Raw genomic sequence first — 53,753 nt, 5'->3', positions numbered from 1 at the left:
GCGGCCTCGGTGAGCACGATCAGCGGGTCGGCCGGCCTTCCCGGGCCGGACAGCTTCGGCTGCCCGAGCTTCGCCTCCTTGAGCGTCCAGTCGACCAAGGACGGCAGGGACTTGGCGGGCACGTCCAGGACCAGGCCACCGGTGCAGTACGCCAGCACCTTCCCGTCCTCGACGTCGACGACGGCCAGCGGTCCGTTCTCGAATCGCGGGTCGCTCTCGCCCGCCGGGGTTCCGGCCGGGGCCGCCTTCTTCGCACCCGGGCGGCGCGATGTCGACGACGTCGGCCTGGTGGTGCTCGCCGGACGCGGCGCAGCCGCCGGAACAGGGGCGACGGGAGCAGGGGCAGGGGTCTGGGTGTTCTCGGTTGCAGTCATGACCGCAGCCTCGGACGCCGGACCTGTGGACAGAGTCGGCACTTCCGCCGGGGCGGGCGCGCCGGTGAACGTGGCCAGCACCGCAGCGTCAGGAGCGGGCACGGCAGCGTCGGCCGGTGCGGGGTAGAGCTCCGCGAGCTTGTCCAGCAGCCGGGCGTAGGCGTCGCGCTCCGGCGGCCGGGGCTCGGTTTTGCCGGACTCCCACCCGCTGACCGTGGCGCGGCGCACCTTCAGGGCGGTGGCCACCTCGTCGATCGTCAGGCCGTGGGCAGCACGCAGCCGCTTGCGCTCCGCCGGTGGCGGGAGCGTGGCGCGGGACGCGAGCAGGGCGTCGACCGCGTCGAACAACTCGGACATGGGTTACCTCCTGACCAACATCCTACCCCATGAAACGCACGATGCGCGTACGTTCGCCGTACGAATGGCGTACGTTGCGCGTTCGATAGAGCTGTATCGAAACGCGGGACAGGGGCGAACGGGGACCGGCAGACTCCTGACCATGGATGCTGGGCTCGCGGGACTTCTCGGTGGTGTCATCGGTGCAGCGGTGGGAGCGCTTGGCGCAGCAGGATCCGCCTACATCACCGGCCGAAAGGCGGAACAGCAGGCGCGAATCACTGCCCAGACTCAGTTGACCCAAGCTCAGTGGCAGCTCCGGCTTGAGTACCTGAACCAGCGTCACGACCCCCGGGCTCAGGCGTACACGGCCGTACTCACTCAGGCGTCTTGGGTCATGCAACTCCTGGAGCGCGCGCTCGGATGTATCGAAGCGAACGACAGGACGCAGTTCGCGGCCGTCGTCCAGCAGATAGAGGAGAAACTCAAGGACTTCGCACCGCTGTACACCCGCGTACGGGTTGAAGGCCCCGACTCGATGCTCTATCCGACCCAGGTCATGGAGGCAGTCCTCACCGTGTTCCTGTGGCCGATGGAGAGCTTCTTCGACTTCGAAGACTGGGAGGATCTGGGCGAATACCGGAACAAAGCCTCGGGAGCTGTCGACCAGTTCGCTATCGCAGCGAGAAAGACACTCAACGACGAGGCCCTGATCAACCTTCTCAACACCACACCAGAACATCCTGCCGCCCCTCCTGTCACGCCGTGAACCGGAGCGGAGTTGGCTGCGGAAGCACGGCCGCCGTCCCGGCCTCCCTCGCCGCGCGCTCCGCACGAGCCCGGCGCAGCGCCGCCGCGTGGGAGACGTCGGCTTCGCGGCGGCGCTGGGTACGGGCCTGGTCGATCGGAGCCGGCGCATCGTCCGCGATGACGTCGGTCTCGGGGAACGCCCTGCGGGACAGCTCACGCATTGCCCGGTTCTGCCGCTCCACCGCCTCCGCGATACCCGGGTCCACACGGGACAGCCCGGCGGCCTCTTGATGTGCGGCAAGCGCGCGGCGATAGCCCTCGCACGCCGTCTCCCTGGACTTCGCCGGACCGGTGGGCGCTCGGTCCTGTTCGGCCCGAGCGACGTCGGCCGGGCCGGGCGCGGGTACGGGGCCGGGCGGCAGGATCCGCAGGGCGTGCACGACGGTGCGGCCCGCGGCCTTGTTGGCGGCCGCGATGACACGGGTCTGCTCCAGGCGGGCCTTCGTCGCCCACGCCGACGACTCCGGGCACACCGTGAGCTGGCCGGAGTCCGGGTCGTACGACACGGCGGCGACGTGCCCGGCAAGCTCCGGGGCGATGGCCGCCCACCGGTCCCGCAGGGAAGCGCCGGCGGCCGGGAGCTCCCAGGCCCGCTCGGTCACCAGCGCGCCGATCGCGGCACCCAGGCCCAATGGCTCACGCCCGTCGCGCCGCACCACCGTGCCGGTCCGCGGCTTCTTCTTCGCCTTCTGACCGGCGCCGTTCTTCCGGGCCGCCTCCATTGCGGCCCGCAGCGCGACCCGGGCCAGGTCGACTCCGGACACCTCGCCCTCGCTCATGCCTGCCCCCAGGTCGTGTAGCCGAGGTCCAGGTGCCCGAGCAGGGAGTGGTGCTGTGCCTGGTCGACTACCTGGTTGCTGAACAGGCGCCTGGCCGACGTCTCGCCGTACTGGTCGATGTGATCGAGGACGACGCTGTGGTCCTTCAACCCCCGCACCCGCCAGGCCCGAACCTGCTCACGGGTCAGGTCCTCGAGGACGAGCTCCTGCTCCTGGTCGACGTCGTCGACCGGGTCGGGCGCGGCAAACGGACGCGGCGCGGGCAGCTCGACCGGCGCCATCGGCACGGCCGGGACGTCGTCGGCCGGCTGGGCGGCCGCAGCTTCGGCACGGGCCTGAGCTGCGGCGGCCTGCTGCTCGCGAACCTGTGCCCACCGATGTTCGCGGATCCACGCCTGGGCGGTGACATCCTGGTGCAGCTGCTGCTCGGTCGCCGCGCGGCGCTCGGTCTCGGAGGCGTACGGCAACGCGGCGTCGACGGCGGCCGCGACCGCCCGGCGCTGGTCACGGCGGTCAGCCTGCTTCTCCCCGCAGCGCGGGCAGTCCGTGCCGGAGTCGAGCAGCACCCGGTCGTCGCACCGCACGTCGCCGCACCGCTGACGCTGCGGCAGGGCCAGGCCGATCAGCCAGCCCACCGGGTCCTTGATCGGCCCGGCCAGTCGCATCTGGTCCTCCAGGCGCCGGGCGACCCGGTCGGCGAGGACCTGCGGAGCATCCGTACGGCCGGCGAGGCCGACCACCCGGGCCAGCTCGCCACGGGCGGCGGCCTCCACCAGCTTCCGGGCGGCCGGACGCTCCAGGCGCGCCCACACCAGATCGACCGGAGCCAGGACGGCCCGCAGATCCTCCGGCGGCAGAGGCACCCTCCCCCGCTGCTGCCTGCCCTGGTCCGCACCGTCCACGACCCGCACCGGAGCACCAGTCACCAGCCCACCGCTGCCCTTCACGCCTTCGACGACCGGGGACTTCTCCTGCTGTTCCCCGCGGAGCGGGCCGCCGTCCTCGCGCACGCACGCGCGGTCCGGCAGACGGTGGTTCCCACCACGGCCTTCGCCGGAAAAGCCATCAGAGAGCGCGAGAGGACCACCAGGAGTAACCCCAGAAGCGTGGAGAGCGTGGTGCTGTGCAGTTGCGGCGAGGTCTGCCGATCCAGTCGTCTCGCCCTGCCCGGCACCCTCGATCCCAGTTGCCACAAGGGTCTCGCCCGTCTCGCCGGACTCAAGATCTCCGGATGCAGTACCGGCGAGGTCTGAAAACACGGCGTCCGCGACCCGGCGGGCCTCCCGCACGGCCACACCGTGGGCCTTGGCGACCGGCACCAGGCGCACCCGCGACTGCGCGTTCAGGCCCGAGCCGGTCTCCTTGCGCACCACGTCCGCGACGCCGTGCTCCTGGAGGCGCTTGAGCACCTTCGCACCGGCCGCCGCCGTGCAGCCCAGCAGCCGCGCCACCGTCGCCGCCGGACGCCCACGCTCGGTGTCGACCGACCCCGGGCACAGCTGCAGCCAGCCCGCCGACCCCGTCGTCAGCACCATCAGCAGCAGCCCGAGCCGATCCGTCGCAGCCCCCCGGCCCGTACGACCGGCGAGCAGCCCGGCCGGGACCACCGGCTTGTTCTTCGGCGCCCACCCCGGACCGAACAGCACGGTGATCAGGCTGAGCAGCACCGCCAGTTCCGAGCGGGACAGCGCCAGGGCATGCCGCCGGTCGCCGGCCTGCTGCGCCCGGTACATCGGGATCACCCAGCACTCCAGGCCCGTCGCCCACCCGATGCTGTTGGTCGCGACGTTCGAGCCGAGGAACCCGGCGCCGCGCAGTTCGGGCAGCACGGTGTGCGCGACCGTCGACTGGGAGACCCCCAGCCACCGCCCGAGCTCCTGCGCCCAGATCGACGTCTCGAAGTCCCTGCGCGCATCCGCCTTCGCGGTCAGCACGACCGACGCCAGCCGCGTGCCGTCGGACGCCCCGGCCAGCGCCGGAGACGTCACCAGCGCGCGCACCGCGGCGAGCAGCCGGGCCCGCATCGTCTTCGACAACTGGAGCGGGTTACCCAGCTCCAGCCGCGCGACCGGACCAGCCTGCGCCGGGACCGACCGCAACCGACGACGCGAGGCCCCGCCGGCGAACTGCGTACGAGGGCGCGGGAGCACGGCGGTCGGTGCCGCCACGGCGCTCATCGGTCCACCGCCCCGACCGGAGCGGCGGCCACCGCGAGGGCCGAACATCCCAACGTCGCCTGTGTCATCGGGCCGGTGTACACGCCAAAGCGGACACCCCCCTCAGCAGGCCGAACGCGCGCTTCGTGATCCATCCGCCGACCCTGCAACGGAAGCCCTGTGGACAGAGGCCGACGAGCCCCGATTGCCCCCGTCGCTCCCGCACGGCGGGCAACAATCTTGGAAACCGTCCCGCCACACGGGACGGCCCCCTCGAGGACGTCGTCGACGAAGTTGTGGATGACGTCCCGGACGAGGTGGATCAGGGCGGCGTCCGACCTCGCCTCCGGGACTCCCGAGGCCGGACGGACCGCCGACCCTGCGCCATCAGAGTGAGGGACAAGGCGCGTGATGTGCGTCACAATCCCGTCAGGGGGGACACCACAACCTGCGGCAATCACCCCAGAGGGGGTACTGGCCTGGTCGTGGTCGACCTGACAAGACCTGCGGTGCTCGTGCACTATGGCGATACCAGCCTTCATATGGATCAACGCAGACGGGCTCCCTGCCGGGAGCGCGACTCGGTGGTTCGTGTGGATGTGTGGGAGCCCCCTCCGTGAGGAGCGGGCTCAGTACGAAGGCCAGAGGCGGATCCTTTTCTGTCGACGGACTTGGTGCGACCGCGAAGCCCCTTGCCGGGGGCCCGCGGGTTGAGCAGTGGCCCTGATAAGGGGCCGGTGGGAATACAGCGGCTTGATAAGCCGTGGCTCAGAGTCGGCTGCGAACCGAGATCTGAGCGACCGACCTGGGTTGCGAATCCAGGCGGTAGACGGGCCGCGCGGGGCCGAAGGGGATTGCGAGTCCACCTTCTCTGACACGCGCGGTCGATGGCTGGCTAGGTCATCCCAACCCCCAGAATCCGGAGGCTGGCGTCAGCATGCGCGGGCACAGTCCGGATGGCGTGATCGCAGAAGATCAACGGCGTAGCGGCGCGTGTAGTTCCGCGCGTGCGGGTAGCCTTCATCCCGCGATCACCTCCATTCCAGGTGCGTCGCCAACGGAGCTTTGCCCCGTTCGAGCCACCCCGTAGACCAGGCCCGGTCGCGGGGTGCTCGTCGTTTTGGATCACTGCTGGGCACAGCCTAACTGCACGACCCGACATATTTGCGGGGCGAATTGGCGCAGAGTCCGAGAGGCCCGGAATGCCGCGACCGCGACGCGGTACGTAATCGGAAAGTTGCCCGCCGAACGGGAAGCTCATTGGCCACCCCGCAGTTCGCGAAGGTGGGTGACGAACTCCTGCGCCTCGGAGGCGTGTCCGTAGTGCGTCTGGAGAGCCTGCCCGAGGTCGGCGGCCACCATCGCGAGCGACGGCAACGACTTCCGCTCCCCCGCCAGGGCCCGCTCCCCGTAGGCGAGCGCCGTGTCCAGGTCGCCCTCGCGCGCGGCGACAACCCCAAGCGTGACGCGGGCCTCCGCGATCCGCATGGGCGACCGCTCCGTTCCGTCGAAATCCGTACCCGCCCGGATGACCTCGTTGGCCAGCTGCTCCGCGAGGCGGTTCTCGCCGGACTTCCTGAGTGCATCCATGCGGTAGAAATCGTATTTCGCGGGGTCGACGACGAAATGGTTCTCAATGTTTTCGGGGTACGGCTGGAGTTCGAGAATCTGGCGTCCCTTGTCGAGCGCGACTTCGGTCTGCGACCGGTCACCCAGCCGAGCCCACGCCTTCGCCTTCTGCGCGTACAACTGCGCGGCGACGCTCTCGGTCGGCGCCACGGCGATGCCGGCCTCCACGGCCGCGATGACGCCGCGGTAGTCACCCCGGGTCAGCGCGAACCATGCCCGCATCTCGTGCGCCCAGCCCTGCACGCTCAGCTCCCCAGCCTCCTGACCGAGCATCAGTGCGGCTTGCCGGGTGGCCTCCGCGTCGCGCGGGCGGCCGGAGTCGTACTCGACGCAGCCCACCAGGAGCGACAACTTCCCAGAGAGCGCGATGATCTCGCGGTGCTGCGCCAGGCTGACCCGCTGGTGCTGGAGGCCGACGACGCGGGCGAGCCACGCCTTGCCCTCCAGGAGCAGCTGGTCGGCGGGCAGGTACGCGTACTCGCAGCACAGCCGGTCCGCCGTGATCCGCAGCGCGTCCAGCGTCGCGACATCCACATCCGAGGCACGCAGCCGGGCGATGATGTCGACGGTGTCCATGCCGCTGACCTGCAAGATTTCCGCCCGTCCGTCCCGGCGGGACTTCTCGGGGAAGAACGCTCCGGTGGTCGTGCCGAAGGTCTGAGCGATGACCGACCTGTACTTCACGGGCTGGGCATCGCCTGCCTCCCAGCGCTTCCACTGCCGGAGCAGGTCCTGCTCGCTCACGACCTGGTCGTCAGGGAGGCGGGCCATCAGCGCGCGGACCGCGTCGACCTGCGACCAGTCGCGCGCCGCGCGCTCCTCAACCATCCGGCGTGCCCAGTCGGGACGTTCATCCATTGCTGTTCCCCTTCCCCGTACGGCTCAGCGGCGCAGCCTGCCCGACAGGAGGCTGGCCCTTCTGCGGCCGAGCATGGCACGGCGCCTTGATCGCGCGGAGGTGACAAGTAGCGGTGACATTCCAGATGTCACCAGCACTCGTCACTAGGCGCAGAGCCTGCCTTTGAGCACCGTCATGTAACGGAAGCGCTCCGTGAGGTGACTGGGAGGTACTCAATGGCGGCCGCCATCCGCGGAAGGACGTGCACGGCGAAGCTCTGCCAGTACGTGCGCCGGATCTCCGGCGTACACGATGTGCGGTTCGTCGGCGGTGGGCGCCTCGAAGCGGTTCGCATGCCGAAGCAGGTCGTCCTCGCTGAACGAGATGCTGTTCGCGTCGATCAGCGACTTCTCGTTGCGCTTTCGGATCCTTTCCCAGCGCACCTCGTGAGGCGCAGGCAAGTAGATCAGCACAGGCTCACCGCCGGCCTCCATAACGGTTGCTGCCCACAAAGCACGCTCTTCCCGTGTCCAGAACCCGTGGTCAACTACGACCTCGTGTCCGGCCGCCAGGAGCTGCTGTACCTCCAGGGCGATGTCCTTGAGGACGGGCGCCTCCCGGACACGGAACTCGCCGCGGGGGAAGTCGCGACCGTAGTGTCCGTAGCGGCGGAACATCTCCTCATCAGGGCAGAGACGTCGGAAGCCACTCTCCTCCAAAGCGCGGGCGAGGGTCGTTTTTCCAGCACCCTGCAGGCCGGTCATGAGGATCGCGCGGGGCGCAGGTCCCGGCCGGCCGGACAGGGCTGCAGAGATGCGGCTGATCTCGAATCGTCCTTCCAGGGTGAGGGTGTCGGCGCGCTCAGCTCGAAGGAGCTCACCAAGCCGCGCTTCGAGGCAGTTGACGAGGGTGTCGTCCAGGAGGACGGCGTCGCGGGCGTTCACCGAGACACTTCGGTCGTGGTGCGCCGCGTCCGGCCAGGAGCACCCAGGTCTACGCCGTACTCGAGGAGTTGGCCGTCGATGTCCAGGAACCTGGCGGTCAGCACCAGGATCGCTGCGACGGTTTCGGCGTCCAGCTCCAGGAGCTCCAGGTCCTCCTTCGTGGCGATCCGAGCGGTCTCCTCATCTATGCGCTGCTCGACCTGCCGCCCTGTGGCTTCAGCGATGAGGTCCAGCGACAGCCCGCCCTTGAGGCGCTCGCTGCGCGCGAGCTCGGGCAGCACCTGGGCGAACTCCGCCGGGATCCAGGACGTTGAGTGGGAGACGATCCCGTGAGCGTCCCGGTAGACGCGGCTCCGGCGAATCACGTCGTCACCAGGGTCGATGCCGAGCACATGCGCGACGTCCTCCGGGGCCGGCACCATGCCAGCGGTGTGGCCGGAGGACTTCTCTCCTACGCCCCACGACGATTTCGTCTTGCTGCTGCGGTCGTGACGCTCGGACCCCGAGGCGAGCGACACGGGCCGCGCCATGACCTCGGTGCCGACGCCCGGGATGCCGTTGACCAGCTTCTCGTCGCGCAGCAGCTTCATGGCGCGGTCGGCCGTTGCAGTGCTGACGTTCCACTGATCTGCCAGGGCCCGGATGCTGGGCAGCAGGTCGCCCGGCGCGAGCTCCCCGGAACTAATGAGGTCGCGGTAGTGACCCGCGATGCGCGCGTACGGCGGCCGGTTGTCGGCCCTCGGTTGCCCTGGCATGTCGCCTCGCCTCCTTCTTTTCCGTCTAGGTGCCTCACTATACCGCTTGACACCTGAGGGTACCTGAGGCAACCTGATGTATGTAAGACGGTGAGCCTCACGGAACGCCGAGTAGTCGAACCACCGCAGTAGTCGTCCGCCCTTCGGGGTCGGCCGGAGTAGCCCTCCTCAGCTCGCTGGGATCCGAGGGCGCGAGAGCACCATCGAACTCCTCCGGAGCCTGACGGCCGCGACAACTGCGTGCACGTCGCAGCGCTGTGCGCTGTCTGTCCTGCGGGACGCCGGCTTTGTGCCGTGCGGCCTGGGGGGCAGAGAGAGCATTCGCGACGCGCTCCCTGTCACTCCGTCCACGAGGAGTTCAGATGTCTGCTTCCACCCTTGAGCGCACCGCCCGGCCCCGCCGGAGTCGAACCCGCTCCCGCACCGTCAACGCCCGCCCGGCGCTTGTCATCTCCAGCCTCAAGCCCCACCAGTACGACCTGCGCCCGGCCTGCGCGTCGCTGATTTGCCCCGACTGCAAGACGTGGGTGCCGATCACCGGCCTCCAGACACGAAAGCCCAAGGTCGTGCCGCACGACACCGGCTTTGCGAACAAGGACGCGTCCGTCCGCTGCCGCCTGGGCAGCAACCGCCTGGTCACCATCGACATGACGGTCAAGAAGTGGCAGGAACGCCTGGAGGACGGCAACTCGGAGACCGTTCACCGCCGCAAGACCACCGTGCTGCGGAAGCCGAAGGTCGCGCTGGCCCCGGCCGTCAGCCAGATCGCCGCGCAGAAGCAGACGGCGAGGGCGGACGACGACTCCGGCGACGGCCGGCCCTTGTGGCTGCTGCGCGAGATGAAGTGGGTGTCGACCGCGCCCGCGGTCCGCGACGCCGACACCCGGCGCGCGCAGCTGCCGGATGGTGAAGCACCTCTGGGCGCACCGTCGGTGCCGCTCAAGACGCTGCACCCCGAGTGCCGCGCGAGCTGACCTGCTCTGGACGAACGACCAAGGCCCCGGCCACCCCACAGATGGGGAGGCCGGGGCCTTGGCTGCTCGTACAGCAGTCGACTCCCCAAATGGGGAGTGATCGTGACAGCCCTTGGGATTGCAGCCCTCGGACTGTCCAGGACCTGACTCGGAGGACCTGATGGACAGCATGACACGAATGATCTCCACCCGGATGAACGGCCTGCGGGCCGCTCTGGCTCCCCGTGCGGGCGTGGCTGAGGAGATCGGCCGCCAGGACGACCGGGGCGGCGACGACGGGCGCGGCTACGAGCGGGACGAGACCGATCGCTGCTTCCGTGAGCTCGTGGACCACCTGGTGGCCGACGGCGACCATCGCGCCGTGAGTGCCGGCCGCCGGGCGCGCCGCACCCTGGAGGAGATGGCCCCGGGGCAGACCCTGCGGCCGGTGCTTCGGATGACCCGGTCGCTGACCTTCACCCCGTCCGCACCCCGTGCGGGTGCGGATGACGCCTGCGTGCTGTGCGGGTTCTGGACTTGCCGCTGCGGCAGCTCCGCCGCCCCGGCCCCGGCCGTGAAGGCGGTGGCCTTGTGAGTAGCTGTGGACACCCCCCGCGCATGGTCACCGTGAATCAGGTCGGCGCTGACGGTAAGCCGTACCAGTCGGTGCGGCATGAGCCGTGCCAGTGCGGCGGCGGACAGAAGTAGCCGACGCGACATGCCTCATCCGATACGAGCGGCCCGGATCGCCCAGCAGCACGCGGTCCGGGCCATCACCGTGTCCGGCCTGCGCCACCCGCTCTCCCTCGCGCTCCTGGCCGCGGCCGCCGCGGCTGCCGCCAGGGCTTGGGATGCCGGGCATCCCGCAGCCGAAACCCACCCCTCCCCCGCACAGAGAGCCGCCGACCGTGGCCGCTGACCTCCAGACCCGCTACCTGACTGCGTCCGATACCTGGCGCGCGCACCGCAAGGGCTGTGAGCCCTGCACGTCCCTGGACGCCGGCCAGCACTGCCCCGCCGGGGCGCCGCTCCGGGAACAGTTCGTCCGGCTCCAGGACGCCTACCTCACCCACCTCCGCAGGACCTGACAGAGAGGAACACCATGACCGCCACCGTCACCTCCCTTGTCCCGGTCGGCCAGTTCTTCACCCCGGCCGGAGCCACCGTGCACGTCCACCGGGACACCGACGGCTCCCTGAGCAGCGACTGCACCGGCTGCGGCGAGTACGCCTGGACGCTCCAGACGACCCCCGACTTTGCCCGGGAACACGCCCAGACCTGCAACCGGTCGCCCCGCATTCCCGCGGGAGAGCCCATGCGTAGCAGCACCCAGCCCCACACCACGACGACTGCCACTCAGTTGCCGGCCTCGCTGTGCACCCACACTCCAAGGTGCCCGACCGCCACCAGCCCCGACCGGGAGGCCGCACACACCATCGCGTCCTACCCGGAGCAGGGCTGGAGCCTTCTGTGCAACGGCCTCTTGCTTTTCGAGGACACCGGGGAGCTGCTGCCCGACGGCCGGATCATCGCCCCGCACCGGCCCCTCGCCGCGGCTGCGGTCTGACCGATCTGACGGTTGCCTGATCCGCCCGTCCCGACCGCCGAACCATGGCGGCCGGGACGGGCGGTGACGGGGAGCCGGACAGCCCGGCCGCCACAACAGCAGGGAGTGCACGTGTTCCGCATCCGCATCATGACCGGCCGCACCGCCCGCCAGGACCAGGAGCAGGTCCGCCAGGCCGCGAAGGTTCCCGGCCTGGAGAGCGAGCTCACCAGCGTCACCGCGCAGCTCGACTTCCACCGCGGGCTGTCCACCAGGTCCCTGACCCGGCTGCGGCAGAGCGGTGAGCAGTTCGAGGGTCTGCGCCGGGATTTCGAGGGTCTGCACCGCGGCCACACCGAGCTCAAGGAGGACCTGGAGGAGCTCGTGGCCTCGCTGGTCGCGGCTCCGGACGCTGAGACGGCCCGGCGCGAGACCGCTCGGGTCCTGTCCCGGCACTTCGAGAGCAGGGACCTGATGTCGCTCGCGGACCCGGTTCCGACGACCTGACTTTCGTTCCCGCCCGGCGGGAGCGGCAGACAGTTTCGAGTCCGCCCCACAGCGCTTCGTCAGACCGGCTGCCCGCCTCCCGGGCCGCCGGTCCTTTCGTGCGCCCGGAGCGGGTAGAGCGGGTGTCCGCTTCGCAAGCAACCATCCGCCCTGACCGCAGCTTCGGGAACGCACCCCTCGCGTTTCGGGAGCAGCGGCCACCGTTTCGATCCCGCCCAGAACGACCCCTTCCGGAGGCACCCATGACGATCACCGAAGTGCCGCAGAGCGCGGCCCCCGACACCCCTGTTTCGCACCCGCCGATCGCTGCTTCGGGCACACCCGAGAAGGTTTCGGGAGCGGCCCGGGGCGTTTCGCGGCCGGACAAGCGGAAGCCGATCAAGCCCACCCGCGACCGGCTGATGACGGCCCTGTCGCTCGTCGCCGCGATCGGCGGCACGCTGGTCGGCGTCATCGGCTTCGCGATGTCGTACAGCACCCTGGCGAAAGTCGCTCTGAGCTGGGGATTCAGCAAGGAGCTGGCGCCGTGGTTCCCGGTCGGCGTGGACGCGTCGATCATCGCGTTCCTCGCGCTGGACCTGTACCTGATCCGCAAGAGCACCCCGTGGCCGCTGCTGCGGGTGGCCGCGCACGCCATGACCGGCGCCACGATCTGGTTCAACGCCAGCTCACAGGGCCAGATCAGCGCCGACCCGGTCAAGGCCGCCTCGCACGGCATTATGCCGATCCTGTTCGTGATCGGTGTGGAGGCCGCCCGCCGCCTGATCATCCAGAAGGCCAGGCTGGAAGCGGGAACGGCCACCGACCGGATCCCGCTGCACCGCTGGATCCTCTCCCCCATCGCCACACCGCGGTTCTACCGCCGGATGCGGCTGCACAACATCAGCTCGTATCCGGAGATGATCCAGCGCCAGCAGGACCTCATCGGTTACGAGCAGTGGCTCAAGCGCAAGTACAACGGCGACCTGGGCAAGGCGACCGAGGACGAGCGGCTGCCGATGAAGATGGCCGCGTACGGCTACACGGTCACCGAAGCCCTGGAGATGCCTGAGCAGCAGGAACGTGACGCTGAGGCCCGCGCGGAGGAAGCTGAGCGCCGGCGCCTGGACGCGGAGACGCGCCAGGAGCTCGCCCGGAAGAAGGCGGAGGCCGACCGGCTGGAGGCAGACGGTCAGCTCGAGGCCGTCCGCGCCCGGGTGGAAGGCGAGACCGGCCAGGCCCGTGCGCACGCCCGAGCCCAGATCAGCGCCGCAGAGCGGGCCGCTGAGCTGGAGGAGGCGGCGCTGGAGACGGCCGTCATCGCTGAGGCCCGCGCCCGCGAGGCGGAGGCGGAGCGCAGGGAGGCCCAGGAGCGCGAGGCCAAGGCCGCCGCGGATGTCCGCGCGGCGGAACTGGAGCGCCAGGCGGCGGAGAAGCGGAGGCTCGCGGCGGAGGCCGACAGGGTCGCCGCGGCGGAGGCTCAGGCGATCGAGACGGCGGAGATTGCGGAGGCCCGCCTGCGTGCGGCCGAAGCTGATCGGGCTGCTGCCGAAACCGAGAGGGCCGCTGCCGAAACCCGCCGCCGTGCTACCGAAACCGACCGGCTCACGGCGCAGGAGAACGAGCGCAAGGCGACCGCCGACGCCAACGTCCAGGCCGCCCGGAAGCGTGAGGCCGAAACCGAGTACGCCGCTGCCGAAGCTCGGCTGGCTGCTGCCGAAGTCGAGCGGCGCGCGGTCGAAATCGAGGACGCCGCGAAGCTCAGCCCGCGTGAGCGGGCGGTCCGCAAGGTCGCCCGGATGATCCTGGCCGCCGGCGGCGACGCCGACCAGGTGCTGCTCGCCGACATCCAGCGCGAAACGGCGGTGTCCTCCACCGACACGGCTTCGAAGTACCGCCAGGAAGCGGTCGACCTGCTCAACCAGGGCTACCGCCCGGAGCAGTGACCTGCATGAACGAGCTGTTCGACGGTTCCACCGGCCCCCGAGACGAAGTCAGCGCCTCGGGAGCGCGGTGAAGGCGCCGAAACGCCATCACAAGCCTCCCAGATCGCCCCCGCCCCGAGAAGGAGATCCCCACCTCATGGATATCAACGCACTGTTCACGGATGAGGGCCTTCGGGCCTTCACCGCCACTGTCCGCGACCAGCACGTTCGCGACGCCCAGCAGTACGGGCAGATCGCCGACATCGTGCGCAGCCGCCTGGAGCAGACGCCCATCGAGGGCGACCGCTGGATGTCCAAGCGGCTCCGGGCCTGGAAGGTCGCGCGGCAGCTCAAGGCCATGCAGAAGGCGTCCGGCGAGGCCGCGAGCAAGGCGGAGGCCCTGTACGCGACCTACGTCAACGAGGTCCTGGAGCTCCCGCAGCGCAGGGCGACGGCGGAGGCCAAGAAGTTGGAGCGCAAGAACAGCCGCCAGACCGCGGTCGGCGCAGCCGTCGCGGGCTCGCTGAACAAGACGGTGACCTCGCTCAACGCCCCGCAGGCGCAGGCCCCGGGCACGGCCGGGCAGGCGAGGCCGGCGGAGTTTGTGGCGCCGGACAACCCCTGGCAGCAGTGGCCGATGGCGGCCGGTGGTGAGCAGGCCCCGAACCGCACGATCAACGACTACTTCGCGAAGGGAGAGCAGGGGTGACGACGCCTCGGCAGACGCAAAACCGCGCGAAGCACTGGAACGCACGGATCGCGGAAGCGGAGACCGAGAAGGAACGGGCCGGGGTCTGGTACGACGCGTGCCGGACCCTGGCCCGCCAGGCCGAACGCGACGGCAAGCCGGACGTGTGGCGCAAGCTCACCGCCACGCTGCACGACTTCTACAAGAACAACGGAGGGTGACGAAGTTCTTCTTCATCACCGCCTCCTACTCTCCGCCTGGAGCACCCCAAGGCGCGCGCGTGTCGTGCGCGCGCGAGGGTGCCCCAGGCGGTGACCGTCTGTCAACTCCGAGAGGGAGACGTCATGGCCGACGACGACGGCCCCAACAACTTGATCCACTTCCCCCGCGTGGGCTTCACCGCTCCCACCGAACCACCGGCCGTAGCGCCCGGTCCGGCTCCCGCCGACGCGCCGTTCGCGGCTCCCGCCAACGTCTCCCCGGCCCCCGCAGGGGCTCCCGAGACGTTTGCACCCGCGATGCGGACCTCTCCTCTGGACACGATTTCGGCCCTGCCCGAGCCCGGTCTCGGCGCCCCGTTCAACGCCGGTTCGCAGCCCTCCACGGCACCCGCCACGGCGGGCGCGGCGGTCCCGGCGACCTTCCGTTCCGAGGGTGCGCAGCAGGCCGCGACACCGGGTCTGGGGTCGCTGTCGCTGGCCGCGATCCTCGCGGTGTCTCTGGCCGCGATGCGCGGGATCCACTCCTCCATCGCGACCAGCCGGGCGAACCGGGAGCAGCGTGAGGCGGTCGCGAAGACCGCGAGCACTGGCAAGGACGGCTCCTCCGGGGGCGGTTCGAAGAAGCAGGTGCAGCCCGGCCACGAGTACGGCCGCAAGTCCCTCCAGCGCGGCCCTGGCGGCCCGGGAGGGCGCTCCGGCGGTGCTGGTCCGGGAAGGTCCGGACGGGGCGGCGGCGGGGCGCTGAACAGCTCGGGAGGCGGCAGGCGGAACGCGCCGACGACCAAGTCGCCCAGCGGCTCCGGCGGCGGCTCCCGGGGCGGGCGCGGCGGCGGCTCGGGCTCCGGTCCCGGCCGCTCCAACTCCGGCTCCGGCGGCGGCAAGGGCGGCTCGGGGATCACCCCGCTCAAGCGCACCTCGCAGGGCGGGGGCGTGAACCTGAAGAAGAACCGCGGCCCCGGCTCCTCCGGGTCCGGTGGCTCGGGAGGTTCGGGCGGCGGCAAGGGGCCGGGCAGCGGCGGCGGTGGCGGGGGGCGTAAGCGCTCCCCCAACGGCGGCGGTGGCTCCGGCTCCTCCGGCGGCGGCTCCACCACGAACCGCAAGCGCGGGCCCGGCAGCACCGGGGCCGGGGCCGGCGGATCGGGTGGCACTGCGAAGCGCGGACCGGGCTCATCCGGGACGGGCACCGGCAAGACGACCGGCCCCGTTACCAAGAGCCCTGGCAAGGGCACGGGCGGGAAGACCACTCCGCCCAGCCCGTCAGGCTCGAAGGGCCCCGGCACCGGAACCGGCAAGGGCCCGGGTGCCAGCCCGAAGGGCGGGACGAAGAAGTCGCCGCGCGGGACGACCGGCCCGTCCGGGATCCTGCGGAAGAAGCCCGGCACCACCACCTCCGGGACCGGCCCGAAGCCGAAGTCGAAGGGCAGCACCGGCCCCGGCGGCACGGGCCCGGCAGGATCCGGCAGAGGCGGCGGCAAGAAGGGCAACTCCCGCTCCCGCAGGGGAGGGACGGGCCCGGCCTCGGTACCCAGGACGCCGGGCGGCAAGTCCCGCAAGGGCAAGAAGCTCACGCTCACGCACGGCATCGCACACGGCACGTTCGCGTCATCGGTGAAGCAGGACTGCCGCTGCCGCAAGTGCCGGCGCTTCAAGAAGGAATACAGCCGCAAGGTCCTCGGGGCGATGAAGTCCGCCGCACGCGGGCGGACCACGTTCGGCGAGGCGATCCACGAGACCGCTGAGAAGCGCCTCAAGCGCCGCCGCAAGAAGATGGGCCCGCCCGTCATGACGAGGGTCAAGGTCAAGAAGCCGAAGAAGAAGACCGGCCCCAAGACCAAGACCACGAAGCCGGGGAGCACCAAGCCCGCAGCGACCGGGCCGACCGGTCCGGCTGCGAAGGCGCCGACCCGCCGCACACCCTGGTCCACGGCCAAGGCGCGGGCCCGCAAGCGGGCCCGGATGCGCACCACCACGGTCCCCGCGCCCCGCCCGGCGCCGACGACCGGCGCAACCACCCCACCGCCGGGGCCCGCCGCTCCGACGCCCGCCCCGGCCCCGGCCGCTGCGGTCGCAGGGGCGACCACCACCCCGGCACCGGCACCGCCAGCGGGGGGAGGAACGGTGCCGGGCACCGGCTCACCGCGCCTGTCGCCGTTCGAGGCGATGGGCATGGCGACGGCGGTGTCCGCTCCGACTGGTCCGATCACAGTCGAGCGGGCCGATTCAGCTCCGTCGAAGTCCGGCGCGGGTCTGCCCGCCAGCACGAGCAGAGAGGGAAGCAGCATGGGAGACGCGCTGACGACGCACAGCAGCGGCGGCGTCGCGGAGATGTCCTCGGAGCACGCCACCGAGGTCACCCTCGACGACACGCTCGACGTCCTGGAGGAACTCACGCAGGACAGCTTCAAGGCACACGAGACGTGCCTGAAGCTCGCCGCGAAGGCCCGCGACATCCGGCACCGGCTGGATGAACTGGCCGCTGACCTGCGGTCCCGGCACAACATCCTCGGTCGCCTGACCGGCGCTGCGATGGCCCGGCTCGCCGAATCCATGGAGCTCCTGGCCCGCAAGGCCGACGAGATGTCCACCAAGTCGCTCGAGGCGGCGGAACTCTGCGAGCAGGCGGAGAACGCCATGTTCGACGCCTACCGGCCCGTCCAGCAGGCCACCGAGGACGCCGGCCTCGCGGTCCCGTCCGCACGTATCCACAACGAGGGCTGAGGAGAGACACACATGAGCGACAACCTCCCCGCCATCCCGGGAGTCAGCGGCGCCTCCAGCAGCGACAACGGATTCATCGCCCTGTCCGCCCGGACCGCCGCCCTGGCGAGTGCCGCCCTCTTCCTCAAAGAGGGCATGCACCTGCTCCGGGCCCACATGGGCCGCAACGCGGCCAAGGCCGCCCGCCTGGCGGAGATGTGCGACGCGGCCGAAGTCGAGCCGCAGTTCACCGCGATGATCCTGGACGCCTCCGCCTCCCTCACCCGGGTCGCAGAAGCGTCCGGCGAGATGACGAACGCCGCCGACAGCGTCGACAACGACGCCCGCGGCTTCAACTCCGCCCACGACACCGAATACCGCGGCGTGTACGAGGCCGTGAACGGCTCCGGCGTCCAGCAGGCCAAGCCCGGCTTCTACCGGCGCACCGGCCGACGCTGACTTAACCCCACCCCCGCAGCAGCAGGGGCCGCGCCCACACACCGGGCGCAGCCCCTGCTGCGCCCTGCCCTCGAAGGAGGCTTGAGTTGAGCACCATCGACCAGGCGGCGCCGACCGCCGACACCACCAAGAGCGTTCCGGGCCACGTCATCTACCGGCGCGTCCTGGCCGAACGAACCTCCTACGCCCTTGCGGCGGCCGGGATGGCCGTAGGCCCGCAGCTGGACGACAGCGCCTGGTCCTACCTCGCCTCCGGCGGGATCGGACTGGGCACCCTCGCCTGGCTGTACGCGAAGACGAAGGACCCCGACCAGGGCCTCGGCATGCTGACCCGGGCGCAGCGGGCGATTCCGTTCCTGACGGCCGCCGGCACGTACGTGGCGAACCTGATCACCCCCGGATTCAACTGGTGGGAGGTCGTCGCCCCGGCCGCGTGGGCGGGACTGATGGGCTGGATGGCGCCGCTCACCCGCAGCGCCGGTCTGGTCCTGGAGCTCACCCAGCACCAGGAGCAGGCCAGCCCCGCCCGGGAGCTGACGTACACCGAGTTCCTCGCCGCGAAATGGGCGCAGGCCACCGGCGACGGAACGCGCCTGGTGTCCGTGGCCCCGTTCCGCGCCGACCGGCCGGACTTCGAGGCCGTCGTCGTCGCCCAGGCCGGGAAGGCGGTGCCGACGTTCAACGAGACGCAGCTGGCCGCCGCGTTCGACTTCCCCGTCGGCACCGTGCGGATGCGCCCGATGCAGGGCTCGGGGCCCGGCCGGATGCAGCTGATCGCCCGCCCGACCACCGAGGACGTCGGCCGCACCGCTGAGGGGCTGCGCGGCCTGTGGGAGTCGGCGGTCTCCGCGTCCGGCGGGGCCGCTCCGGGCGTCGACCTGATCGACCACCGCTCCGAGCCGCACCGCATCGTGCTGCTGGTCGCCTCTCCGCCGGGCAAGGAGATTCGCCTGCCGCACACGGCGATCTGCTCCGCGTTCGGCATCGACGACCCGTCCCGACTGGTCATCGAGACCGACGGCATCCGCCAGGGTGTCGTCTCCGTCTACCGGACGAACCCGCTGATGAAGGTCCGCAAGGCCACCGTCGAAGACCTGACGATGGACTCCAAGGGCCGCATCACCATCGGTATCTGCCACGACGGCAAGCCCGCCCGGATGCGGCTGTGGGATCCGGGCCAGGGCGCGCTGCGCGGCATCACCGCCGGTGTCACCGGCGCGGGCAAGAGTGTGCTGCAGAACCTGATCCTGGCCGGGGAGAAGCGCTCCGGTGTCGTCTCCTGGGTCGGCGACGTCCAGGGCGGCATGTCGCTGCCCGAGGCGGAGGGCCGGGTCGACTGGTTCGCCAAGGGCCCGGTGGAGACGCTCCTGATGCTCACGGCCGCGCACGCGGTCATGAAGTACCGCGAGCGGGTGTCCAACGAGATGGGGCGCGGCGACTTCGCGCTCGGGCGGCCGTGGCCGCTCATCAACATCACCCTGGACGAGATCAACCGGCTGCTGTCCCACCCGGACGAAGCGATGCGCAAGGCCACCGCCTACTTCATCGCCGACATCCAGAAGACCGGCCGCAAGGTCGGCATCGGCATCCGCCTCGCCGTCCAGTCCCTGCACCTCAAGGACCTGGGCGACGACGACGCGATCCGCCAGCAGGGCAAGGTCGGTGCGCTGTTCCTCATGCGCACCGCCTCCTCCTCCACCAAGGAGATGGGCCTGGACGGCATCGCCCCGGCCGGTTTCCAGATGGAGAACATCCCCGCCCGGATCTACGAGAACGGTCAGATCGAAGCGCTGTTCAGTGGCGCGGACGACGAGGACGGCGAGTCCACCGCGGGCATGGCGTACATGTTCCTCGACGGGCGCGCCAAGTTCATGAGGACGTTCTTCGCGGAGAAGGTCGACGGGGTCTATCCCGACCTGATCGCCCTGTACGGCGACGACCCGGCCAACGGCCTCACCGCGGGCGAGGCCGAGGCAGCGCAGGCCGGGGCCCCGCTCTACGGCATGCGGCACTCCAACCCGTACGCCGACTGCGACACCCTCGCCCAGGCGATGGCCAAGACGCCCGGTAGCGAGCCGATGGTCGGCACCCCGGCCCCGGACACCGCCAGCGACAACGGCGAGGCACCCGCCCCGCCCGCGACCGATGCGCCCTTTGGGATCCCGTTCGGCGACAGCGGCCCCGACATCGGTGAGGAGCCCGGCCTCCAGGACCAGATCCTCGAACTGCTCGCCGACGGGCCCAAGCACCTCAAGGAACTGCGCGAGGCCCTGCCCGGCTTCCAGCCCTCCAGCATCAGCAACGCCTGCTCCCAGCTCAAGGCGAAGGGCCTGGCCAAGACCCTCAAGCGCGCGGTCTGGCAGCTTGCCGACAGCTGACCCGCACCCCTTCCACCCACCACGATCACCGAAGGAAACCGATCCCCGTGGCCCTGTCGATCTCCCTGGTCGTCCTGCTCGGCATCATCGTCGTCATCCTCGTGCGCACCGGCTACCAGCGGATCATGCCGGGCATCGCCGTCTGCCTGTTCGGCTTCTTCCTCGCCAGCACCGGCATCGCCCCCACGATCACCAGCGCCGTGTCCTCCCTGACCGGCTGGATCAGCAACTTCTGACCACCACCCCGCTTCCGTCCCGCCGAACGAGAAGGAGAACACCCCGATGAACCGCCCCCTGGTCCTGGTCGTCGACGACGCCACCGACATCCTCGCGGCCAGCCCCGAGGCCCGCGCACTGGTCGCCGACCTGCTGCGCACCGGCCGCCGCAACGGCCTGGTCGTCCGCTCCGAGACCCGCCGGCCCTTGCAGTACCCGACGCCGGACGCGCTCGAGGACGCCGCCGCCCAGCAGTAGCCCCGCACCGCTCCCTCGCCCCTCGCGCCCTCCCCGCCATCCGGCCGGGAGGGCGCCCCGCGTCTGCCCCGAAATGGAGCTCACCGTGGACAACCACACCATGCGCCCCCTGTCCGCCTCCGAAGCCAAGACCGAAGCCGAGCGGATCATCGCCGAAGCGATGCGCCCCGAGCGGCAGTTCCCGACGTCGTTCCGCGACGAATCCGAGGTCCCGGCGTACGGCAACACCCCGCCCGTCCATCAGGACGACAAGCGGATCGTCCCGGCCTGGGCGGCCGGGATCGCAGTGGCGTCCATCGGCGTCGGGGCCGGCATCACCGGCATCGGATGCGGAGCCTGGCTGGTCCTCCAGGGCCTGGCTTCCGTCACGCTCTACGGCGTGCTGATGGTGACGCTCCCTTTCGCGGGCGTCGCCATGGTCGCTACTGCCATCGGCGGTGCGATCAACAAGGCGCGCAGCGCGGTGTCCAAGACGTACTACGAGGGCCCGGTCGTGCAGAACACGCAGATCAACAACAGCAGCACCCAGCGCGGGATGTTCTCCCGCACCCACAACGACGTCCGCTGAGTCCCGGGCACACTGCCTCGCATCCGACACCCGCTACAAGCCGGGCTTCGGGTGCGGGGCAGGCCGTCCGGCCTCACCGGTCAGTCGTAGTCGATCCAGATCCGGCCGTAGTCATCCACCTCGGCACCCCGGATCTGCCCGTCGACGATCGCCCCGTTGACCGTCACCTCGACTTCCTCTTCCACGTCGATCCACAGCACGCCGTCGTCGTCGGTGAACGCGGGCCAGATCGTCCCGTCCGTGTCCACGACCTCTTCGAAGACGACTTCCTCCGGCTCATCGCGGGTGAACCACCCCATCGCAGCCGCCTCCCCTCTCAGGTCCTGTCGCACACAGCTTGTCCCACTCGCACGCTCCGTGAACACCGCATCGACAACAAGGAGTTGCCCCGTGCAGTCCAACGACAACGCCCCCGGCACCGACCGCCAGGAGCTCACCTACCTCCCGGTGCCGTTTCCGAAGGAACAGCCCAAGGAGCCGCGGTTCACCGCGCTGCGCGAGGCGCTGCGCGACGGATGGAACCGCGCCTGGGACGTCGACGGCGTCCTGCGCGGAATGTGGGAGGACATCCTCAGCGCCCCCGAGGACGGACCACGGCACATGGCACCCTGGATCCGCACCGTCCTGATGGCCGCCGGATTCTCCTTCGTCGTCCTGATGGCCAAGGCCGCGGGCGAAGTCGTCCTCCAGGCGCTGCACCAGCTGCTCACCGCCGTGCCCAAGGTGCAGGTCGGCGTCGACACCTCCAGCGGAGTTGCCGCCGTCGTCGACCAGCCGGTACGTACGTACATCGCGCAGCACTCCGCCGGCCTCGCAGTTGAAGCCTCCACCATCTACACGCTGTGGCTGCTCACCGGGATCGTCGGCCTGGTCCTCGGCTACCTCTCCCGGAACAACGGAGTGCGCGCGATGTGGGCAGGGTGGGGCGCGGCCACCGTGTGGATGGTCTGGACGGCCACCCCGGACACCAGCCGCACTGTCGCAGTGGGCCTGGCCATCCTCGGCTGGACGGTGCTCAGCGCCATCGCAATGCGTGGCATGACCCTGCGCCGTCCCATCGCCCGCCCCGCGCGTCCGGCGAAGGTCACCGTGCGCCCCGAGATCCACGTTGTGCCGGTCCCTGCAGCGCCGGCCGATGACCGCCCGGACAGCGGTTGCCCGTTCCGAAATTGACCCGTCGCTCTGCCTGGCCCTCGGTTGCCCTGCGCGACCGAGGACCGGGCTGGCCGACCGGTCCCTCACTCGATCCCGAAGGAGCCCCTGATGCCCGACCAGCCCGACACCCCCGCTCTGAACCTCCCCGCGATTCACGTCGCGTGCCCTGATTGCAATTCGCAGCCTGGCGACTTGTGTACCTCCCACAGCGGAACCCGCCTGCGACGCCACGACGTCCATCAGGCCCGCACCCGCGCCGCCCAGGTTCAGTAGCAACTTGGTGGCAGTGAGGCGCCACAGCCATGGCTGCCCGCCCCTTGTGCGTTGGACATTCGTGTGACGGAGCCGGTCCGGTGAGTTCCGCCGGCTTCCTGTGGCCGCATCCGCTGGAAACGACAGTGCGCCGCACGGAGGATCCCGTGCGGCGCACTCAGTACGTGGAGGTCTGCCCCACCTCGCGTTCTATCGCTGCCCCAGGTCCGCTTGGCTGCCGGCCTGGGCCTACGGAGCCCCCTGCGAGGGCTGGTGAAGCAACGTCAAGTGCCCTTGGGGCCCTTTCCGTCGCGAATTTTGGCGACGTACTCGCGGGTGAATCCGCTGTCGCGTGACAGGTCCGACGGGCCTACGCCTACCGCGAGGGCCTTCTTGATGGCACCGAAGAACGCCGACCGCGCCTGGTCGTACGCCACCTTGGCGTCCCTCACAGCCTCTCTGGCTTCGCTCTGCTGATCACTCATGTACCCAGACTCTCACAACAAAGTTCGCGAACAAAGTTGACAGGCGGTCTTTGCGCGATCTAACGTGAAATCAGTTCGCGAACAAAGTTCACATCGAGGGGGTGACTCATGCACACCAATGACAACGACCTGGTCGACGTCGACCCGTTCGGACCAGAAGAGCCTCCGACGACGATCCCCGTCTACAAGCGCAACCAGGCTCCCGAAGGACTCGCCACCAAGCGGCAGTTGAAGGAGCTGGGACTTCGCCCCGGCGGCCAGCAGGTCGTTGCGGAGGTCGAAACCCGCGGCCCGAAGAACGGCTTCCTGTACGAGATCGCTCTGGCGAAGCCCGTACGGCCGATGACCCTCGCCAAGGAGTACGCGCTCGACAAGGCGATGGCTGCCCGGCAGACCTGTCCCGAATGCGGCCGCCGCTTCTTCTACTGCCTGCGTATCTCGCTCGGGATCTGCCTGGAGTGCCACGAGGGCACCCCCGCCGACCCCACCTCCTACCTCAACGGCCCGGCCAGCCCGACGGCTGCCTGACCTGCGACGCCCACATCACCCGATGAACCCGATGAAGGAGACCTCCATGGCCACCACCCGCACCCTCACCGCTGAGCAGTCCGGCCCCATCACCATCGATGCCGAGCTGCTCGGACTCGGTGGCATCGTGATGGTCCGCACCAAGCGCACCATTACGAACGCGGAGATCACGATCCGCACCGCGGACGACTCTGGCGACTCCGCCGACGCCGTCCGCGCCGCCGACCTGCGCTGGGACCAGCGCGGAGCCCTTGTCGCTCACGTCCGCGGGAAGGGCGGCGGCAGTAACTCTCAGACCGTCATCACCGGCGGCGGGCGGGGCCGCGTCACTCAGGTGGTCAGCAACAACTCCGGCAGCACCGTCATCATGTCGGGCGGGAACATGAGCTTCAGCGGGGGCACGGTCGTCGTCAACGGCCGTGTCGTCAGCGGAGCCGGCAGCACCGTCATCATCGGCGGTTCCACTGTCGAGATTGAGGCCGTAGTCCCAGAGGGCAGCTCGGTCATCGGCCGTACCGACAGCGCAGACGTGACCGCCGATGGCACCCTCGCTTCCGTCTCGGGCAGCACCCAGTCCGGCGATGTCACCGTCGGAGACTCGCCCAACATCGTGGCGCGGACGCAGTCCGGCGACGTGCGTCTGGGGCGCACCGACGTGGTGGATGCCCACACCATGTCCGGCGACATCAAGATCAAGGACTTCGGCGGCACCGCGAAGCTCAAGACGATGTCCGGCGACATCGACGTCCACGCCACCGCCGGCGGCGACATCGACGCCAAGACGATGTCCGGCGACATCGAGGTCACCGCCACCCAGGCCGCCCTGGACGACTTCCTCGATGTTCGGCCGCACACCATGTCCGGCGACATCCGTGTCCCGCGCCGCCAGAACACCTCCGGCGGTCCGCGCCGCCGCCGCAGCTGATGACCGACCGGCTTCCGTCGTCCCCGGGCGCACCGCCCGGGGACGGCGGTGGCCGACCGGCCCAGCACACATGGCACGCGACGACTTGGAAGGGCACCTGATGCCGAAGCACACGAAGTTCGGCCCGAACCTCTCCCAGAAGCTCTACGACGCCATCCAGCGCGACAACGAGCGCGAAGAGGCTGGCATGCACGCCGATGACCGCGTGACCTGCTGGACCCATCAGAGCTGGAGCGCCGACTGCAACGACCAGCACACCCCACGCCCGCGCTGACAGCACCCACTATCCGGCCCGCTTCTACCCGCCCCGAACATCGAGCTCGGGATGGGTGGTGGCCGACCGGCCAGCAGTCCGGTCCGGGCTTGGTGCCCGTGAGCCGCCCGGACCGGGCTTCCAACTTCCCTTGGGGACACCTCGATGCGCACACGCACCCGTACTCGCTACATCGCTGCCGCGGTCGGCGTCACCGCCGCCCTCGCGTTCGGCGCGACCGCCTGCAGTGGCAAATTCTCCGAGCCGTTTAAGGACGCGCCCAGGAGCGGTAAGGACAACGGCGCGCCCGCCGACGTGATCCGCATGCCCGACGGCTTCTCCAATGCCGCCTCGAAGTGCGACGGCCCCAACCGGGTCTATGTGCTTTACCACGGCGACAAGCCGTACGGCGACATCGCCATCGTCAGCAACGACCCGCGGTGCACGAAGTGACCTGCCGTAGGCAGCACGCCTGCGGCCAGGGCCGGGCCTGACATGGTGCGCCTCCGAACCGCAGCCCTGGCGGGTGCTGTGCCGCTCACGCTCGCTGCGGCCGTCGCCCTCGCACTCAAGGCCGGCGCCTGGCAGCTGTCCCTCTCCCGGCACGCCATCAGCCTCTCCCCCGCACCCCGGCCCAACTGCCCGGACTGCAAAGGCGAGGGCGGCTGGTGGTCCGACGGCCCGTTTCCGGGCGGGGAGGTCTGCTGGTGCTGGGACCGCCCGACGCGAACGCTCCAGCTCCTGCCGCGCCCGGACTGGGACGAACCCCCGTTCTGAACACCACGGGCGCTGGCACACCCGAACCCGTACACCATGCCGCCCGCCCTGCGGGCCTGCCGCAGACCCCGGGGCCGTCCCGGGCTTGTGAAGAAGAAGGAGTCGTCATGGCCAACAGCCGCGCGAACAACCCGCCCAGGGGTGAGTGCCGGCAGTGCTGGTTCCACGCCTACGCCAGCCGTGAGGCGCACGCGCACCTCGGTCCGCGTGAGGACTGCCCGCAGTGCGTGGCCCACATGGGCGGCCGCCACCCCGCCAACATGATCGTCAGGTGATGGCGGTGACGAAGAACCGTCTGCCAGCCGCGGTGAAGCGGCCGGTCGCGCTGGCCGCCGCGATCACCGTGTTCCACGCCGACGTGCTGGTCGCGTGGGTGGCCGGGGTGCTGTGCAGCATCGTCGCGTACGGCGTGCTGATGATGCCGCTGTTGATGACAGGCGCCATGGCGATCGTGGTCTACCTCGGGGTGTGGTTCGCCGCAGGACCGCTGTGCTGGGGGCCGGCCCTGAACTGGTCGGTCCGGATCCGCCGGTGGGGCGCACCGGACACCGTGTACTCGCCGCAGCCCCCGGTGGACCACGTGGCCGCGCTCCTGGCAGCGCCGCCGCTTCGCCTGGCCCCGGCACGGAAGTCGCGGTCCACCGATCCCCGCCCGTTGGCGGCGTACGAGCTGGTGGGCCGGGAGCCCTGCTGGCGTTGTGGCGAACCCCCGGTGGAGGGCACGCACGCCTGGGATGACCGCGGCGACTTTCAGCTTCTGTCCAACCACACCTTCAAGTGCCGTACCGGACACCGCTGGACGAACAGCACCGACGGAGGCTGACGGCCCCCCGTGCTGCCCCAACCCCTTTACCGGGCTGGGGCAGCGCGGAGGACCGGACAGCCCGGCCTGCACCACTTCCGGACAAGGACCTCCCCCATGGCACACCGCAACCCCGCCGTCTTCGCCGCCCTGCTCGGACTGACCCGCGCCGCCAGCAAGATCGGCGACTTCTGGATCCAGAACGACTACTGCGCCCAGGTGAAGGGCGCGTCCGACGACTTCCCCGTTACCTACGAGGACCCGCAGACCGAGAGGAAGACCACGCACGGAACGGCCGACGGCCAGAGGGCATGCCTCCGCCATTGCCTTACGTACACGGCGACGCAGGCGATCGTCGTTGGACTCGGGGCCCGTGCGCTGGGCATCCGGGTCCGCCCCGCCGCCGGCGCGGCCGCGCTCGCCCTGTCCTTCGGCACGCACTACATCGCCGACCGGCGGGTGCGGGGCGACGGTGTCCTGGAGAAGCTCGCCATCAACACCGGCAAGGAGAACTTCTACCGACTCGCCTCGCACGGCATGAACGGCGCGTTCCACCTCGACAACTCGTGGCACCACGGCTGGGAAACCGCCGCCGCCCTCATCGCCACCACCAAGGCGACCAGCAGGTGACCACCCCACCTCGTACACGTCTGGACCGCGTCCGTACGTCGGTCGGCATTGCCCAACTCGCCCTCCAGCAGATCGAGGACGACATCGCCGCCGCCGACGTCGACCAGGAGGAGCTCGCCGCGATCCTGTGCGAGCTCATCGAGAACACCGACCCGCCCGGCGGGCTCATCCCGTTCCTCGCACAGCTGCTCACCGCAGCTGCTCGCCGTGCCGAGCAGCTCGAGCCCGACCGAGACGGTGACGCCTCCTGCCCGCTGCACGAAGCCGCCGCACTGATCACTGACAACGCCGGACAGCGCCTCATCTGGGCCGCCCGAGCCCTTCACCCGCAAGGAGAACTCACATGAATCAGCCGATCTACCCGCCGATGCCCGAGCACAGCCTGGTGGTCCTGATCGGGCCTTCCGGCGCCGGGAAGTCGACGCTCGCGAACACCTGGCCCGCCTCGCAGGTCCTGTCCCTGGACGCGCTGCGCGAATCCGTGAGCGACGACGCGGGCGACCAGCGCGCGACCGGCGACGCCGTCGCCGCCCTGCACCTGCTGCTCGAGGCCCGGATGCGCCGACGCCTGTTCACCGTCATCGACGCCACCAACACCACCCGGGCCGCGAGGGAGCCGCTGGTTGCCGCCGCCAAGCGGCACAACATGCTCCCCATCGCGCTCATGGTCGCCACACCCGGCGTGACGTGTGAGGAGCGGCAGGCCACGCGGCCGGCCAACCGCCGCGTGCCAAAAGACACGGTCGTTCAGCAGCACAGAGACACGGTCAACTCGCACCGGACCCTCAAGGCGGAGGGATTCCCCGAGATCGTCTTCTCCGACAGCGTCTGCCAGCTGCTGCCGTTCCTGGAGCGGCTGAGCGGGGCCCGGCAGGCCGACCTCGGGCTGGACCACGGCGATGGCCTCGGTGATCTGCTGCTCGTACGCAGGGTGTTCGGCTCGGAGATCCTGCCGCTGTGGCGGTGGAAGCCCGGCTCCGATCTCGCCGGCGGCGACCGCGTCGCGGAGATCCGCCTCGGTCAGCAGTACCTCACCCTCGCGTACCGCCCGGACATCGACGGTGAAGGCGACTACGGCTTCGAGGCGCTGGTGCCGTGCCCCTACGACGACGAATGCACCAGCAGCGCCTGGGTGCCCGTCCACAGCGTCACCTGCCTGTTCCGCGCGCTGAGCGGTGGCCTGGACGACGACGAAGACATCATCTGCACCGTCCACGGCCCGACCGACGACCCTGACGGCCGCGCCGACCTCGAAGCGCAGTTCGCAGACGCTGTCCGCGAATGAGCCGCACCGCCGACGGAAGCACCGACGATCCCTGCACCCCGATCAACTTCCAGTTATGAGCGGCCCGGCCGCTCTCACCCCTTCACGGAGGACCGCATGGCCCGCAAGCCCGTCACCTGGTACATCGCCACCTCCGCCGACGGCATCATCGAGATGTCCCGCGAGGCCGGCACCCCGGTGGACCTCTCCGCCAGCGTCGGCAAGGTCATCGACCACCCCAAGCCCTGCACCAACCTGTGGTTCGACGAGAGCCGCTTCTCGTACTTCCGTATGGTCAAGCGCGTCGGCGAGGCGCTGGAGGACACCGGCATCTGGCCCGTCACCTGGCCCGTGCGGCTGTGGATCGTGGAGCCGCTCGGTGAGACCGGCAACTGGAGCCAGCGCTACTACCCCTACCGGCTGCTCTCCCACCAGATCCGCGTCCTCGAGGAGACCGAGGCCCACCGCGCGCTCGGTCCCTCCGGCCGCGACGTCCTGAACGTCATCCAGCAGGAGATCCCCGAGCGGGCCGCGCGCTGGGCTGCGGACTGGGACGCCGACCCCGAGGTCATGAGCGACAGGAAGTGGAACTGGGAGCAGTGCGGCGGCCCCACCTGCGGCAGCGGCCGGTGGGCGGACTCTGTCGCCATGGGGGTCTCGCGCAACCGCCGTGAGTCGGCCGCCCAGACCTGGATCGAGCACCTCGCGCGCAACACCGTCGACCAGGCCCTCGCCGACACCGACGCCAGCATGATGGCCCGCTGCTACGCCTACGGCCGCGCCACCGGCCACGCGGTCGCCACCCAGCACCAGAGCCGCTTCGAGCCGTACGTCCTCGACGCGCTCCGCGGTGTCGGCCTCGACTCCCCCGCCGCCGTCGCTGCCTGACGGACGCTCCGTGCTGTCCCGGCCCGCGAAGGCCGGGGCGGTCGCGGTGGTCCCTCAAGCAACAGACATCAGGACCAGACGATTTCACCCCGGGACGGCCGCAACGGCCGGAAAACCATCGGCCGTCCCGGGCCACCCATCCCGTACGAGACGAGAGGGAGCCTCAGTATGGACTCCGTCCTGCAGACCCGGGGCCGGTTCGGCCCGCGCACTCTCCTGTTCACCACTGCTGCTGTGCCGCTGACCGGCTGGGTGGTTCACGCCGTCGCGCTGCACAGACAGCTCGCAGCCACGAAGCGCGACCCACTGACCGGCCTTCTGCGCCGCGACGCCTACACAGCCCGCGCCCGCCGGCTTCTGGCCCGCCACGGCGACAACGCGGCCATCCTCATGGTTGACGCTGATCACTTCAAGCAGATCAACGACGGCATGGGCCACGCGGCGGGCGACACCGTCCTCGCCGCGATCGGTACCCGGCTCACCGCCTGGGCGGGCCCGCACGCCGCCGTAGGCCGCCTCGGAGGCGACGAGTTCGCAGTCGTTCTCGAGCTGACCCCCGGCCGCCGCGCGCAGCGCCTGGAGCAGCTGGTTCGGATGCTGAACACACCGGTGGTCCTGGACGACGGCCGCACGGTCGACGTCGCCGCGTCGGTCGGCGCCGCGACGCCGGACGTGCTCGGCACCCGCGACCTGACCGCGTTACAGAGGGCGGCCGACGCCGCTCTCTACGACGGCAAGCACACCGGCCGCGCCCACCTCGCCACCGCCGCGCACGCCACGACGCCGTCCATCAACGGCCGCCGGGCGGGCAGGCCGGGTACAGCGATGTGGGGGCAAGCCGCATGAGCGCCGCGACCCTGCCGGTGAGCAGCACTCCGCAGGACGACCACCTCGCCTATCCCGAGCCGCCCGCTTCCCCGCTCTGGCACCGCCAGGGCCCGAAACTCCGGCCGATCACCCCGGAGCAGCAGCGCCGCAACCGCGAACTCCTGCTCCACGCGCAGCACACGTCCCGACCCCGTTCCCCCCGCACCACCAAGGCCCTGGCGGATGCCAGCTGATGGAGACCACGTACTGCACCGTCGACGGCTGGGTCGACGCCATCCCCACTCCTGGCCCGTCGCGCAGCGCGACCAGGGCCGTGACGCCCACGTCGTGATGGACCTCGCCACCGGCCAGTTCCTCGTGGCACCGACACCACCCGCTAACCACCCCACCGAAAGGTGCGGCGGCGGGCCCGCTTCACCCATGTCCGGCCCGGGGCGGTCGCCGGCCACGAGCCCGGCCGCCCCGGATGCCGCCCCCTCAACTTGAGGAGACCTTCGTGACCGTCTTCACCGACGCCGCCGCCGACGAACTGTTCGTCCTGTCCGGCACCGAGCCGGGCTTCGACCGCCTGCACGGCATCCCGGCCGCCGCTCTGGGCGAGGAGAGCGACCGCCTCCTGGCCCTGGGCCACCTCACCGACCGCACGGTCCTGGCCGTCACCAGCGTCTACCACCGGCGGGTGCTCGGAGAGCGCATCGTGCCCACCAACGAACTCGCCGACCTGCTCAGCTTCGGGACCAGGCGCACCCACATCCAGGCCGTCAGGGCGGGCGCGGACGACGACTGCCCCTGGTACGTCGACGACGCCGACCCCGACGCCCCCACCGCCCAGCCCGCCACCTTCATCGCCATCGAGTGGCTGGAGCGGGAGGACATAGCGATCCCATCCCGGTGCCCGGCCTGCGCCCGCACCAGCCGCTCAACTTGCTTCACCAAGGGGCCCGACCGCACCGGATGGAGCCACTACCACCGCTGCCGGCACTGCACCCACCTGTGGCTGCCGCCGGTCACCGCACTCCGCCCCGAGCCGGAAGCAGCACTTCCTCAGCACGCCACCCTCACCCACGACCTGGAGGCCACCTCGTGCACCCGATCCGCCTGATCTCATTCGGATACCTGCACCTGCCCACCGGCCCAGACGGCCAGCCCGTCCCGCCCGCCGCCGACCGGATCGAAGACGTCCGTGACCGGCTCCGCGACCCGGCCGCCGCCCGCGACATCCTCGACCTCGACGGCCACCACCCCCGCGTTCAGGACGTCGTCCTCAACACCCCCGGCGCCCGCGAACTCCTCGCCAACCTCGTCGACTACGCGACCCTTCCCGCCGGCCCCCGCCGCATCGCCATCGGCTGCGCAGGAGGTCGCCACAGGGCATGCGGTCTCACTGAAATCCTTGCCCGCGAACTCCGAGACCGCGGCCGCCAGGTCGAAGTCGATCACCTCCACGCCCACCTCCCGCGCGTCCTCAAGGCCCGGTCGGCCTGACGCCTGTTCTACCCGAAGCCCTGCCTCCGGCCCCGTGCCGAGGGCAGGGCTTTTTTCGTTTCTGGACTCGGAGCCGTCAACTCCGCACAGTCCAGCACTCGATGGATCATGAACCTAGAAATGGGCTCCCCAATTGGGGAGCGATGCTCGCAAGCCAGTCCTGGCAAGGGTTCTGGGTGTGTCAAGATGCCTCTGCCGCGCACGGTGCGGCCCACGCATGAGTAACAAGGAAGGGCACCCCCCGTGCTGAACCCAAGCGCAGCGCAGCCGATCGAACCCCCCGAGGGAAGTACCGTTGTCGGCACAGGGAAGGGCGGCGTCGGCAAGAGCACCGTGGCCGCGCACCTCGCCGGCGAATCCGCGGCTGCCGGGGAGCGGACCCTCCTCATCTGCGTAACCGGGCAGGATGACGACGACCTCGGCATCAAGCGGTTCAACCGCGGAATCCACCCGGAGGGCCCGTCCGTCATAGACGGTGAGGGTCTCTACAGCGCCATACACGATCGCACCCCGCTCCGACCGATCCGGGAAGTACGCCCGAACCTGGACGTGATGCCTGGCGGCCCCAAGGTCGGCGAGATCGACGGACTCCTGATGCTGCGCACGCTCCAGGAAGGCGCAGGCGTCGTCATGTCGCTCGCACAGGCCCTGGCCCCGATCGCACCTCTCTACGACCGCATCATCTTCGACAGTGCCCCGGAGAAGGACTCCCTGGAGCAGCTGGTGCTCGCCGCCGCGAAGTACCTCATCGTGCCCACCCGCTCCGACGATTCCTCGGTCCGCGGCATGGAGCGCATCAGCAAGAACTTCAAGCTGGTGAAGACCCAGGTGAACCCTCACCTCCAGATGGCCGGCGCCTTCCTCTACGGCTCGAACCGTGCGGCCACGCTGATGCACGCGGCCGTCTACGAAGACATCCGCACGGCTCTGGGCGAGGGCACGCCGATCCTGGAGACGATCGTGGGATACCGAGAGGTGCCCGCCCGCAACGCCCGCAAGAAGGGGTTGCTGTTCGGCGAGTACGCCGACCTGCTCCCGACGACCGCGACCACCTACGACGTGAAGGCCGGCCGCGCCACATCGGCCGACGTCGTCCCGGACACGATCGTCCCGCTGGCCAAGGAGATGCGGGAGCTGAATCAGGAAATCTTCGACCACACTAGGAGGAGGGCCTGATGGGCCTGTTCGACGTCGACGAAGAAGCCCAGCAAGGCCAGGGCGCAGGCGGCCTCTTCGGCGGAGGTCTGGCGGCAGCGGCCGGTGCGGCGAGCGTGGTGGTCAAACCATTGCCCGGCACCTCCCTCGCCTTGATCCCCGCGCCGTACCAGCCTCACAGCGAAGACGAGCTGTCCGACCAGGAGCGCGCGGACCTCGAAGCCTGCAAGGCCGGGGTCGACAACCTCCGCAACGCCTTCTGGATCGCAGGCAAGTCGTTCGAGACCATGAGCGTGGCCAAGCTCCACCGCGAGGAGAACCCCAACTACGCGGCATGGGTCTGGGACACCTGGGAGGTCTCCGAATCCCAGCTCTACCGGCTCATCGACGAATGGCGCGTCGGTGAAGCTCTCGCCAACCTCGGGCACAAGCCGCCGGAGTCCCACGTCCGCGCGATGACCGAGCTGCGCCGCCAGACGAACGATAAGGTCGCGATCACGGTCTACGACACCATCGCCCGATGCAGCCCCCGCGTCACAGGGGAACTCGTAGAGAAGGTGGTGGGCGACCTCGGGTTCCTCCCGAAGGACGCCAAGCCCGCCGACGTCGGCCGTCGTGTCCGCGAGCTCCTGGAGGCGCCGGAGAAGAAGTCCGACGCCGACGAGAAGAACGATGGTGTCCCCGACATCACCTCGCTCGGCGGCGACTCCCCAAATGGGGAGTCGAGCCAGAAGCCCAGCAATAGCAAGGCAGACCTCCTTGCAACGAAGGACATCGAGCGACTGCAGAACACCCTCGCCTCCCTCCAGGAGGCGGCGAAGAAGGTGAACAAGTCGGCAGCACGCCGGGCCGTCGAAGCACAGCCCGACGTCGCCGTCCCGCTCATCCAGGAGATCGGCTCGCTGCTCCAGCAGATCGACAGGGCAGTGGCGATCAGGCTCCCGAAGGCGGAGTGACCTCCGAGGTCGATGACGAAGGCCGGCCCCAGACCACCTGGGCCGGCCTTCCGCGTTGCCGAGCCGTCAGGGCCCGGTGAGGATGTCGTGGGTGCCGATGCGGCGCCAGATCACGTGCGGGGTGTTGGGGCGGAGCGCGGGCCCGTACTGCCAGGTGGCGCGGCCTGCGGGTCCGGTGCCCATGGCCCAGGTGATCTCGTAGACCCCGGTCGTCCGTTGGACACGCTTGACGCGAAGGCCGGCGCGGAAGCGTCCTCCGGCGCGCAGGTCCTCGACGAAGGCCGCCACGGTCTGGCGGAACTTGCGGCGTTGTTCCGGGGTGAGGCGGTCCAGGTCGGCAGCGAAGCGCGGCAGGGTCTCGTACGTGGGCACGGCGAACTCCTCCGGGAAGCACGAAGCCCCCGACCGGTGGCCGGGGGCAGTGGTGGCTGTTCGCGTTGAAGGGCGTCAGTGACGTGGCGCGGTCAGCAGTGGTCAGTTGTCGGGGGGTGTGAGGCACCGGTGTGCGCTCGATGACGCTGGAGTCAGTTGCCGTCCGTTTTCGTGGCGGGTGGTGCTCGTGTGGTCGGCGCGCAGTAATCGCACGGCCGGGGTCAGCTCTCGTAGCGGGCGCGCATCAGGTCGGCCCACTCCTGCGCACGGGCCATGTCGCCAGCGCAGCTGGTGCAGTGGGGCACCATGTCGATCCGGGTCGGGTACGGCACGTTCGAGTGGACGACGGTGGTCGTGGGCAGCGTGAGGGGTCGGCAGCACAGCGGGCAGAGGTCTCCGTGGAGCAGTTCGTTGGTCATGCGGCGAACTGTGCACACGGCGCTGGCTTACCGTCTCGGGCTGCTGTGGCGTCCCGCCTGGCGGGCCCCGCGGTAAAGACTTGGTGATGGCCTCCCGCCCGGCGGGAAGGGCCCCGGATCACGCTTTTATGCAGGTCAGGTCGGGTGTTCCATGGCCCGGTGATCAGTAAATCGGATCTCCGCCCGGGTGGCGGGGTGCGCTACCTCTTCCGTGGCGTGATGGTCGGCGACGGCCGCCGCCCTGCGGGCAAGGCGCTGCGCGACGCCCAGGACGAAGCCGGCGTCCCGCCCGGCGTCTGGCGGGGCCGGGGCCTGGCCGCTGTCGGCCTCACGGCTGGGGACGTGGTGAGCGAGCGGCAGGCCGAACTGCTCCTGGGGGAAGGCAGGCACCCGGGCGCCGATTGGATCGAGCGCGAGCGTCTGGAGGCGGGCGACGATCCGGCGAAGGCCCGGCGGGCGACTGTGCTGGGCAGGCCCATCGAGCACAACCGGTCGGCGAAGACGGACAAGGCCAAGGAGCGGAAGCCCTGGCTGGGCATGGACCTGGTATTCCGGCCGCCGCCGACGGCGCACATCGCGTGGGCGCTGATGGATGACGAGACCCGGCGGGTGCTGGAGCTGTGCCAGGACATCTCCGTGGACAAGACGCTGGCGTGGCTGGGGGAGTCGGTCGCGCAGATCCGGTCGGGGAGCGGCGGCAAGCGCCGCCAGCCGATCCGGGACGGCGGGCTGATCGTGGCGGTGTTCCGGCACTACGAGTCCAGAGCTACGGAATCGAGGCCGCTGCTCCACGATCATGCGGTGGTGTCGATCCGCGCCCGGCGGCCGGACGAGGCGGGTTCGTGGGGCAACCTGTCGGCGGACACGCTGCTGGCCAACATCGTCGCCGCCGACATGCTCTACCTCTTGTTCTTCATGGAGGAGGTGTCCGCCCGGCTCGGGTGGGCGTGGGAGCCGCGTGAGGTGACGCCCGGCCGCCGGCCCGTGATGGAGATTGCTGGGGTTGATCAGCGGCTCATCGGCTGGCAGTCGACCCGCCGACAGCAGATCGAGGACGCACTGTCCGTCCTGGTGGCCGACTACGAAGAGGACCACGGACATGCCCCGGGGGAGCGGGCTGGCTATGCGCTGGCCTGTAAGGCCGCTGACCGGACGCGCCCGCCCAAGCGCAAGGAGCTGCGGTCGCTGTCCGAGCTGCGCGAGGGATGGCGGGAGTCGGCGGTCGCCGTGTTCGGCGCCGATGTCGTCGACCGTCTGGCGGAGCGGGCGCGAGCAGCAGCCGCGGCGGTGTGGGCACGGGTGCGGCCGGTGGTCGACATAGTGCTGGCCGCCGTCGACGTCGTCGCCGTGGTGTACGTCATGCGTGGGGCGTTCAAACGCCACCACCTACTGGCCGAAGCCCGCCGCTACCTCTCCTACGTCCTGCGCGGCCGACCCCACCAGCCGGGCCTGGACGAACAGATCGTGCAGACGGCCGTCGACGACTACACCCGGCCCGTCGGCCGGGGCCGGACGAGGACCGCCGACCTGTCCGCCCTGTACCCGCGCGACACCGACGACCAGGCCGTGCTGCGCCCGCTGACCCGCAAGCGCACCGCGCCCCCGTACGAGCGGGCCCGCCTCGCCGCCGGTGCCCTGGCCGCCCGGGTAAACGCGGCGCGACGTGCGGAGCGCCTGGGCTCTCGCTCCCGGCCGCACGCCGTCGCCGTGCTCGCTGCATCGAGGACGTACCCGCGGCCGTTCCGTGCCGGACCGAAGGCCGACCACCTCCTGGAGCCGGAGACCGGCGTCGACACGGTGGAACGGACCCGCCAAACGATGGAAGCCGCCGCCGCGCAGTTGGCCGCCACGATCCAGGACAGCAAGCGGGCACGCGAAGTCGCCCACGGCCTGCGTCCACAGCCCGACCCGGCGGCGTCCCCGCCCCCGCACACCCAGCAGCCCGGCATCCAGCACACGCCGGGCAGGCCCACAGGAGGAGTCGCGTGAGTACCCCGGAAGAACTGCCCAACCCCCAGGACGCCCTCGCCCGAGCCCGCGCAGCCCACCAGGAGATGGACGCCGCGCTCGACGAGGACCAGGAGCCCGAGCCCGATGAGCCCGCGGGGTGGCAGCCGGTCTGGAAGCGGCCCCGGACACCGAAGTCGAAGGCGGCGAAGAAGCTGGAGCTGCACAAGCAGCGGCGGCGGCTCCAGGACGCCGGAAAGCGCCGTCTCGCGGCCGGGGAGTCCCGCCGGCCCCGCTCCCTGCAGAGCCGGATCGGCAACGCGGCCGCGCGCCGCGACGCCCGAGCTCTGTCCCGGGTGCGGCACTCCAACGCCTGGCTGTGGTGACGATGCCCGGCATCGTCCACCGAGTGGAGCCGACGATGTTCAGCATCCAGTGGCGATGCACGACATCGAGTGGGCTCCACTCAGTGGGCTCCACCCGATGGACGCCACCGAGTGGACGCCACCGTGGTGCGCACCGGATAACGATGGACGCCACTCCGGTGCGCACCACGATGTCCGCCACCGCACCCGGTGAGCCTCGCGACGATGCCCGGCACTCTCGCGCGCATCACGAGGTCGGGCACCGATGTTCCGGACTCCACCCGGTGCGCACCCGCCCGGGTCGTACGCATCGGCGGCCCGACCCCTTGTCCGCCTCCGGGCGGGAGGGCAGCGACCCCTTGTCCAGGTTCGGGCGGGCGCACGTTTTCCCTTGACCACGTTGGATAGCGGAGCGTTTCCCCTTGCCAGAGCCGGTATCGGCCGTCGATCAGACAGAAGTCAAGGGGGTGTGTGATAAAAGGCCCGCCGCCGTGCGGTGGCGCCCGGTGCGGTGCGGTGGCGCGCCCCCGGACGCGCGGCGCGGCGCACCGTCCGGCGGTGGTGCGCGCGCGATGCGCACCACCGCCTCCCCGGTGCGCGCTACGCGGTGGTCGGGCGCATCGGGTGAGCATCGAGGGCCTGGTCGAGGCCGACGTCCTCCATCAGGCGCAGGACGTCGGCGACGGTCTCACCGATCTCTTCCTGGGTGAGGACCTGCCGGACGAAGGCGATGACCATGTGGGCCACGCCTTCTACCGCGTCCGGCCCGGCCTGTGCCCAGGTGCGCAGGGTGGCCGTGAGGACCTGCCCGACGGCCGCCAGGGCGAAGGAGTCGTCGCACGGGTCCGGGTCGATGACGCACAGCGCGGTGACCGGGAGGACGATCCGCTCCGCGACGTCCGCGAGCAGTTCGGGCATCCGCGGATCGGCGTCGGCGAACCCGGCAGCCGCTTCGGTGTCGCCGGCCTCCACAGCCCGCAGGTAGCGGAAGGCACTGAGCACCGTGTCCGGCGTCATCGGGGCGAGCGGCACGAGCGGGTTCTGGAACATGGACAGCTCCTCACGTAGGGGCCGCCCCGCTGTTCGCGGCGGCCTCGAAGACACCCTCGAACTGCGCCCCTGTGGACAGAGTCCGGCCGCTGACGGGGGAGAACTCTCCCCCCTCGGGTTGATCACGATGCGGTCACGGCAGAGAGGTTTTTCAAGATCGGCGTCACACACGAGCCGAAAACGACACCTGTAGAAGGTGAACGGCGGGACAGGCCCGCCCCACCTCCAGGAGCACCCTGTGGCGAGCACCGCCGACGGCCCCGAGCCGCCCCTTGTCCAGGCCGGAGATGCCCCCTCCGTGGACCCCTCCATCACCCCCTCCGCGCCTCGACGCCAAGGACCGGGCGTTTCCGCAGGTCAGGCACGCCGGAAGGGGGGCCGTCGCAGCGCCGACAACCCTCTTGTATTTAGGAAGCCAAAGCACAGAAGGACTTCGACCGAGCCTCGACGTCGGGAGCTGCTGCAAGCGCTGGGGATCTTCCAGAGGGCTACGCCCGATCAGTTGTGGAAGCTGACCCGCCCCGACAACCAGCACGACCGGCTCACGCGGGACAACCTCCTGGATCTGGAGGACCACCACCTGGTGAGGATCGAGTCGGTGCAGGAGGACCAGCGGCAGGTGTGGGTACTGACGAAGCGAGGACACGCAGAGGCGAAGCAGCTGCTGGAGCCGAAGGGCATACGGGTCTCGGTGCTGCGCAAGAAGGAGTACGACCCGGACACCGGGGAGCTGCTCGGCACCGGCTACGACGACCACGCCGCGGCGGTCACCTCGACGGCCGCCGAACTCCACCGCGCCGGGATCGGCCACCGGCTCGGCTTCCAGACCGAGATCGGGCACCGGCTCGGCAGCAGCTTCGTACAGCGGGCGGACCTGGTGGTGCGGGCGCCGGAGGCCGGGGTGCCGGTGCTGCTGCTGGAGATCGACCGCCGCACCGAGGACGCGCACGACCTGGTGGCCAAGCTGCGGCGGTACTGGGAGTGGGGCCGGCTGCTGCCGAAGGACGCGGACAAGCGCACTGCGGACCGGGTCCGTTCGCGGCCGGACGCGATCGAGCACGTCGATCACGAGCAGCGGCTGTGGCGCCGGTTCTACCCGCCGACCGGCCGGGAGGGCCTGGTGCCTCTCGCGTTCGTGTTCGCGGACACCACCGAGGCGAAGGTCGACAACACGGTTGCCGTGCTGGAGGAGGCCGGCCGCGCCTACTGGGCGCCGCGCCGGTACGAGACCTACCACCGGGGGATCACCGCGAAGGACTACGGCCAGGCGGTGCCCGTCGTCGTCACCACCCTGGAGCAGCTGGCGGAGCACGGCGCGGACGCGGAGGTGTGGCGGCGGCTGGGACGGGAGGGCGAGCAGAAGCTGACGGCCGCGCTCGACAACCCTGACGGCGATGTCCTCTTCCGTGACCAGGAGGCCCGCGCCGACGCGGCGGAAGAGCGGCACCGTGCCGCTGAGCGGGAGGCACAGCGCCCCGTGTGCAAGCGGTGCGGGGCGAAGTTCACCGACCAGCGCTGGGAGGAGACCACCGCGCGCGGTGGCCCCTGGACGGCCGGGGACGCGTCCCTGTGCGACACCTGCCACGCCGACGACGTCACCCGCAAGGAAGCCGCCGCCGAAGCCGCCCGCCGCCAGGCCGCCGCGCCGCCGGAGCCGGAGGACGACTCCGAGCCGGACCGGGGTCGCGGCTGGTTCCGCCGGCGAACCTGACCCGGCCAAGCCCGAGGGGAGCTTGGGCTTGGCTGCCCGCCGGCTGGGTGTGACCGCCCGCCCGGCGGGACGGCCCGCGAAGTCGCGGCGTCGCCGTACGGGAGAGAACAACCCGATCCCGGCTGTACGCCAGTGCCAGGCCATAGACCGGTCTCATGAGACGCAGCAGAGAAGAGACCGCGCCGGATCTGCCGGGCGACCTGTGGCACGCCCTGGTCCAGCTTCACCACACTCATCCCGACGCGGTGGGTCGTATCGGCCCGCTCGCCCGTCCGGCCGGGCTGCTGTCCTTCACCGCAGCAGCCGACACGATCCTCGCGGCCCGGGTGCAGCTGACCGGCGCGGAGACGATGCACGAGGTGAACGAGACGCTCCGCTCGATAACCGGCAACCTGCCCCGCGCCCATTTCGCTGGCCCCGGCGTCGCCCTGGAGCTCACGCTCGGCAGACGGCAGGAGCTCCCGATCCACACCGCGCACACCGCCGGGCTCACCCGGCTCTTCCGTGACGCCACCTACACCATCAGCGACCGCGACGATGCCGCGAACGGCTGCTGCTTCCACTGCGACGGGACCGGGCGCGCCCGCTCCCTGTGGGAGCCGGTGGCCGGGGACGCCTGAGCGACACGGACATTCGCAGACCTCGTCCGTTCGGGGGATACGGCGGCTTGTGGCTTCGGTCGGTGTGGCTGTGCCGGTTAGTATCCTGCCCGGCTAGTGCGTACTGCCGATCACCGCCCGTCTCCGGAGCCACGCCGCCGGACGCGGGGGTCAAGGTCCTGCGGGGCCCGCTCCTTCCCGTTCTGCGTTTCGTCGTGTCCACGGCAGTCGTACGAGCCGGGACCGGGGGCGTGGCCCGGCCCGGCAGAGGAGTACGTCATGCCGAAGAACCAGTCCACCGCCGCACAGACCGCCCGCAAGGCGAGCCGGAGCGGAGCCAAGTACACCGAGGCCCTGCGCCGTGCGGGGACCGGCTATGCGCCGCACGCACCGCACGTCCTGCGGTTCCTGGCGGAGCGCTCAGGGAACCTCTACCACCTGGTCGGCGGGATCGCGGCGGCCTGGGCACACAGCGGACAGCGGGTCCTGCTCCTCGAGGAAGCCGAGGACTACTGGAGCTGGACCATGAGCGGTGCGCGTCGCGGCCGGGGCCGCCGCAAGATTGAGCCGGCCACCCCGCCGGAGCCGACGACCAGCACGCTGTGGGCCTCGCCGGACGGCCCCGGCCTCCTGGCACACCACGCCTGCATGTGGCAGGTCCGCCACGCCTCGCAGGAGAGCGACCGCGGCTTGCCCCGCACCGACCGCAGCCCGCTCGCGTCGGCGGTGGCCGACGCTCTCGGCACCTACGACGTGATCGTCCTTGTGCCGAAGTACTGGTCCTACCCCGATCGTGAGAACGCGACGGCGCACGTCGTGATCGGGGAGATCGACATCTTCCCCGACACCGACTGCAGGACCGCACTCCCCGGCCCCGGGAACGAAGAGAAGGGCGTCCCGCTGAGCCCCGAGCAGAGCGCGGCAGTGCTGCGCGAGCGCTGTCTGGGCTTCCTCTTCGGATTCCCGCACCTCCCCATCGCCCTGGACGGGGTGATCTGGCAGTCGAACTGGGAGCTGCCCGTCGACGCGGACTACCTGGCGGGAGTCGACCGGGACATGGACCGTGCCGGACTGCGCCCCATGGGCTGGTCGCTCGCCGGGCAGCGCCGGTCTGACCCGCACAAGCAGCTGCCCGAGCCCGACCGGCTGAACGACCCCGGCTTCGTCCAGCAGTACCAGCCCATCGCGGGACGCCTGCGTACGGCGCTGGACGCCCGTCCCGTCGGCACGAGCTGATCTGGGAGGGCCGGCCCTCGCCGCAGCGCGTGGACTCCGGTGGGCACGGGCCGGTGGGGAGTGGGAACCTCGCATACCCGGGTACCCGGGCCCGGCGTCAGCTGCCGCTTCTGCTACTCCGGCGATACGCCCCGAGAGCCCGCCCCTTGAACCTCATGTTCCTTGGCGAATCCAGTACATGGGGTGCGTGAAAGGTGGCAGGCTCTGGCGGAAGATTCGGGGGAGAGGACGCGGGTGGAGAACTTTTTCGAGCGGGTGGCGAAGGCATGGCCGGTGGGGCGGCGTGACCTGCACTGGCACATCCTCCCGGCAGCGAGCGAGGCAGACGCGCTGCTCGCGTCCTACCCCGAGACCGTGTTCTCAAGGCCGGGGCTCGTACGGGTGCCGAGTGAGTGGCTCCATTGCACTCTCCTGCACGCGGTCGGGATCTCTGCCGCTGACGTCGACGTCGATGCGCTCGTGAGGGACGTGCGCGCGCATGCCCAGCAGGTGGCGCCGTTCACGCTCACCTTCGACAGACCGGCCATTGCCCCCGTCGCGATCGAGATCAGCGGCTGGCCCGGAGCCCCGTTTTCGCGCCTGGTGGAGAGCATCACCCAGCTCACGCAGGAGCAGCGCACCGCATTCCGCCCGGCGGCCAGCCGCTACCCCCACATGTCCATCGCCTACACCGGTCCGGGCTCCGAGGAGATTGATCCCGTCAGTCTTCGGGCGGCGTTGGCCGGCCTCGAGGCCCCGCTGTCGCATACGGTGCGCGCGGACCGCATCCACCTCGTGGAGCAGTGGCACGACGGCGCGACGATCAAGTGGGAGCCGATCGCGTCGATTCCCCTGAAGGGTTCCGCATGAGCTTTCCTGGCACTCGCCCGATCCATGGCGACCGTGTTGACCTGATCGCGACGGGGACATCGTTCACCGCAGTGGGCGCGATCGTCGTCCAGGGGGTGCTGAAGGACGGACGGGGTTTCGTCGAATTGGTGCTGCCCGATGCTGACCCACAGCAGCGCCGGAACCTTGAGAAGGTGACGCAGCTCCAGTACTGGCTGTACCGGGATGGCACACTCCTCTACGCCTCGCCACCACTGCAGATGAGGGACATACGCCGGGCTGGCGGCGACGGAGCCCTCATCATTACCGGATCACCCTGACCAACGGATCTCCTGCTACCCGAGGTTGCAGAATGCCCGCCGGTGAGCAGCGCAAAGGCGGGAGGATGACGCTATGAACTCGTTATCCGAACCCGTGATGCAGCTGCTACGAGCGGCCCTCCAACCCCTGGCGTCACCAGCGCTTGTCCGCGCTGACGACCCGGTGTGCCGTGTAGTGCTCACGGCAGTGAACGCCGATCTGAAGGCCGGCGGAATCGACCACGTCACTCAGCTTGTCACCGGCGCAGGGATGGCCGCGTCAGGTCTCACCTTCTGGCTCGCGAAGGAGCGCGGGGTGGAAGTGGAAGCCTTGATATCCCAGCTCACGGTCGGGCTCCCGGAAGGCATCCCAGAGCGCGATGTGGTGAAGATGATCGAGACGATGCTGACCGGACCGCCAGGCGTGAAGCAGACCGCCGATTTCCTGGCCCGCCTGTTCGACGAGGACGAGGAGCGGTACTACGACCTCATCGTCGCACTCGGACGCTACTCCGCCTCATGCATCGGCATGCTGAGCGCCCTCGATATAAGTAGCGAGGAAGACACCCTCGGAGACCTCGATGACACCCTGCAGGACTTCTACGCCAGCTGAAGACGCAAGGTCTGGCTGGCGGTAGCCGCCTCCAGGCGCTCGCCGCCGTCGTAGAGGGCGCGCCGCGGTCTGGGTGAACACCCACCCTGCCCCGCTGAAGCGCGGCGATCCCTGGTACGAGATCGGCGTCGACGACCCGGCTACGCCAGGGCGGCGGCCACCGTCTCCAGTACGGCGCGCTGGTGGGTGTCGATGGGCACGTCGGCCTGGCGCAGCGAGCGAAGCGTGGATCCCTCGGCGCACAGCCTGCACAGCCCCATCAACGGCATCGGACCGGCCCCGATCAGGGTGTGCGAGGAAGAGCTCTCGTAGACGGGCCGGTAGCAGCCAGGGCACAGGCGGCAGTCCTCGAGTTCGTCCGTCGGCGGCGCGTCCGGACCGAGCAGCGGCAGGATCCGCAGAAGGCTCTCCCCTGCTTCGGCCCACAGCCCCATCGGTCGTTCCGCGCTCCGCTCGAAGACGACGTCGCCGTCTGGGTCCTCGGGGGTGCGGACCCGGGCCAGCGTGCCGACGCCTTCCTCGGGATGGTCGGGCATGAACGCCAGGACGGTTCTGTGGCCGGGGCCTTCGGTCACGCCGAAGACGTGGCCGCGCCCGGCCGTGAGGGCCGCGCCCACCTCGTTCAGCCCGCCGTCGGCGTCGTTGCGCAGGCGCAGCGGCCATGAGGCCGCAACGCCGTCGATCTCGGCGGGGGAGGAGGTGATCAGGATGCCGTTGCCGGACTGGCGAACGTCCAGGTGCTGCATCCCCTGGGTGGAGTGGAAAGCGGTGCCGAACCACTCCGTGGTCGGCTGGCCGCTCTCGCCCCGGGGGCGGCGCGGCTTGTGCTGCTTGTGACGTCCCATGCTGTGCCTCGCAGACGTGACCCGGTGCGCGGGCCGATCGGTCCGCTGAATCCCCAACCGGCAACCCGTCAGCCCCGGCACGCCACGGGCCCGGCGGCCACCTGTCCGGCCCATCAGGCTGTCGCTTTCGGCGCGCTTTTGACCGTACGAGGGACTGATCCGGCCCCGGTCTTGACCGCGGGGGCCGGGACGCGGGACGGTCAGCGCAACTAAGCGCAACCGACTCGACACGGGAGTACGCGATGACGTTACGGTTCGTCGGGATCGACCCCAATACCGGCGGAGAGGGATCGCCGACGGTGTGGGTGGAAGAGGAGAGCGCGGACCTGGTCCTCCAGGGCGAGGAAGCCGACGCCCTCCTGAAGTCCCTGGTCGGCTCCACCGAGTGGGTAGCCGGCCACAAGACCGGAATCCCCGCACACGAGCGGGTGATCCGGATCCCGTTCCGCATGGTGCAGATTCTCAAGGAGGCGTGCGATGCCGCTGAACGCGCAGCAGCTGAACACCGCGACGTTCGCTGAGCTGCTCGCCGACACCCATCACACAGCGGTCCACCTGGAGATGCGCGACGTCTACGCCGTCGGCGACGAGACGGACGACTTCGAGAACTTCCTGCGCACCGGCGTCCCGAACCTCGACCCCGGCCGCTCGTTCTGGCCGCAGTGGATGCCGCTCGTTCAGGACGCGGTCACCCGCGGGGTGGTGATGCGCCGCGCGCGGATCGTCTCCGAGCCGGTCACCGACTACATCCGCTACGAGCACGCCATCACCCCGCTCAACCTTCAGGCCGGAGAGGACGTGCGCTGGCTGCCCCGCCGCCGCGCGTCCGACATCCCGCTGCCCGGCAACGACTTCTGGCTCCTGGACGAACGGCTTGTGCAGTTCCACCACTTCACCGGCACCGGCGACTGGGCGACGGACGGCAAGGAACGCACCAGGGAGACCGCCGCGACCGCGTTGTGCGCCACGGCGTTCGAGACCGTGTGGGAGCGCGGCATCCCGCACGAGAAGTACACCGTCTAGGACTCGATCTGCCGATGCCCGCCTCTCCCTCGTCCAGCGCCCAAGGAGCCCGCGTAGCCCTCGCGGTACGCCTGCAGCACCTACGCAAGGACGCCGGCCTCACCGGGAAGGACCTCTCCGCCCGGTGCGGCTGGCACCCCGCGAAGACCACCCGCATCCAGAAGGGCGACGCCGCGCCCTCGGACACCGACATCCGCACATGGTGTTCGGCGTGCGGCGCCGACGACCAGGCCGACGACCTCGTCGCCACCGCCCGCGCCGTCGACTCCATGTACTTGGAGTGGCGCCGCCTGCACCAGGGCGGCATGCGCAAGGTCCAGCAGGACTGGAACACCCTGCACGAGCGGACCCGCGTCTGCCGGGTCTACGTCTCCAACGTCCCGCCCGGGTTCTTTCAGACGCCCGGCTTCGCCACCGCCCTCATGGAGCAGATCACCACCTTCCAAGGCACCCCCAACGACATCGCTGAAGCGGTCGCCGCCCGCATCGCCCGCTCTCGGTTCCTCTACGAGGGCGGCCACCGCTACGTCGTCCTCATGGAGGAATCCGTCCTGCGCTACCGCACCGCCGGCCCCGAGGCGATGTGCGGGCAGCTGCGCCACCTCCTGGCCGTGATGCCCCTCGCCTCGGTCTCGCTGGGGATCATCCCGTTCACCGCGCAGCGCACCGTGTGGCCGCTGGAGGCGTTCTACGTCCATGACGACACCATGGCCGTGGTGGAGACGCTGACGGCTGAGATCAAGGTGACGCAGCCGCGCGAGCTCGCCGACTACTTGAAGGCGTTCGCCGGCCTCGCGGAGATGGCCGTCTACGGAGACGCCGCCCGCGCCCTCATCCGGGCCGCGATCGACGCCCTGGAGTGAACCTCCGCAATTCTCCGCAACTTCGTTGAGAGCGCGGACTGTGGGTGCGTAGCGTCGATGGCACCGACGGACCACCAGCTGGAAGGCGGGGCCTCATGCGCGCACACACCGACTCCACTGCCCCGGCCCGGGAGGGCCGCGGAATCCAGTCGCCCGCCTACGGAATCCCCTCCCCGACCCTGCTGGCCCGCGCGGACCGCGGCTTCGCCCGATTCCTCGGCGAGCACGACGAGGACCAGGACGACGGAGTCGACGGCAGCGAGGGCCGCCAGTGGTGACCGCTGGCCACCCGCACACGACACTTCCGGCAGCGAGGCTCGCCATGCACACCAGCACCCACACGGCCCTGTACGACCCCGACGGACTACTCGGGGCGGAACTCCCGCTCGACCGCGAACCGTACGAGTGCCTCGTCAAGGCCGTCCTGGCGTGGACCGGCGAGGACATGCTCGCCGTACGCGACTACGAGCAGATCGCCCTTCAGCTCACCGGCCACGCCCGCGCGGTCGCCGCTGACGTACGGCGCCGCGCGAACCAGCTGCCGAAGGACAGCGGACCCAAGGCGCTCGCCGACGTCGTCCTGCGCGAGGCAGAAGGCAGACTGGCTACGACGATCGAGGGCACTGTGCACTGCGCCCAGAACCGTGCCCGGCTTGTTCGTGCCCTCTACGAACGGCTGGACCGCCTGGAGACCGCAACCGGTCCGTCTGCCGCGCCCGCAGCCGATCAGGGCGTGTCACCCTCCCATACCCAAGGACCGCCAGGACGGCTGAAGGTAGGCCCGTAGGAGGCCCGCCCGCCCGGTCCGTATGCGCTGTGAGGGGTGATCAAGAACGCGCCGGTGGTGATCTCCTCTTCCGTCCAGCCGGTCACCTCGATCAGCTGCCCATCCAGCGGCCCACCGGTCAGCTCGCGGTAGTCGCGGCCGGGCTGCGGCCCGGGTTCAGGGTCATCACGCTCGCTGCCGTACACCCTCGGTCCCTGTGTCATGCGACCAGTCTGGTGCGACATGGGGTCCACCAGGACGGGAATCGGTGTGCCTTCACCACGAAGAGTCCCTGCCCGCTGCGCAGCCCATACAGGTGCAACACCAGCCCGTGGCAGTGAAACGCCACCGGTGAAACGCTCCTGCACGTTTCACCCCTGACCTGCGCCGATGCCCTGGATGGAGGTGCGTAGCCGGTGCAGAACCGTGCGTTGCAGGCCCCCCGCCATGTTCAGTGGCTGCCGGTAGGAGTCGTGCGGATGATCGGGCTGCAAGCACGGACACGCGTGTCCAGACGTGACAAGGAAATCGAACACACGATCTAATACGGGAATGGATGCCTCCACCTTCCCCGCCGACCTGGTCCAAGCCCAGCGCGACCTCAACGCCACGTACGACGCCCTCGCCACACCCCGCCAGCACGGCAACACCGCACTGCGCCGCCGCCTGCTCATCCTGTCCGCCCGCATCTGGTGGCACCCCTTCTGGAACACCCAACTGCCCGGCAGGCCGGCGGACCGGACCGAGCTGCGCCGTCAGGCCCGTGGTGACCGGCGCGCAGCGAGGGCGGCGTGAGCGCCGGGGCCCCGACTGATCGGCAGGTCCAGATTCTGCGGGTGATCAGGAACTGGATCGCGGATTACGGAGAGGGGCCCTCGATCCGGCAGATCGGAGAACGGGTGGGCCTGTCCAGCAGCAGCTCGGTCGCCTACCAACTCGGTCGACTGGAAGCCCTTGGACTAATCAGCCGCACCGGGCACCGGTGGCGCTCCTGCCACCTCGGACCTGAGCCGTGAAGAGGCAGCGGCCTGCCGCCAGTCCGTGTAGCAGGGAGAGTCGGTCGTTCGCTATGACCGCCGGAGCGGGGGGAACGATGCCGCGAACCTGATGTACACCAGAACTTTCGAGGAGAAGCTCCCCCTCGATCACGCAACCCATCAGTGCCTGGTGGAGGCCGTCCTTGCCCGGAAGGGCGACTCCGCTCTTGCCACGGCGCACCACGAACAGATCGCGCTGCTGACTGGCGCCGCACGATCGGTGGCCGCCGACGTACAACGCGCCGCCGCCCGCCTGCCCCAGGACCGCCATGCCCTCGCACCGGCCAACGTCGTTCTCGCGGAAGCAAAGCGCTGCCTGGCCGGCACCCTGGCAGGCACGGCACGCTGCGCCCAAGGATCGTACGGGCCCTGTACGAGCGTCTCGACCGCCTCACGGCGGCCTCACGTCTAGGTACGCTGGCCGAACGGTCATCGCTTGTTCCAGGCACGGACAGCGGCGGGTGACCAGAGCCACGAGAAGGGGAGTGAGCTATGGGTGGGGGACACCTGATCACCGACGAGGAGACCCGGAAGATTACTGAGGGATTCCTCGAAACATCACCCTGGCTGGGCGACGCGGAGTGGGAGCGCATCGTGACAGGCCCCAGGGCCGACTACTACAGGGACTTCGAAGGTCGCTTCCCGCCCGACGTGGAACTCAGCGACGGCCATGAGTGGTCGTGGAGCGTGTCGTTCACGGATCCCGCTGGTCGGCGTGAGTCCCTTACCCACGCAAAGGTGTTGGAAGGGCTGAACCGCATCGTTTACGAGCCTCACCAGGGCACAGCGGCCCTTCAGTTCATGCGCATTGACCAATGGTTTCGGGAGCCCACACAGATTCGTCAGCAGCTGGAACTCTCCTCAGCAGAACATTCGTCGATCTGCCAGTACGCGCTCTACGCGAAGACGGTCTTTCCCGTTGCTGAGGACTTCGGCAAGTTCGATCTGTTCGAGGACCAGCGCAGTGGCGGAGAAGCCCCCACACCGTAGGCCGATGCGTGCAGGAGCCCGTTCGCGGTACTACCTCGGTGCTCCACACTGATCAGGATCCGTGTCAGCGGGCCGGACAGGATCACCCTGCCCGGCCCGCTACTTGTTCCCGGCTGCTCGTCGGCTGAGACGGATGCGCGGCCCCGCGGACGGGTTCAGGTGGTGCGGGTCAGGAGCTGTACACGACCATGCCAGCGGTGGCTCTGGCGGCCCGGGGAAGATCAGCTTCCGACGATGTCGAGTAGGTCCTGGAAACGACGATTCACGTGCTCGTTCTCGCAGGAGCGTCGGACGTCCTTATCGGACTGGAGAGCATCGACAACCCTCTGGACGTCACCTCGGCTGTTGAGGAAGAGCTCCTCGATGATGGGGGCGGCTCGGTTGCTGTAGAAGACTTTCCGATTGAGGCCGGCTCCGTACCCACCGGGCTCGCCGATGTAGCAGCGCACCATCCACTTGACGATGGCGGGCTTGACGTCGTCAGGAATCTCGGCAATGCCGCCGAACTCCTCAAACAGCCGCAGCGCGGGGCCGTGCTCCTCGTGCTGCTTCCAGTGGTGGCCGATGCCGTTGAGCTTGTCGAGCTGCTGCGTGAAGAAGTCCTTCCGCTGTCCCTTGTGGAGGTACGGAAGCAGTCCAGCAGCGTGGGCCACACGTACGGTGAGCTCATCCAGCGAGCTACGCCCAAGCCGGTCCAGCAGGTCCTTGGCGACGGCTAGGCGGACACCATTTCGAGTGAGCTTGCGCAGCTCTTGGAGCACTAGGTAGGCGTTCTCACGGACGACATCGGCTTCGGAGTTGCTCAGGGCCGTGCTCACCAGGACCTGGACGATCTCCTGCTGGCGCTGGTTTGGTGCTTGCTCGAAGTCGGCCAGAAGGCGGGTGTCCAGAGTGATGGGGCCGGATGCCTCGATGATCTGCTTTACCTCGTGCACCTCGATCAACGTAATCGGGTCCTTCGACAACACGGCGTCGATGCACGTTGCAAAGGTGTACACGACATCCTCGAATGCCGCTTCGTACTCGGAGTCCTCATGCTCGAGGTCCTTGCGGATGTCGTACACCCGCGTCATCTTGCGCCACTCGGCACGGTTGAGAAGCCCGATGCGGTAGGCAAGCTTGATCAAGTTAGAGGTCGTGTAGTGCTCGACGTCCTCAGCGTTCTGGATTGGCGGGAGCTTCGGGTTCGCAGCTCTGGCGGCCTCGCCCGCGATGCCAACGCCCACGATCAGGATCTTGTCCTTGAGATCACGAACGGCGGCGTTGAACAGACGCTGACAAGCACTGCTCGGGTCGACAGGCAGGATGCGGCGCACCCTCTCGATCAACTTCTTCGCCTGCCAGTCCGGCCGAATCCTCTGCATCAGACCGGGTACTTCATCGAACGTCGTGACCACACTGGAGGTAGGCACAACAACAACGCCCTCTTCGCTCAACTTGGCCTCACCTGGAATGAATTGAACCTCTAGTTCTTTCAAGGGTACGGACTCGGCCGCCCCGGGCCGTTGGCATTTCCCAGCAGGCAGTGCACGGGGTTCCACGTTCCCCCGCCTGTTTCGCCAGCTTGGCCTCCAGGCCCGCGCCCGACCGCACGGGGGCTGACAGCGCCTCGTGCAACACCGCCCTGCAACATGGGAGTGCAACAGAGTCCGCGTTGCACCCCTGACCTGCGACCATCGGCCGACTACGGCCACAGCACTGGACCACCCGGGCCTCAAGAGGCCCGGGGTCCAGCCGGGAGAGCGGTCAGTAGTTGTCCCGTTCGGAGGGCGGCCCGTACTGCTCGATGAGGCCGCAGGTACACGTACCGCCCTCGTAGAGCGACTTGTCGCACTCATCGTGGTGACTGCGCTGCGGTGCGGCCCGTACGGCGGCGGGCTGCGCCGGAGCGTCCTGGGCGACTCGGACCGCTCCCGCCCAGTCGACGCCCAGCGCGGCGAGGGCGGCGAGCTGGTCGGCGCTGAGCTTGTCCCTCCTCGATTTGACGTTCGAATTCCACACACCCAGCTTCACGATCACCGGCTCCGCCTCACCGTCGACCGTGATCGTCTCGCTGTGCCCGCGCGGCACCGCCCGCTGCCCTTCCCGCTCCACCCACTGCGCCAGAGCTGCCAAACCCCGCTGGAACGCCGCCTCCGCCTTGCTCCCGGCCTTCCTCGGGCCCGAGGCCGCGTCGGCCGGCGCCGCAGGGAGCTCCGCCAGGGCGGCGGCGGTCACAGGGAGGGTGGCGCCGCGGATGCCCAGGACGGTCAACCGCTCGCGTTGCTCAGGCAGGAGCTGTGCCCAGGTACCCGGCTCCTGCTGACGCCACCTCCAGGTGCCGATGTCATCACCGTCGTGCATGACGCCGCCCGCGATGTAGGGCAGCACGCCGTCGGCGTCGACGAGGTCGGCGAGCACCCGGTAGTGCCGCTGCCAGTTCAGCGGCCACGGGCAGTCCCAGTCCGGGTCGATCTCCGTCAGCTGCGCCGCGCGCACGGCGGCCCGCTGCGGGTCCTTGCCCAGGCCGCCCTTCCGGCGGAGGTTGGCCATGTGCTGGCCGATGGGCACCATCGCCTCGCCTTCGCCCCACACGGCGTCCTGCCGGGGCGCGAGGTGCCCGGTGGCCCGTCGGTAGGAGCGGAGCGCGGCGAGCTTGTTCTCCCACGCCTCCTCGCCCGGCTCCCACACCATCCCGGCCTCCGGCGCGTCCAGCAGGGTCTTGCGGCGGTCCTCCAGCTCCCCGGCCCGCAGCGCCTTGCGCTGCTGGTGGACCCACCGGCCAAGCGGAAACGACTTCGTGACCCCCACTTCGACCTCGATGTCGTAGGGCACGGCGTGGACGCCGGTGATCTCGTTCTCCTTCCGCCAGCGGATCAGGGCTTGGTAGCCCTGCAGCCACACCAGCGACTCGGGCCGGTAGACCCGAGTACGGAGGAACGCCGCGATCGTCGCTGCGTCGCGCGGGCTGGAGAAGTGGAGCAGGGCCGCTTCGGCGGCGGCCTGCGTGTCGTCGTCCTCCTGGTCCTCGCCGTCACCCTCCCCGCCGGCCCCAACGATCTGCCCGTCATTGTCCCGCCGGACGTGGACCTTGCGCTTGCCGCTCGTGAGCGCCCGGGAGGCGAGCTGCTCGACAAGTCGATCATCATGACTGCGGAGCCCCTGGAGGATGGCGACAAGGGGGCGGAACGAGGCGCTGGCGACCATGTCGGTCGGGTCCTCGTTCGGCTCCAGGAACACCGGCACGATGATCCTGGCGACCTTGGTGGAGCCGTCGCGGTTGAGCCTCAGCGCCCGGCCGATGTTCTGCACGATCTCCACCTGGGAGCCGCGGGTGTCCGCGAAGCAGATCGCCTCGACTCCCCGCTCACCCGTGATGTCCACGCCCTCTCCGAGAACGCGAACGCTGGCGAGGAAGGCGCGGTGGACCCGGCGTCCGGCCGCGTCGATGCCGTTGGCAAACTGGCGCAGCGCCTCGCGCCGCTCGGATACGAGGTGGTCGCCGCACAGCCATGCCGACCACACGCGGTCCGGGGGTACGTGGCGGCCGGCCTCCAGCTCGTAGAACTCCGCGTCGATCGAGGACTTCGGCAGCTTGTCGGCGGCGGCCAGATCGGCGTCGGAGGCGTCGTTCAGGTACAGCGCGGCAGCCGTCTCAGGCAGCTTGTCCGCGAACGCGCGGGCCTCTTCGACCTTCTGGTGGAACGTCATGACCGTACGCAGGCTGTACGCCGCAGCGTGCTCCAACAGGGCGGTCTGCAACAGGGCCAGACGCCGGCCCCGCTGCGCCTCCTCCGATTCCCCGAGAACCGGCGAGGGATCGCGAATCTCCAGCACGTCGATCTCGAATCCGGCAAGGATTTCGCGCTCGATGGCCTCGCTCAGACCGAGCTCCGCGAGCCACGCACCGTAGGTCCCCTCCGGGTCGTCCGACATCGTCGCGAGCTCCATCTCCTGGCCGTCCGCGCCCTTCTGCGGGCGGGCCGCGGCGAGAATGCGCGGGGTCGCGGTGAGGTAGAGCCGGAAGTCCGCCGGGATCCGGCTGTTGTCGTGGATCGCCGCCCACGGACGACCAAGATCACCAGCAGTTCCATGGGCCTCATCCACGATAGCGAGCGAAAATCCGTCCATGCGCTGCCCGTACAGCCGCTCTCCGCCCGCCAGAGCGGCCTCCAGCGGCCCGCGAACCTTCCCCTGACCCGTCGGTGCGGTGATGTCCTCGCGGTCCACGAGAGAGGCGTACGTGGCGAACACGATGACCGGCCCGTGGCCGGCCCACAGGGCGAGCTGGATCGGGTTGGTGGTGGTGCGCACCCCCAGCTCGTTCAGCACTGCGTCGTTCTCCAGCGAGCACACCGCGACCATCGGGGCCCGGTGGCCCACCAGGCGCCACGCCTGGGCGGTCTGCGCGAGCAGGTCCAGGGTCGGCACGGTCACGAGGATCCGGCCGTCCGCGAACGACTCCAGCGCGCACGCGGCGGCCGTGATCGTCTTGCCCGAGCCGGTCGCTGACACGATCGTGCCCCGGGCACCCTGCGGGGGCACAGATGACCTTGCAGGGAATCCCACCCACTTCCTAAACGCGGAGCGCTGATCTACCTGGTGTTCCTTGAGCCGAATCACTGACATTCCGTGCCTCCCCGAGCGGTGAATTCTTGTGGTGGTTCAGACGACTGCGTGCGGAATGCATGCCGCGCCCAAGTCGTTCCAGATCGAGGCATCCGCCTTGTGCCACCCGCCTGGCTTTCCGTCCTTGAAGGGCGGCTTGTCGTCCGGGTCGTAGTGCCCGGCATCGAGCGTGCAGACGATGACGTCCCCATCCGCGTTCTGCGTCCGGGCCGTGCACAGACCGCCGGCCTCGCCCAGCGCCTCCAGGACCTGGCGGCGCCTGGTGGTGTGCGGGTGAGTGGCCGGCAGGACGGCTTCCCGGACGTACCGCTCCAGCCGCACCAGGTCGACGCGCTCACGCTGCCTCACGTACGCGATGTGTACGGCCAGTTCAGCGGCCCCGGCCGACCGGCCGCCGCGCCGGGACCACTCCCGGTCCGCGATGCCCACCAGGGCCTCGCTCAGGGCCCTCACACCGTCATCCCAGCCGTCCTCGAACACCGCGCCCCGCGAACGCGGACCCGTGCCCTCCAGCTCCACGACCTCGCTCTGCGCCCCGGCGACCGCTCCGGCCTCCAGCGCGGCCACCAAGTCGTCCGCCTCGCTCGCGGGCACACCCTGCGCCTCCAGGAGCGCGAACAGTCGGAGCCGGGCATTGACGCCTGCCGTCTGGTACTGGCCGACTCTGCGGATGGAATCGCTGCTCAGCGCGGGATCGGGTCCGGTAGATTCGTGGTGACCGGTCATCTGCGGTCGTTCCTCTCGGAATTTCGGGGAGGTTCCCGGATGGTTGGGGGGTGTCCC

General features: G+C 70.0%; 67 protein-coding genes (1 of these 67 running past the window's edge). 51 read left to right on the top strand and 16 right to left on the bottom strand.

Annotation, left to right across the window (positions count from 1 at the left end; all coding sequences use genetic code 11):
• Positions 1-731, bottom strand: partial view of a telomere-associated protein Tap gene (gene tap / locus ACIO3R_RS38705; protein WP_402111808.1) — the beginning only. It extends 1,522 nt beyond the left edge of the window; the window shows 731 of its 2,253 coding nt (coding positions 1-731); it begins with the start codon at positions 729-731; the stop codon falls past the left edge of the window.
• A 142-nt stretch (positions 732-873) separates the two neighbouring features.
• Between tap and ACIO3R_RS38700 the strand changes: the two genes are divergently transcribed.
• Entirely contained in the window at positions 874-1,479 is a 606-nt protein-coding gene (locus tag ACIO3R_RS38700; RefSeq protein ID WP_402111807.1) for a hypothetical protein, read from the top strand.
• Here the strand turns inward: ACIO3R_RS38700 and ACIO3R_RS38695 are convergent.
• From ACIO3R_RS38695 to ACIO3R_RS38675, 5 genes are all read right to left on the bottom strand, one after another.
• Positions 1,469-2,299 (bottom strand): DciA family protein, encoded by an 831-nt coding sequence (locus tag ACIO3R_RS38695; RefSeq protein ID WP_402111806.1) that lies wholly within the window; start codon positions 2,297-2,299, stop codon positions 1,469-1,471. The two genes, ACIO3R_RS38700 and ACIO3R_RS38695, sit on opposite strands and share 11 nt — an antisense overlap.
• Positions 2,296-4,476, bottom strand: coding sequence for a hypothetical protein (locus ACIO3R_RS38690; RefSeq protein ID WP_402111804.1), 2,181 nt, complete (start codon positions 4,474-4,476; stop codon positions 2,296-2,298). Before ACIO3R_RS38690 ends, ACIO3R_RS38695 begins: the two co-directional genes overlap by 4 nt.
• 1,236 nt (positions 4,477-5,712) lie before the next feature.
• Positions 5,713-6,942 carry an XRE family transcriptional regulator gene (locus ACIO3R_RS38685; RefSeq protein WP_402111802.1) on the bottom strand — a complete coding sequence of 410 codons (1,230 nt, stop codon included), beginning with the start codon at positions 6,940-6,942 and terminating at the stop codon, positions 5,713-5,715.
• 213 nt (positions 6,943-7,155) lie between these two features.
• Positions 7,156-7,866, bottom strand: a complete 711-nt coding sequence (locus ACIO3R_RS38680; protein ID WP_402111801.1) for an AAA family ATPase — start codon at positions 7,864-7,866, stop codon at positions 7,156-7,158.
• Positions 7,863-8,621 carry a GntR family transcriptional regulator gene (locus tag ACIO3R_RS38675; RefSeq protein ID WP_402111799.1) on the bottom strand — a complete coding sequence of 253 codons (759 nt, stop codon included), beginning with the start codon at positions 8,619-8,621 and terminating at the stop codon, positions 7,863-7,865. The genes ACIO3R_RS38680 and ACIO3R_RS38675 overlap by 4 nt, the downstream gene beginning before the upstream one ends.
• Positions 8,622-8,983: 362 nt before the next feature.
• On the opposite strand from ACIO3R_RS38675, the gene ACIO3R_RS38670 reads away from it, so the two are divergent.
• The 15 genes from ACIO3R_RS38670 (at position 8,984) to ACIO3R_RS38600 (ending at position 21,016) form a co-directional block, all read left to right on the top strand.
• Positions 8,984-9,595 carry a hypothetical protein gene (locus ACIO3R_RS38670; protein ID WP_402111798.1) on the top strand — a complete coding sequence of 204 codons (612 nt, stop codon included), beginning with the start codon at positions 8,984-8,986 and terminating at the stop codon, positions 9,593-9,595.
• A gap of 169 nt (positions 9,596-9,764) precedes the next feature.
• Positions 9,765-10,169, top strand: coding sequence for a hypothetical protein (locus ACIO3R_RS38665; protein WP_402111797.1), 405 nt, complete (start codon positions 9,765-9,767; stop codon positions 10,167-10,169).
• Positions 10,170-10,292: 123 nt separating this feature from the next.
• Entirely contained in the window at positions 10,293-10,493 is a 201-nt protein-coding gene (locus ACIO3R_RS38660; RefSeq protein WP_402111796.1) for a hypothetical protein, read from the top strand.
• Entirely contained in the window at positions 10,483-10,662 is a 180-nt protein-coding gene (locus tag ACIO3R_RS38655) for a hypothetical protein (RefSeq protein ID WP_402111794.1), read from the top strand. The genes ACIO3R_RS38660 and ACIO3R_RS38655 overlap by 11 nt, the downstream gene beginning before the upstream one ends.
• Before the next feature lie 284 nt (positions 10,663-10,946).
• The gene (locus ACIO3R_RS38650) at positions 10,947-11,141 is read left to right on the top strand and encodes a DUF5999 family protein (protein WP_402111825.1); all 195 of its coding nucleotides are present in this window, start codon (positions 10,947-10,949) and stop codon (positions 11,139-11,141) included.
• 111 nt (positions 11,142-11,252) lie between these two features.
• Positions 11,253-11,627 (top strand): hypothetical protein, encoded by a 375-nt coding sequence (locus tag ACIO3R_RS38645; protein WP_402111793.1) that lies wholly within the window; start codon positions 11,253-11,255, stop codon positions 11,625-11,627.
• A 242-nt stretch (positions 11,628-11,869) separates the two neighbouring features.
• Positions 11,870-13,552, top strand: a complete 1,683-nt coding sequence (locus tag ACIO3R_RS38640) for a DUF2637 domain-containing protein (RefSeq protein ID WP_402111792.1) — start codon at positions 11,870-11,872, stop codon at positions 13,550-13,552.
• A 136-nt stretch (positions 13,553-13,688) separates the two neighbouring features.
• Positions 13,689-14,240 carry a hypothetical protein gene (locus ACIO3R_RS38635; protein WP_402111790.1) on the top strand — a complete coding sequence of 184 codons (552 nt, stop codon included), beginning with the start codon at positions 13,689-13,691 and terminating at the stop codon, positions 14,238-14,240.
• A complete protein-coding gene (locus tag ACIO3R_RS38630) occupies positions 14,237-14,440 on the top strand; it encodes a hypothetical protein (protein WP_402111789.1) in 204 nt (67 codons plus the stop codon). Before ACIO3R_RS38635 ends, ACIO3R_RS38630 begins: the two co-directional genes overlap by 4 nt.
• 123 nt (positions 14,441-14,563) lie before the next feature.
• Positions 14,564-17,158, top strand: a complete 2,595-nt coding sequence (locus ACIO3R_RS38625) for a hypothetical protein (RefSeq protein WP_402111787.1) — start codon at positions 14,564-14,566, stop codon at positions 17,156-17,158.
• 12 nt (positions 17,159-17,170) lie between these two features.
• Complete coding sequence (locus ACIO3R_RS38620) at positions 17,171-17,596, top strand: conjugal transfer protein TraB (RefSeq protein ID WP_402111785.1); 426 nt, start codon at positions 17,171-17,173, stop codon at positions 17,594-17,596.
• Positions 17,597-17,682: 86 nt separating this feature from the next.
• The gene (locus ACIO3R_RS38615; RefSeq protein ID WP_402111784.1) at positions 17,683-19,974 is read left to right on the top strand and encodes a hypothetical protein; all 2,292 of its coding nucleotides are present in this window, start codon (positions 17,683-17,685) and stop codon (positions 19,972-19,974) included.
• Positions 19,975-20,021: 47 nt separating this feature from the next.
• Positions 20,022-20,210, top strand: coding sequence for a hypothetical protein (locus tag ACIO3R_RS38610; protein WP_402111782.1), 189 nt, complete (start codon positions 20,022-20,024; stop codon positions 20,208-20,210).
• Positions 20,211-20,256: 46 nt separating this feature from the next.
• Complete coding sequence (locus ACIO3R_RS38605) at positions 20,257-20,448, top strand: hypothetical protein (protein ID WP_402111780.1); 192 nt, start codon at positions 20,257-20,259, stop codon at positions 20,446-20,448.
• A gap of 73 nt (positions 20,449-20,521) precedes the next feature.
• Positions 20,522-21,016: a hypothetical protein gene (locus ACIO3R_RS38600; protein ID WP_402111777.1), complete on the top strand. Its 495-nt coding sequence runs from the start codon at positions 20,522-20,524 to the stop codon at positions 21,014-21,016.
• An 80-nt stretch (positions 21,017-21,096) separates the two neighbouring features.
• Here ACIO3R_RS38600 and ACIO3R_RS38595 read toward each other — a convergent pair whose 3' ends face one another.
• Positions 21,097-21,315 (bottom strand): hypothetical protein, encoded by a 219-nt coding sequence (locus ACIO3R_RS38595; RefSeq protein ID WP_402111775.1) that lies wholly within the window; start codon positions 21,313-21,315, stop codon positions 21,097-21,099.
• Between the two features lie 91 nt (positions 21,316-21,406).
• Here ACIO3R_RS38595 and ACIO3R_RS38590 point away from each other — a divergent pair, with 91 nt between their 5' ends.
• A complete protein-coding gene (locus tag ACIO3R_RS38590; RefSeq protein ID WP_402111773.1) occupies positions 21,407-22,189 on the top strand; it encodes a hypothetical protein in 783 nt (260 codons plus the stop codon).
• A 518-nt stretch (positions 22,190-22,707) separates the two neighbouring features.
• On the opposite strand, the gene ACIO3R_RS38585 is transcribed toward ACIO3R_RS38590, so the two are convergent.
• A complete protein-coding gene (locus ACIO3R_RS38585) occupies positions 22,708-22,908 on the bottom strand; it encodes a hypothetical protein (protein WP_402111771.1) in 201 nt (66 codons plus the stop codon).
• Positions 22,909-23,016: 108 nt separating this feature from the next.
• On the opposite strand from ACIO3R_RS38585, the gene ACIO3R_RS38580 reads away from it, so the two are divergent.
• The 17 genes from ACIO3R_RS38580 (at position 23,017) to ACIO3R_RS38500 (ending at position 33,399) form a co-directional block, all read left to right on the top strand.
• A complete protein-coding gene (locus tag ACIO3R_RS38580; RefSeq protein ID WP_402111769.1) occupies positions 23,017-23,436 on the top strand; it encodes an RRQRL motif-containing zinc-binding protein in 420 nt (139 codons plus the stop codon).
• A 46-nt stretch (positions 23,437-23,482) separates the two neighbouring features.
• Complete coding sequence (locus ACIO3R_RS38575; protein ID WP_402111767.1) at positions 23,483-24,361, top strand: DUF4097 family beta strand repeat-containing protein; 879 nt, start codon at positions 23,483-23,485, stop codon at positions 24,359-24,361.
• A 70-nt stretch (positions 24,362-24,431) separates the two neighbouring features.
• Positions 24,432-24,635 carry a hypothetical protein gene (locus ACIO3R_RS38570; protein WP_402111765.1) on the top strand — a complete coding sequence of 68 codons (204 nt, stop codon included), beginning with the start codon at positions 24,432-24,434 and terminating at the stop codon, positions 24,633-24,635.
• Between the two features lie 144 nt (positions 24,636-24,779).
• The gene (locus tag ACIO3R_RS38565; protein ID WP_402111763.1) at positions 24,780-25,067 is read left to right on the top strand and encodes a hypothetical protein; all 288 of its coding nucleotides are present in this window, start codon (positions 24,780-24,782) and stop codon (positions 25,065-25,067) included.
• Positions 25,068-25,109: 42 nt separating this feature from the next.
• Positions 25,110-25,391 carry a hypothetical protein gene (locus tag ACIO3R_RS38560; RefSeq protein ID WP_402111762.1) on the top strand — a complete coding sequence of 94 codons (282 nt, stop codon included), beginning with the start codon at positions 25,110-25,112 and terminating at the stop codon, positions 25,389-25,391.
• A gap of 107 nt (positions 25,392-25,498) precedes the next feature.
• Positions 25,499-25,666, top strand: coding sequence for a pRL2-8 (locus ACIO3R_RS38555; RefSeq protein ID WP_402111761.1), 168 nt, complete (start codon positions 25,499-25,501; stop codon positions 25,664-25,666).
• Between the two features lie 5 nt (positions 25,667-25,671).
• On the top strand, positions 25,672-26,214 hold the full coding sequence (locus tag ACIO3R_RS38550; RefSeq protein ID WP_402111759.1) for a hypothetical protein: 543 nt from the start codon (positions 25,672-25,674) through the stop codon (positions 26,212-26,214).
• A gap of 96 nt (positions 26,215-26,310) precedes the next feature.
• The gene (locus ACIO3R_RS38545; protein ID WP_402111757.1) at positions 26,311-26,823 is read left to right on the top strand and encodes a hypothetical protein; all 513 of its coding nucleotides are present in this window, start codon (positions 26,311-26,313) and stop codon (positions 26,821-26,823) included.
• The gene (locus ACIO3R_RS38540; protein ID WP_402111756.1) at positions 26,820-27,170 is read left to right on the top strand and encodes a hypothetical protein; all 351 of its coding nucleotides are present in this window, start codon (positions 26,820-26,822) and stop codon (positions 27,168-27,170) included. The genes ACIO3R_RS38545 and ACIO3R_RS38540 overlap by 4 nt, the downstream gene beginning before the upstream one ends.
• On the top strand, positions 27,167-28,108 hold the full coding sequence (locus ACIO3R_RS38535; RefSeq protein ID WP_402111754.1) for an AAA family ATPase: 942 nt from the start codon (positions 27,167-27,169) through the stop codon (positions 28,106-28,108). The genes ACIO3R_RS38540 and ACIO3R_RS38535 overlap by 4 nt, the downstream gene beginning before the upstream one ends.
• Positions 28,109-28,204: 96 nt before the next feature.
• On the top strand, positions 28,205-28,975 hold the full coding sequence (locus ACIO3R_RS38530; protein ID WP_402111752.1) for a hypothetical protein: 771 nt from the start codon (positions 28,205-28,207) through the stop codon (positions 28,973-28,975).
• 168 nt (positions 28,976-29,143) lie between these two features.
• Positions 29,144-29,821 (top strand): GGDEF domain-containing protein, encoded by a 678-nt coding sequence (locus tag ACIO3R_RS38525; RefSeq protein WP_402111751.1) that lies wholly within the window; start codon positions 29,144-29,146, stop codon positions 29,819-29,821.
• Positions 29,818-30,036 carry a hypothetical protein gene (locus ACIO3R_RS38520; RefSeq protein WP_402111749.1) on the top strand — a complete coding sequence of 73 codons (219 nt, stop codon included), beginning with the start codon at positions 29,818-29,820 and terminating at the stop codon, positions 30,034-30,036. Before ACIO3R_RS38525 ends, ACIO3R_RS38520 begins: the two co-directional genes overlap by 4 nt.
• 263 nt (positions 30,037-30,299) lie before the next feature.
• Positions 30,300-30,905: a hypothetical protein gene (locus tag ACIO3R_RS38515; protein WP_402111747.1), complete on the top strand. Its 606-nt coding sequence runs from the start codon at positions 30,300-30,302 to the stop codon at positions 30,903-30,905.
• On the top strand, positions 30,797-31,288 hold the full coding sequence (locus ACIO3R_RS38510) for a hypothetical protein (RefSeq protein WP_402111746.1): 492 nt from the start codon (positions 30,797-30,799) through the stop codon (positions 31,286-31,288). Before ACIO3R_RS38515 ends, ACIO3R_RS38510 begins: the two co-directional genes overlap by 109 nt.
• A gap of 243 nt (positions 31,289-31,531) precedes the next feature.
• Positions 31,532-32,464: a ParA family protein gene (locus ACIO3R_RS38505; RefSeq protein WP_402111745.1), complete on the top strand. Its 933-nt coding sequence runs from the start codon at positions 31,532-31,534 to the stop codon at positions 32,462-32,464.
• Positions 32,464-33,399, top strand: a complete 936-nt coding sequence (locus tag ACIO3R_RS38500; protein WP_402111743.1) for a hypothetical protein — start codon at positions 32,464-32,466, stop codon at positions 33,397-33,399. The genes ACIO3R_RS38505 and ACIO3R_RS38500 overlap by 1 nt, the downstream gene beginning before the upstream one ends.
• Positions 33,400-33,465: 66 nt before the next feature.
• Here the strand turns inward: ACIO3R_RS38500 and ACIO3R_RS38495 are convergent, their stop codons facing one another.
• Together ACIO3R_RS38495 and ACIO3R_RS38490 are read right to left on the bottom strand one after the other, a co-directional pair.
• Positions 33,466-33,771 carry a hypothetical protein gene (locus ACIO3R_RS38495; RefSeq protein ID WP_402111742.1) on the bottom strand — a complete coding sequence of 102 codons (306 nt, stop codon included), beginning with the start codon at positions 33,769-33,771 and terminating at the stop codon, positions 33,466-33,468.
• 221 nt (positions 33,772-33,992) lie between these two features.
• The gene (locus ACIO3R_RS38490; protein ID WP_402111740.1) at positions 33,993-34,190 is read right to left on the bottom strand and encodes a hypothetical protein; all 198 of its coding nucleotides are present in this window, start codon (positions 34,188-34,190) and stop codon (positions 33,993-33,995) included.
• A 219-nt stretch (positions 34,191-34,409) separates the two neighbouring features.
• On the opposite strand from ACIO3R_RS38490, the gene mobF reads away from it, so the two are divergent.
• Both mobF and ACIO3R_RS38480 read left to right on the top strand, forming a co-directional pair.
• Positions 34,410-36,179, top strand: coding sequence for a MobF family relaxase (mobF, locus tag ACIO3R_RS38485; protein WP_402111822.1), 1,770 nt, complete (start codon positions 34,410-34,412; stop codon positions 36,177-36,179).
• A complete protein-coding gene (locus tag ACIO3R_RS38480; protein WP_402111739.1) occupies positions 36,176-36,523 on the top strand; it encodes a hypothetical protein in 348 nt (115 codons plus the stop codon). The genes mobF and ACIO3R_RS38480 overlap by 4 nt, the downstream gene beginning before the upstream one ends.
• Positions 36,524-37,102: 579 nt before the next feature.
• Here ACIO3R_RS38480 and ACIO3R_RS38475 read toward each other — a convergent pair.
• Positions 37,103-37,552: a hypothetical protein gene (locus ACIO3R_RS38475; protein ID WP_402111738.1), complete on the bottom strand. Its 450-nt coding sequence runs from the start codon at positions 37,550-37,552 to the stop codon at positions 37,103-37,105.
• A 502-nt stretch (positions 37,553-38,054) separates the two neighbouring features.
• Here ACIO3R_RS38475 and ACIO3R_RS38470 point away from each other — a divergent pair.
• From ACIO3R_RS38470 to ACIO3R_RS38445, 6 genes are all read left to right on the top strand, one after another.
• Positions 38,055-39,263, top strand: coding sequence for a hypothetical protein (locus tag ACIO3R_RS38470; RefSeq protein WP_402111736.1), 1,209 nt, complete (start codon positions 38,055-38,057; stop codon positions 39,261-39,263).
• A 155-nt stretch (positions 39,264-39,418) separates the two neighbouring features.
• Positions 39,419-39,883 (top strand): hypothetical protein, encoded by a 465-nt coding sequence (locus tag ACIO3R_RS38465; RefSeq protein ID WP_402111735.1) that lies wholly within the window; start codon positions 39,419-39,421, stop codon positions 39,881-39,883.
• A 258-nt stretch (positions 39,884-40,141) separates the two neighbouring features.
• Positions 40,142-41,098, top strand: coding sequence for a hypothetical protein (locus ACIO3R_RS38460; protein ID WP_402111734.1), 957 nt, complete (start codon positions 40,142-40,144; stop codon positions 41,096-41,098).
• 234 nt (positions 41,099-41,332) lie between these two features.
• Positions 41,333-41,947, top strand: coding sequence for a 2'-5' RNA ligase family protein (locus ACIO3R_RS38455; protein WP_402111732.1), 615 nt, complete (start codon positions 41,333-41,335; stop codon positions 41,945-41,947).
• Complete coding sequence (locus ACIO3R_RS38450; RefSeq protein WP_402111731.1) at positions 41,944-42,246, top strand: hypothetical protein; 303 nt, start codon at positions 41,944-41,946, stop codon at positions 42,244-42,246. Before ACIO3R_RS38455 ends, ACIO3R_RS38450 begins: the two co-directional genes overlap by 4 nt.
• A 187-nt stretch (positions 42,247-42,433) precedes the next feature.
• On the top strand, positions 42,434-42,838 hold the full coding sequence (locus ACIO3R_RS38445; RefSeq protein WP_402111729.1) for a hypothetical protein: 405 nt from the start codon (positions 42,434-42,436) through the stop codon (positions 42,836-42,838).
• Positions 42,839-42,978: 140 nt separating this feature from the next.
• On the opposite strand, the gene ACIO3R_RS38440 is transcribed toward ACIO3R_RS38445, so the two are convergent.
• Positions 42,979-43,683 (bottom strand): hypothetical protein, encoded by a 705-nt coding sequence (locus tag ACIO3R_RS38440; RefSeq protein ID WP_402111727.1) that lies wholly within the window; start codon positions 43,681-43,683, stop codon positions 42,979-42,981.
• 242 nt (positions 43,684-43,925) lie between these two features.
• Here ACIO3R_RS38440 and ACIO3R_RS38435 point away from each other — a divergent pair, with 242 nt between their 5' ends.
• The 5 genes from ACIO3R_RS38435 (at position 43,926) to ACIO3R_RS38415 (ending at position 46,356) form a co-directional block, all read left to right on the top strand.
• Positions 43,926-44,204 carry a hypothetical protein gene (locus ACIO3R_RS38435; RefSeq protein ID WP_393341334.1) on the top strand — a complete coding sequence of 93 codons (279 nt, stop codon included), beginning with the start codon at positions 43,926-43,928 and terminating at the stop codon, positions 44,202-44,204.
• Complete coding sequence (locus ACIO3R_RS38430; protein ID WP_402111725.1) at positions 44,161-44,706, top strand: DUF6879 family protein; 546 nt, start codon at positions 44,161-44,163, stop codon at positions 44,704-44,706. Before ACIO3R_RS38435 ends, ACIO3R_RS38430 begins: the two co-directional genes overlap by 44 nt.
• A gap of 14 nt (positions 44,707-44,720) precedes the next feature.
• Positions 44,721-45,569, top strand: coding sequence for a helix-turn-helix domain-containing protein (locus tag ACIO3R_RS38425; protein ID WP_402111723.1), 849 nt, complete (start codon positions 44,721-44,723; stop codon positions 45,567-45,569).
• Between the two features lie 95 nt (positions 45,570-45,664).
• Entirely contained in the window at positions 45,665-45,847 is a 183-nt protein-coding gene (locus ACIO3R_RS38420) for a hypothetical protein (protein ID WP_402111721.1), read from the top strand.
• A 44-nt stretch (positions 45,848-45,891) separates the two neighbouring features.
• Positions 45,892-46,356 carry a DUF6415 family natural product biosynthesis protein gene (locus tag ACIO3R_RS38415; protein WP_402111719.1) on the top strand — a complete coding sequence of 155 codons (465 nt, stop codon included), beginning with the start codon at positions 45,892-45,894 and terminating at the stop codon, positions 46,354-46,356.
• On the opposite strand, the gene ACIO3R_RS38410 is transcribed toward ACIO3R_RS38415, so the two are convergent.
• Positions 46,296-46,559 (bottom strand): hypothetical protein, encoded by a 264-nt coding sequence (locus ACIO3R_RS38410; protein WP_402111717.1) that lies wholly within the window; start codon positions 46,557-46,559, stop codon positions 46,296-46,298. The genes ACIO3R_RS38415 and ACIO3R_RS38410 overlap by 61 nt on opposite strands.
• 328 nt (positions 46,560-46,887) lie before the next feature.
• On the opposite strand from ACIO3R_RS38410, the gene ACIO3R_RS38405 reads away from it, so the two are divergent.
• From ACIO3R_RS38405 to ACIO3R_RS38390, 4 genes are all read left to right on the top strand, one after another.
• A complete protein-coding gene (locus ACIO3R_RS38405) occupies positions 46,888-47,130 on the top strand; it encodes a hypothetical protein (RefSeq protein WP_402111715.1) in 243 nt (80 codons plus the stop codon).
• Positions 47,127-47,351: a LexA family protein gene (locus tag ACIO3R_RS38400; RefSeq protein ID WP_402111713.1), complete on the top strand. Its 225-nt coding sequence runs from the start codon at positions 47,127-47,129 to the stop codon at positions 47,349-47,351. Before ACIO3R_RS38405 ends, ACIO3R_RS38400 begins: the two co-directional genes overlap by 4 nt.
• Positions 47,352-47,442: 91 nt before the next feature.
• Positions 47,443-47,784 (top strand): restriction endonuclease, encoded by a 342-nt coding sequence (locus tag ACIO3R_RS38395; protein WP_402111711.1) that lies wholly within the window; start codon positions 47,443-47,445, stop codon positions 47,782-47,784.
• 80 nt (positions 47,785-47,864) lie between these two features.
• Entirely contained in the window at positions 47,865-48,362 is a 498-nt protein-coding gene (locus tag ACIO3R_RS38390; RefSeq protein WP_402111710.1) for a hypothetical protein, read from the top strand.
• Between the two features lie 221 nt (positions 48,363-48,583).
• Here ACIO3R_RS38390 and ACIO3R_RS38385 read toward each other — a convergent pair whose 3' ends face one another.
• The 3 genes from ACIO3R_RS38385 to ACIO3R_RS38375 all read right to left on the bottom strand — a co-directional run bounded on the left by ACIO3R_RS38385 (position 48,584) and on the right by ACIO3R_RS38375 (position 53,696).
• On the bottom strand, positions 48,584-49,798 hold the full coding sequence (locus ACIO3R_RS38385) for a hypothetical protein (RefSeq protein WP_402111707.1): 1,215 nt from the start codon (positions 49,796-49,798) through the stop codon (positions 48,584-48,586).
• 310 nt (positions 49,799-50,108) lie between these two features.
• Positions 50,109-52,970, bottom strand: a complete 2,862-nt coding sequence (locus ACIO3R_RS38380) for a Helicase associated domain protein (RefSeq protein ID WP_402111705.1) — start codon at positions 52,968-52,970, stop codon at positions 50,109-50,111.
• Between the two features lie 36 nt (positions 52,971-53,006).
• Positions 53,007-53,696 (bottom strand): hypothetical protein, encoded by a 690-nt coding sequence (locus ACIO3R_RS38375; RefSeq protein ID WP_402111703.1) that lies wholly within the window; start codon positions 53,694-53,696, stop codon positions 53,007-53,009.
• Positions 53,697-53,753 lie beyond the last annotated feature (57 nt).

The sequence above is a fragment of the Streptomyces sp. NPDC087428 genome, assembly GCF_044744085.1.
Lineage (GTDB): Bacteria > Actinomycetota > Actinomycetes > Streptomycetales > Streptomycetaceae > Streptomyces.
This window is presented reverse-complemented; position numbering and strand designations above follow the sequence as displayed.

Excerpts from the sequence above, each read along its gene's own strand:
- ACIO3R_RS38425 (WP_402111723.1), top strand. The coding sequence starts at position 44,721 with ATGCCCGCCTCTCCCTCGTCCAGCGCCCAAGGAGCCCGCGTAGCCCTC.
- ACIO3R_RS38700 (WP_402111807.1), top strand. The coding sequence starts at position 874 with ATGGATGCTGGGCTCGCGGGACTTCTCGGTGGTGTCATCGGTGCAGCG.
- ACIO3R_RS38665 (WP_402111797.1), top strand. The coding sequence starts at position 9,765 with ATGACACGAATGATCTCCACCCGGATGAACGGCCTGCGGGCCGCTCTG.
- ACIO3R_RS38620 (WP_402111785.1), top strand. The coding sequence starts at position 17,171 with ATGAGCGACAACCTCCCCGCCATCCCGGGAGTCAGCGGCGCCTCCAGC.
- ACIO3R_RS38490 (WP_402111740.1), bottom strand. The coding sequence starts at position 34,190 with ATGACCAACGAACTGCTCCACGGAGACCTCTGCCCGCTGTGCTGCCGA.
- ACIO3R_RS38595 (WP_402111775.1), bottom strand. The coding sequence starts at position 21,315 with ATGGGGTGGTTCACCCGCGATGAGCCGGAGGAAGTCGTCTTCGAAGAG.
- ACIO3R_RS38465 (WP_402111735.1), top strand. The coding sequence starts at position 39,419 with ATGAGACGCAGCAGAGAAGAGACCGCGCCGGATCTGCCGGGCGACCTG.
- ACIO3R_RS38555 (WP_402111761.1), top strand. The coding sequence starts at position 25,499 with ATGGCCAACAGCCGCGCGAACAACCCGCCCAGGGGTGAGTGCCGGCAG.
- ACIO3R_RS38535 (WP_402111754.1), top strand. The coding sequence starts at position 27,167 with ATGAATCAGCCGATCTACCCGCCGATGCCCGAGCACAGCCTGGTGGTC.
- ACIO3R_RS38690 (WP_402111804.1), bottom strand. The coding sequence starts at position 4,476 with ATGAGCGCCGTGGCGGCACCGACCGCCGTGCTCCCGCGCCCTCGTACG.
- ACIO3R_RS38450 (WP_402111731.1), top strand. The coding sequence starts at position 41,944 with ATGAGCTTTCCTGGCACTCGCCCGATCCATGGCGACCGTGTTGACCTG.
- ACIO3R_RS38585 (WP_402111771.1), bottom strand. The coding sequence starts at position 22,908 with ATGAGTGATCAGCAGAGCGAAGCCAGAGAGGCTGTGAGGGACGCCAAG.
- ACIO3R_RS38625 (WP_402111787.1), top strand. The coding sequence starts at position 14,564 with ATGGCCGACGACGACGGCCCCAACAACTTGATCCACTTCCCCCGCGTG.
- ACIO3R_RS38405 (WP_402111715.1), top strand. The coding sequence starts at position 46,888 with ATGGATGCCTCCACCTTCCCCGCCGACCTGGTCCAAGCCCAGCGCGAC.
- ACIO3R_RS38685 (WP_402111802.1), bottom strand. The coding sequence starts at position 6,942 with ATGGATGAACGTCCCGACTGGGCACGCCGGATGGTTGAGGAGCGCGCG.
- ACIO3R_RS38545 (WP_402111757.1), top strand. The coding sequence starts at position 26,311 with ATGGCACACCGCAACCCCGCCGTCTTCGCCGCCCTGCTCGGACTGACC.
- ACIO3R_RS38660 (WP_402111796.1), top strand. The coding sequence starts at position 10,293 with ATGCCTCATCCGATACGAGCGGCCCGGATCGCCCAGCAGCACGCGGTC.
- ACIO3R_RS38640 (WP_402111792.1), top strand. The coding sequence starts at position 11,870 with ATGACGATCACCGAAGTGCCGCAGAGCGCGGCCCCCGACACCCCTGTT.
- ACIO3R_RS38500 (WP_402111743.1), top strand. The coding sequence starts at position 32,464 with ATGGGCCTGTTCGACGTCGACGAAGAAGCCCAGCAAGGCCAGGGCGCA.
- ACIO3R_RS38525 (WP_402111751.1), top strand. The coding sequence starts at position 29,144 with ATGGACTCCGTCCTGCAGACCCGGGGCCGGTTCGGCCCGCGCACTCTC.
- ACIO3R_RS38475 (WP_402111738.1), bottom strand. The coding sequence starts at position 37,552 with ATGTTCCAGAACCCGCTCGTGCCGCTCGCCCCGATGACGCCGGACACG.
- ACIO3R_RS38695 (WP_402111806.1), bottom strand. The coding sequence starts at position 2,299 with ATGAGCGAGGGCGAGGTGTCCGGAGTCGACCTGGCCCGGGTCGCGCTG.
- ACIO3R_RS38440 (WP_402111727.1), bottom strand. The coding sequence starts at position 43,683 with ATGGGACGTCACAAGCAGCACAAGCCGCGCCGCCCCCGGGGCGAGAGC.
- ACIO3R_RS38600 (WP_402111777.1), top strand. The coding sequence starts at position 20,522 with ATGGAGCTCACCGTGGACAACCACACCATGCGCCCCCTGTCCGCCTCC.
- ACIO3R_RS38460 (WP_402111734.1), top strand. The coding sequence starts at position 40,142 with ATGCCGAAGAACCAGTCCACCGCCGCACAGACCGCCCGCAAGGCGAGC.
- ACIO3R_RS38575 (WP_402111767.1), top strand. The coding sequence starts at position 23,483 with ATGGCCACCACCCGCACCCTCACCGCTGAGCAGTCCGGCCCCATCACC.
- ACIO3R_RS38605 (WP_402111780.1), top strand. The coding sequence starts at position 20,257 with ATGAACCGCCCCCTGGTCCTGGTCGTCGACGACGCCACCGACATCCTC.
- ACIO3R_RS38560 (WP_402111762.1), top strand. The coding sequence starts at position 25,110 with ATGGTGCGCCTCCGAACCGCAGCCCTGGCGGGTGCTGTGCCGCTCACG.
- ACIO3R_RS38530 (WP_402111752.1), top strand. The coding sequence starts at position 28,205 with ATGGCCCGCAAGCCCGTCACCTGGTACATCGCCACCTCCGCCGACGGC.
- ACIO3R_RS38670 (WP_402111798.1), top strand. The coding sequence starts at position 8,984 with ATGTCTGCTTCCACCCTTGAGCGCACCGCCCGGCCCCGCCGGAGTCGA.
- ACIO3R_RS38635 (WP_402111790.1), top strand. The coding sequence starts at position 13,689 with ATGGATATCAACGCACTGTTCACGGATGAGGGCCTTCGGGCCTTCACC.
- mobF (WP_402111822.1), top strand. The coding sequence starts at position 34,410 with ATGGTCGGCGACGGCCGCCGCCCTGCGGGCAAGGCGCTGCGCGACGCC.
- ACIO3R_RS38520 (WP_402111749.1), top strand. The coding sequence starts at position 29,818 with ATGAGCGCCGCGACCCTGCCGGTGAGCAGCACTCCGCAGGACGACCAC.
- ACIO3R_RS38375 (WP_402111703.1), bottom strand. The coding sequence starts at position 53,696 with ATGACCGGTCACCACGAATCTACCGGACCCGATCCCGCGCTGAGCAGC.
- ACIO3R_RS38420 (WP_402111721.1), top strand. The coding sequence starts at position 45,665 with ATGCGCGCACACACCGACTCCACTGCCCCGGCCCGGGAGGGCCGCGGA.
- ACIO3R_RS38410 (WP_402111717.1), bottom strand. The coding sequence starts at position 46,559 with ATGACACAGGGACCGAGGGTGTACGGCAGCGAGCGTGATGACCCTGAA.
- ACIO3R_RS38570 (WP_402111765.1), top strand. The coding sequence starts at position 24,432 with ATGGCACGCGACGACTTGGAAGGGCACCTGATGCCGAAGCACACGAAG.
- ACIO3R_RS38395 (WP_402111711.1), top strand. The coding sequence starts at position 47,443 with ATGTACACCAGAACTTTCGAGGAGAAGCTCCCCCTCGATCACGCAACC.
- ACIO3R_RS38390 (WP_402111710.1), top strand. The coding sequence starts at position 47,865 with ATGGGTGGGGGACACCTGATCACCGACGAGGAGACCCGGAAGATTACT.
- ACIO3R_RS38415 (WP_402111719.1), top strand. The coding sequence starts at position 45,892 with ATGCACACCAGCACCCACACGGCCCTGTACGACCCCGACGGACTACTC.
- ACIO3R_RS38380 (WP_402111705.1), bottom strand. The coding sequence starts at position 52,970 with ATGTCAGTGATTCGGCTCAAGGAACACCAGGTAGATCAGCGCTCCGCG.
- ACIO3R_RS38565 (WP_402111763.1), top strand. The coding sequence starts at position 24,780 with ATGCGCACACGCACCCGTACTCGCTACATCGCTGCCGCGGTCGGCGTC.
- ACIO3R_RS38435 (WP_393341334.1), top strand. The coding sequence starts at position 43,926 with ATGACGTTACGGTTCGTCGGGATCGACCCCAATACCGGCGGAGAGGGA.
- ACIO3R_RS38675 (WP_402111799.1), bottom strand. The coding sequence starts at position 8,621 with ATGCCAGGGCAACCGAGGGCCGACAACCGGCCGCCGTACGCGCGCATC.
- ACIO3R_RS38580 (WP_402111769.1), top strand. The coding sequence starts at position 23,017 with ATGCACACCAATGACAACGACCTGGTCGACGTCGACCCGTTCGGACCA.
- ACIO3R_RS38430 (WP_402111725.1), top strand. The coding sequence starts at position 44,161 with ATGCCGCTGAACGCGCAGCAGCTGAACACCGCGACGTTCGCTGAGCTG.